The sequence below is a fragment of the Cellulosimicrobium arenosum genome (assembly GCF_014837295.1).
Classification (GTDB): Bacteria; Actinomycetota; Actinomycetes; order Actinomycetales; family Cellulomonadaceae; genus Cellulosimicrobium; species Cellulosimicrobium arenosum.
The window spans coordinates 1-57,671 of sequence record NZ_JACYHB010000001.1 but is presented as its reverse complement, the minus strand read 5'-3'; the positions used below and the strand labels follow the sequence as shown (position 1 = coordinate 57,671).

At 72.7% G+C, this 57,671-nt stretch carries 50 protein-coding genes and 2 tRNA genes (1 of these 52 running past the window's edge); 18 read left to right on the top strand and 34 right to left on the bottom strand.

Annotation, left to right across the window (positions count from 1 at the left end):
- On the top strand, positions 1-1,153 hold the 3' portion of the coding sequence (locus IF651_RS00265) for a beta-ketoacyl-[acyl-carrier-protein] synthase family protein (RefSeq protein ID WP_191827094.1). Its footprint begins 89 nt before the window's first position; only the last 1,153 of its 1,242 coding nucleotides appear in the window; the start codon falls outside the window, past its left edge; its stop codon occupies positions 1,151-1,153.
- A gap of 99 nt (positions 1,154-1,252) precedes the next feature.
- Here the strand turns inward: IF651_RS00265 and IF651_RS00260 are convergent, their stop codons facing one another.
- The 3 genes from IF651_RS00260 to IF651_RS00250 form a co-directional block, all read right to left on the bottom strand.
- Positions 1,253-1,753: a DUF3145 domain-containing protein gene (locus tag IF651_RS00260; RefSeq protein ID WP_191827093.1), complete on the bottom strand. Its 501-nt coding sequence runs from the start codon at positions 1,751-1,753 to the stop codon at positions 1,253-1,255.
- 167 nt (positions 1,754-1,920) lie between these two features.
- Positions 1,921-2,406: a peptide deformylase gene (gene def, locus IF651_RS00255; protein ID WP_191827092.1), complete on the bottom strand. Its 486-nt coding sequence runs from the start codon at positions 2,404-2,406 to the stop codon at positions 1,921-1,923.
- Between the two features lie 55 nt (positions 2,407-2,461).
- Positions 2,462-3,268 (bottom strand): DUF1206 domain-containing protein, encoded by an 807-nt coding sequence (locus IF651_RS00250; RefSeq protein WP_338403676.1) that lies wholly within the window; start codon positions 3,266-3,268, stop codon positions 2,462-2,464.
- A gap of 168 nt (positions 3,269-3,436) precedes the next feature.
- On the opposite strand from IF651_RS00250, the gene IF651_RS00245 reads away from it, so the two are divergent.
- Complete coding sequence (locus tag IF651_RS00245) at positions 3,437-4,675, top strand: acyltransferase family protein (protein ID WP_191827091.1); 1,239 nt, start codon at positions 3,437-3,439, stop codon at positions 4,673-4,675.
- 67 nt (positions 4,676-4,742) lie between these two features.
- Here the strand turns inward: IF651_RS00245 and IF651_RS00240 are convergent.
- A tRNA-Ile gene (locus tag IF651_RS00240) sits at positions 4,743-4,816 on the bottom strand.
- 138 nt (positions 4,817-4,954) lie between these two features.
- Between IF651_RS00240 and IF651_RS00235 the strand changes: the two genes are divergently transcribed.
- The 3 genes from IF651_RS00235 (at position 4,955) to IF651_RS00225 (ending at position 7,147) form a co-directional block, all read left to right on the top strand.
- Entirely contained in the window at positions 4,955-5,470 is a 516-nt protein-coding gene (locus IF651_RS00235) for a hypothetical protein (protein WP_191827090.1), read from the top strand.
- A 45-nt stretch (positions 5,471-5,515) separates the two neighbouring features.
- Positions 5,516-5,588 (top strand) — tRNA-Asn (locus IF651_RS00230).
- A gap of 92 nt (positions 5,589-5,680) precedes the next feature.
- Positions 5,681-7,147: an MFS transporter gene (locus IF651_RS00225; RefSeq protein ID WP_191827089.1), complete on the top strand. Its 1,467-nt coding sequence runs from the start codon at positions 5,681-5,683 to the stop codon at positions 7,145-7,147.
- Between the two features lie 4 nt (positions 7,148-7,151).
- Here the strand turns inward: IF651_RS00225 and dnaG are convergent, their stop codons facing one another.
- The gene (dnaG, locus tag IF651_RS00220) at positions 7,152-9,107 is read right to left on the bottom strand and encodes a DNA primase (RefSeq protein ID WP_191827088.1); all 1,956 of its coding nucleotides are present in this window, start codon (positions 9,105-9,107) and stop codon (positions 7,152-7,154) included.
- A gap of 10 nt (positions 9,108-9,117) precedes the next feature.
- Positions 9,118-10,086, bottom strand: a complete 969-nt coding sequence (locus IF651_RS00215) for a helix-turn-helix domain-containing protein (protein WP_191827087.1) — start codon at positions 10,084-10,086, stop codon at positions 9,118-9,120.
- A gap of 79 nt (positions 10,087-10,165) precedes the next feature.
- Between IF651_RS00215 and IF651_RS00210 the strand changes: the two genes are divergently transcribed.
- Positions 10,166-10,624: a VOC family protein gene (locus IF651_RS00210; protein WP_191827086.1), complete on the top strand. Its 459-nt coding sequence runs from the start codon at positions 10,166-10,168 to the stop codon at positions 10,622-10,624.
- A gap of 11 nt (positions 10,625-10,635) precedes the next feature.
- On the opposite strand, the gene IF651_RS00205 is transcribed toward IF651_RS00210, so the two are convergent.
- From IF651_RS00205 to IF651_RS00185, 5 genes are all read right to left on the bottom strand, one after another.
- Complete coding sequence (locus IF651_RS00205) at positions 10,636-11,931, bottom strand: deoxyguanosinetriphosphate triphosphohydrolase (RefSeq protein ID WP_338403725.1); 1,296 nt, start codon at positions 11,929-11,931, stop codon at positions 10,636-10,638.
- Between the two features lie 324 nt (positions 11,932-12,255).
- Positions 12,256-14,133: a glycoside hydrolase family 13 protein gene (locus IF651_RS00200; RefSeq protein WP_338403675.1), complete on the bottom strand. Its 1,878-nt coding sequence runs from the start codon at positions 14,131-14,133 to the stop codon at positions 12,256-12,258.
- 2 nt (positions 14,134-14,135) lie between these two features.
- Positions 14,136-15,068 carry a sugar ABC transporter permease gene (locus IF651_RS00195; protein ID WP_191827084.1) on the bottom strand — a complete coding sequence of 311 codons (933 nt, stop codon included), beginning with the start codon at positions 15,066-15,068 and terminating at the stop codon, positions 14,136-14,138.
- 1 nt (position 15,069) lies between these two features.
- Positions 15,070-16,713 carry an ABC transporter permease subunit gene (locus IF651_RS00190; protein ID WP_191827083.1) on the bottom strand — a complete coding sequence of 548 codons (1,644 nt, stop codon included), beginning with the start codon at positions 16,711-16,713 and terminating at the stop codon, positions 15,070-15,072.
- 100 nt (positions 16,714-16,813) lie between these two features.
- Positions 16,814-18,052: a sugar ABC transporter substrate-binding protein gene (locus IF651_RS00185; RefSeq protein WP_191827082.1), complete on the bottom strand. Its 1,239-nt coding sequence runs from the start codon at positions 18,050-18,052 to the stop codon at positions 16,814-16,816.
- 249 nt (positions 18,053-18,301) lie between these two features.
- On the opposite strand from IF651_RS00185, the gene IF651_RS00180 reads away from it, so the two are divergent.
- Positions 18,302-19,336, top strand: a complete 1,035-nt coding sequence (locus IF651_RS00180; protein WP_338403674.1) for a LacI family DNA-binding transcriptional regulator — start codon at positions 18,302-18,304, stop codon at positions 19,334-19,336.
- Positions 19,337-19,491: 155 nt separating this feature from the next.
- Positions 19,492-21,315, top strand: coding sequence for a glycoside hydrolase family 13 protein (locus IF651_RS00175; protein ID WP_191827080.1), 1,824 nt, complete (start codon positions 19,492-19,494; stop codon positions 21,313-21,315).
- Positions 21,316-21,368: 53 nt separating this feature from the next.
- Here IF651_RS00175 and dusB read toward each other — a convergent pair whose 3' ends face one another.
- Complete coding sequence (gene dusB, locus IF651_RS00170) at positions 21,369-22,589, bottom strand: tRNA dihydrouridine synthase DusB (RefSeq protein WP_191827079.1); 1,221 nt, start codon at positions 22,587-22,589, stop codon at positions 21,369-21,371.
- A 106-nt stretch (positions 22,590-22,695) separates the two neighbouring features.
- Between dusB and IF651_RS00165 the strand changes: the two genes are divergently transcribed.
- Positions 22,696-22,854, top strand: coding sequence for a hypothetical protein (locus tag IF651_RS00165; RefSeq protein WP_191827078.1), 159 nt, complete (start codon positions 22,696-22,698; stop codon positions 22,852-22,854).
- A 199-nt stretch (positions 22,855-23,053) separates the two neighbouring features.
- Here the strand turns inward: IF651_RS00165 and IF651_RS00160 are convergent, their stop codons facing one another.
- Positions 23,054-24,457, bottom strand: a complete 1,404-nt coding sequence (locus IF651_RS00160; protein WP_191827077.1) for a glycine--tRNA ligase — start codon at positions 24,455-24,457, stop codon at positions 23,054-23,056.
- A 167-nt stretch (positions 24,458-24,624) separates the two neighbouring features.
- Here IF651_RS00160 and IF651_RS00155 point away from each other — a divergent pair, with 167 nt between their 5' ends.
- The 6 genes from IF651_RS00155 to IF651_RS00130 are packed head-to-tail and all read left to right on the top strand — an operon-like array spanning position 24,625 to position 29,067.
- Positions 24,625-25,605, top strand: coding sequence for a metal ABC transporter substrate-binding protein (locus IF651_RS00155; RefSeq protein ID WP_191827076.1), 981 nt, complete (start codon positions 24,625-24,627; stop codon positions 25,603-25,605).
- Positions 25,602-26,435: a metal ABC transporter ATP-binding protein gene (locus IF651_RS00150; protein WP_191827075.1), complete on the top strand. Its 834-nt coding sequence runs from the start codon at positions 25,602-25,604 to the stop codon at positions 26,433-26,435. The genes IF651_RS00155 and IF651_RS00150 overlap by 4 nt, the downstream gene beginning before the upstream one ends.
- Entirely contained in the window at positions 26,432-27,400 is a 969-nt protein-coding gene (locus tag IF651_RS00145) for a metal ABC transporter permease (RefSeq protein ID WP_191827074.1), read from the top strand. Before IF651_RS00150 ends, IF651_RS00145 begins: the two co-directional genes overlap by 4 nt.
- The gene (locus tag IF651_RS00140; protein ID WP_191827073.1) at positions 27,397-27,801 is read left to right on the top strand and encodes a Fur family transcriptional regulator; all 405 of its coding nucleotides are present in this window, start codon (positions 27,397-27,399) and stop codon (positions 27,799-27,801) included. The genes IF651_RS00145 and IF651_RS00140 overlap by 4 nt, the downstream gene beginning before the upstream one ends.
- Position 27,802: 1 nt before the next feature.
- Positions 27,803-28,339 carry a hypothetical protein gene (locus IF651_RS00135; protein ID WP_191827072.1) on the top strand — a complete coding sequence of 179 codons (537 nt, stop codon included), beginning with the start codon at positions 27,803-27,805 and terminating at the stop codon, positions 28,337-28,339.
- Positions 28,340-28,368: 29 nt separating this feature from the next.
- Positions 28,369-29,067 (top strand): alpha/beta fold hydrolase, encoded by a 699-nt coding sequence (locus IF651_RS00130; protein ID WP_191827071.1) that lies wholly within the window; start codon positions 28,369-28,371, stop codon positions 29,065-29,067.
- A 31-nt stretch (positions 29,068-29,098) separates the two neighbouring features.
- Here IF651_RS00130 and IF651_RS00125 read toward each other — a convergent pair whose 3' ends face one another.
- From IF651_RS00125 to IF651_RS00055, 15 genes are all read right to left on the bottom strand, one after another.
- Positions 29,099-29,896, bottom strand: a complete 798-nt coding sequence (locus IF651_RS00125; RefSeq protein WP_191827070.1) for an isoprenyl transferase — start codon at positions 29,894-29,896, stop codon at positions 29,099-29,101.
- Positions 29,896-30,645 carry a DNA repair protein RecO gene (recO, locus tag IF651_RS00120; RefSeq protein WP_191827069.1) on the bottom strand — a complete coding sequence of 250 codons (750 nt, stop codon included), beginning with the start codon at positions 30,643-30,645 and terminating at the stop codon, positions 29,896-29,898. Before recO ends, IF651_RS00125 begins: the two co-directional genes overlap by 1 nt.
- Positions 30,646-30,717: 72 nt before the next feature.
- On the bottom strand, positions 30,718-32,487 hold the full coding sequence (gene leuA / locus IF651_RS00115; protein WP_191827068.1) for a 2-isopropylmalate synthase: 1,770 nt from the start codon (positions 32,485-32,487) through the stop codon (positions 30,718-30,720).
- Positions 32,488-32,745: 258 nt separating this feature from the next.
- Positions 32,746-34,737, bottom strand: coding sequence for a DUF7937 domain-containing protein (locus IF651_RS00110; protein ID WP_191827067.1), 1,992 nt, complete (start codon positions 34,735-34,737; stop codon positions 32,746-32,748).
- 108 nt (positions 34,738-34,845) lie between these two features.
- Positions 34,846-36,366: an outer membrane protein assembly factor BamB family protein gene (locus tag IF651_RS00105; RefSeq protein ID WP_206715082.1), complete on the bottom strand. Its 1,521-nt coding sequence runs from the start codon at positions 36,364-36,366 to the stop codon at positions 34,846-34,848.
- Between the two features lie 60 nt (positions 36,367-36,426).
- Positions 36,427-37,998: an acyl-CoA thioester hydrolase/BAAT C-terminal domain-containing protein gene (locus IF651_RS00100; RefSeq protein ID WP_191827065.1), complete on the bottom strand. Its 1,572-nt coding sequence runs from the start codon at positions 37,996-37,998 to the stop codon at positions 36,427-36,429.
- A gap of 23 nt (positions 37,999-38,021) precedes the next feature.
- Positions 38,022-38,990, bottom strand: a complete 969-nt coding sequence (era, locus tag IF651_RS00095) for a GTPase Era (protein ID WP_191827064.1) — start codon at positions 38,988-38,990, stop codon at positions 38,022-38,024.
- The gene (locus tag IF651_RS00090) at positions 38,987-40,330 is read right to left on the bottom strand and encodes a CBS domain-containing protein (RefSeq protein ID WP_191827063.1); all 1,344 of its coding nucleotides are present in this window, start codon (positions 40,328-40,330) and stop codon (positions 38,987-38,989) included. The genes era and IF651_RS00090 overlap by 4 nt, the downstream gene beginning before the upstream one ends.
- Positions 40,327-40,779 carry an rRNA maturation RNase YbeY gene (gene ybeY, locus IF651_RS00085; RefSeq protein ID WP_191827062.1) on the bottom strand — a complete coding sequence of 151 codons (453 nt, stop codon included), beginning with the start codon at positions 40,777-40,779 and terminating at the stop codon, positions 40,327-40,329. Before ybeY ends, IF651_RS00090 begins: the two co-directional genes overlap by 4 nt.
- Positions 40,776-41,834, bottom strand: a complete 1,059-nt coding sequence (locus IF651_RS00080; RefSeq protein ID WP_191827061.1) for a PhoH family protein — start codon at positions 41,832-41,834, stop codon at positions 40,776-40,778. Before IF651_RS00080 ends, ybeY begins: the two co-directional genes overlap by 4 nt.
- A gap of 141 nt (positions 41,835-41,975) precedes the next feature.
- Entirely contained in the window at positions 41,976-42,332 is a 357-nt protein-coding gene (locus tag IF651_RS00075) for an HIT domain-containing protein (RefSeq protein WP_191827060.1), read from the bottom strand.
- The gene (locus tag IF651_RS00070; protein WP_191827059.1) at positions 42,329-43,165 is read right to left on the bottom strand and encodes a 16S rRNA (uracil(1498)-N(3))-methyltransferase; all 837 of its coding nucleotides are present in this window, start codon (positions 43,163-43,165) and stop codon (positions 42,329-42,331) included. Before IF651_RS00070 ends, IF651_RS00075 begins: the two co-directional genes overlap by 4 nt.
- Positions 43,166-43,175: 10 nt before the next feature.
- A complete protein-coding gene (dnaJ, locus tag IF651_RS00065) occupies positions 43,176-44,300 on the bottom strand; it encodes a molecular chaperone DnaJ (protein ID WP_191827058.1) in 1,125 nt (374 codons plus the stop codon).
- 108 nt (positions 44,301-44,408) lie between these two features.
- Positions 44,409-45,425 (bottom strand): heat-inducible transcriptional repressor HrcA, encoded by a 1,017-nt coding sequence (hrcA, locus tag IF651_RS00060; RefSeq protein WP_191827057.1) that lies wholly within the window; start codon positions 45,423-45,425, stop codon positions 44,409-44,411.
- Between the two features lie 96 nt (positions 45,426-45,521).
- Positions 45,522-46,970 carry an MFS transporter gene (locus IF651_RS00055; RefSeq protein WP_191827056.1) on the bottom strand — a complete coding sequence of 483 codons (1,449 nt, stop codon included), beginning with the start codon at positions 46,968-46,970 and terminating at the stop codon, positions 45,522-45,524.
- Positions 46,971-47,043: 73 nt separating this feature from the next.
- Between IF651_RS00055 and IF651_RS00050 the strand changes: the two genes are divergently transcribed.
- Positions 47,044-47,913 (top strand): DUF3097 family protein, encoded by an 870-nt coding sequence (locus IF651_RS00050; RefSeq protein WP_191827055.1) that lies wholly within the window; start codon positions 47,044-47,046, stop codon positions 47,911-47,913.
- Positions 47,914-47,985: 72 nt separating this feature from the next.
- On the opposite strand, the gene IF651_RS00045 is transcribed toward IF651_RS00050, so the two are convergent.
- The 3 genes from IF651_RS00045 to lepA all read right to left on the bottom strand — a co-directional run bounded on the left by IF651_RS00045 (position 47,986) and on the right by lepA (position 52,435).
- Entirely contained in the window at positions 47,986-49,059 is a 1,074-nt protein-coding gene (locus tag IF651_RS00045; protein ID WP_191827054.1) for a DUF2189 domain-containing protein, read from the bottom strand.
- Positions 49,060-49,255: 196 nt separating this feature from the next.
- A complete protein-coding gene (gene hemW / locus IF651_RS00040; protein ID WP_191827053.1) occupies positions 49,256-50,539 on the bottom strand; it encodes a radical SAM family heme chaperone HemW in 1,284 nt (427 codons plus the stop codon).
- Positions 50,540-52,435, bottom strand: a complete 1,896-nt coding sequence (gene lepA, locus IF651_RS00035) for a translation elongation factor 4 (protein ID WP_277818417.1) — start codon at positions 52,433-52,435, stop codon at positions 50,540-50,542.
- Between the two features lie 272 nt (positions 52,436-52,707).
- On the opposite strand from lepA, the gene IF651_RS00030 reads away from it, so the two are divergent.
- Together IF651_RS00030 and IF651_RS00025 are read left to right on the top strand one after the other, a co-directional pair.
- Positions 52,708-53,268, top strand: a complete 561-nt coding sequence (locus IF651_RS00030) for a DJ-1/PfpI/YhbO family deglycase/protease (protein WP_191827052.1) — start codon at positions 52,708-52,710, stop codon at positions 53,266-53,268.
- Between the two features lie 51 nt (positions 53,269-53,319).
- The gene (locus IF651_RS00025) at positions 53,320-54,057 is read left to right on the top strand and encodes a maleylpyruvate isomerase family mycothiol-dependent enzyme (RefSeq protein WP_191827051.1); all 738 of its coding nucleotides are present in this window, start codon (positions 53,320-53,322) and stop codon (positions 54,055-54,057) included.
- A 55-nt stretch (positions 54,058-54,112) separates the two neighbouring features.
- Here IF651_RS00025 and IF651_RS00020 read toward each other — a convergent pair whose 3' ends face one another.
- The 3 genes from IF651_RS00020 to IF651_RS00010 are packed head-to-tail and all read right to left on the bottom strand — an operon-like array spanning position 54,113 to position 57,542.
- On the bottom strand, positions 54,113-54,934 hold the full coding sequence (locus IF651_RS00020) for a transglutaminase family protein (RefSeq protein ID WP_338403672.1): 822 nt from the start codon (positions 54,932-54,934) through the stop codon (positions 54,113-54,115).
- Between the two features lie 29 nt (positions 54,935-54,963).
- On the bottom strand, positions 54,964-55,896 hold the full coding sequence (locus IF651_RS00015; RefSeq protein WP_191827050.1) for an alpha-E domain-containing protein: 933 nt from the start codon (positions 55,894-55,896) through the stop codon (positions 54,964-54,966).
- Positions 55,890-57,542: a circularly permuted type 2 ATP-grasp protein gene (locus IF651_RS00010; protein ID WP_191827049.1), complete on the bottom strand. Its 1,653-nt coding sequence runs from the start codon at positions 57,540-57,542 to the stop codon at positions 55,890-55,892. Before IF651_RS00010 ends, IF651_RS00015 begins: the two co-directional genes overlap by 7 nt.
- Positions 57,543-57,671: the final 129 nt, after the last annotated feature.

Here is a 57,671-nt window from a genome sequence, read left to right as displayed (position 1 = left end):
CGGCGAGTCCGGGGCGCGCACCCTCGACAACGACTGGTCCGAGCGGTACGAGATCCCCGTGACCTTCGCCGCCACGATCAAGGTCTCGCCCGCCGAGGTCCTGTCGCGGCCGGAGACCAAGCGCATGGACCCGTCGACGCAGTACGCGCTGGTCGCCGCTCGCGAGGCCTGGGCGGACGCCGGCAGCCCCGAGGTGGACGGCGACCGACTCGGCACCGTCGTGTCCTCGGGCATCGGCGGGATCTGGACGACGCTCGACGGCTGGGACCTGCTGCGTGAGCGCGGTGCCCGACGCATGCTGCCGATGACCGTTCCGATGCTCATGCCCAACTCCCCGACGGCCTACGTCTCGCTCGAGCTCGGGGCACGAGCCGGCGCGCACGCGCTCGTCTCGGCCTGCGCCTCCGGGGCGGAGGCCATCGGCTACGGCGTCGAGATGATCCGCTCCGGACGCGCGGACGTCGTCGTCGCGGGCGGGACCGAAGCCACCATCCACCCGATGCCGATCGCGGCCTTCGCGGCGTCGCGCACGCTCTCCTTGCGCAACGACGACCCGCAGGGCGCCTCGCGTCCGTACGACGTCGACCGCGACGGGTTCGTCCTGGGCGAGGGCGCGGGCGTCGTCGTCCTGGAGAGCGCGGAGCACGCCGCGGCCCGTGGCGCGCGCGTCTACGCGCGGCTCGCCGGCGTGGGGCTCTCGTCCGACGCCTACCACATCACCTCGCCCGACCCGGACGGCCGGGGCCAGGTCGCTGCGATGCGCCGGGCGCTCGAGGAGGCCGGGGCGACGGGCCGCGACGTCGTGCACGTCAACGCCCACGCCACCTCGACCAAGGTCGGCGACCTCACCGAGACCCGGTCGATCCGGACTCTGCTGGGCGCGGACGCGGACCACGTGCAGCTCTCCGCGACGAAGTCGATGACGGGCCACCTGCTCGGTGGAGCGGGCGCCCTGGAGACGATCTTCACCATCAAGGCGGTCGCCGAGCGCCTCGCGCCGCCGACCATCAACGTCACGAACCCGGACCCGGAGCTGCAGGTGCCCCTCGTGCGTGACACCCCGGCGCCCCTGCCCGCGGGCGACGTCGTGGCCGTGAACAACTCGTTCGGCTTCGGCGGGCACAACGTCGCGCTCGTCGTGGCGAGCGTCTGACCTCTCCCGGATCGAACCACGGCGGAGGGCCTGCCCGGTCCGGGCGGACCCTCCGCTAGGTCTTTCCGCGCCCCCGCACGGTCGCCACGGGCAGTGGTGTCAGCCCACGCGGTGCAGCCACCGCACAGGGGCGCCCGCGCCCGCGTAGCGGAACGGCTCGAGCTCGTCGTCCCATGCCTTGCCGAGCGCGAGGTGCAGCGCCTCCCGCATCGCCCACGGGTCGTGGGCCTGCTCGAGGGCGGCCCGGACCCGGTCCTCGGGGATCACGACGTTCCCGTGCACGTCGGTCGCGGCGTGGAAGATGCCGAGGTCGGGGGTGTGGGACCAGCGGCCGCCGTCGGCCCCGTGGCTCGGCTCCTCGGTCACCTCGTAGCGCAGGTGCGACCAGCCTCGCAGCGCGGAGGCCAGACGCGCGCCCGTGCCCTGCGCGCCCTGCCACGAGTACTCCGCCCGGTAGAGGCCGGGAGCCGCGGGCTGCTCGGTCCAGTCCGGCGAGACGCGCACGTCGAGGACGTTCCCCGCTGCCCACTCCATGTGCGGGCACAGGGCACGCGGTGCTGAGTGCACGAAAAGTACACCGCGGGTGATGGCACCAGCCATGTCTGCCTCCCTAGGTCAGGTTCCGTCTTCCCCAACGTCCCCACCTGAGAGGCGTCACAGCAGTTCACAGACCTGCGCGGCGTCCTTGGGCCCCATCATGCCCGACGACGCGGCGCGACGCGAGGCGGAGACCCGGCGTGGCGGGTCGTCGCGACCTGCCCGAGCGGTCAGAGCTGCTCGCGCAGCGCACGCATCGCCTTCTTGCGGACGGCGCGGTCGAGCCTGTCGAGGTACAGCAACCCGTCGAGGTGGTCGCACTCGTGCTGCAGGCACCGGGCCATGAGCTCGGTGCCCTCGACGACCACCTCGTTCCCGTCGAGATCGGTGCCGACGACGCGCGCGTACCAGGCGCGGCGCGTCGGGTACCAGAGGTTCGGCACCGACAGGCAGCCCTCGTCGCCGTCCTGGAAGTCCTCCGACAGCTCGACGATCCGCGGGTTGAGGACATAGCCGATCTCGTCCTCGATGTTCCACGAGAAGGCCCTGAGGTTCACACCGATCTGGTTGGCGGCGAGACCTGCGCGGCCCTCGTGGTCCACGGTCTCGACGAGGTCGGCGACCAGGGACCGCACGCGGTCGTCGATCGTGGTGATCTCGTCGCAAGGGGTCCGGAGCACGGGGTCGGGGATGGTGCGGATCTCTCTCATCGCCATGGCCACATCATTTCACGGGCCGTCCCGACCACCGCACACCGGCGGATCCCCGGGGCTACATGCGGGCGTAGCGGGCCCGCGCGAAGGAGTACAGACCGTACGCGGCGAAGCCCACCCCGACGGCGCCGAGCAGGAAGGGACCGAAGGGCTGCGAGGCGATGGTGCCGAACGCGTCGTCCAGCCCACCAGCCTTCTCCGGGTCCGACTGCAGCGCGGCGGTCACGAACAGCCCGCCGAGCACGCCGAGGGCCACGCCCTTCGCGATGTAGCCCACGCGCCCGAGGACGACGACGGCGCTCCCGAGCTGACCGCGCGCGTTGCCCCGCAGGTCCTCGAGGAACTTCTTCCGCCAGCCCTTCACCACGTGGTAGATCCCGCTCACCACGATGCCGACGCCCACGGCCCCGACCAGCACCTGCCCGGCCGGGTTGCTCATGATCGACGCGGTGAAGCTCTCCTCCTTGCCGGAGCTGCTGCCGGAGCCCATCGCGAACTGCAGCGAGAGGAAAGCGAGCGCGACGTAGAGCACGGCCTTGCCGGCCGACTTCAGCCGGTCGGACGTCTCGAGCGTCCCGGATGCCGCGACCAGCACCTGCCAGACGCCGAGCGCGACGAACGCGACGACGGCGAACCACAGGACGACCACCCCGCCAGGCGTCTGCGCCACCTCGGAGAGGGCGCCGGACTGATCGGCCTCCGAGCTCGACGCCGAGCCCGTCGCGACCTGGACGGCGAGGAAGCCGACGAGCAGGTGGAGCAACCCGCTGACCGCGTACCCCGCTCGCGCGAGCATCTCGAGAGTCTTGCTCCCTCGCGCGTCCTGAGCGGCTGCCTTGCCCGCAGTGCCCGCTTTCGTTGCCACGGATTCCTCCTTCGTTCGACCTGCACGTCGCCCCTACGCGCCGCCGGGCATTCCGGCCCGCACACTCTGGCAGGCCGCACGGCCTCTCGCACCTTCGTCGTGACTTCACGTCGCACCTTCGTCGTGACGTCACGCCGCGCACATCACGATTTGATAACGTCAGTCGCGATGACTGAGACGACGGCATCTCCGACGCCTGCCTCGGTGCCGAGCACCCCGGCGGCCCCGAGCACCAGCGGCACACGCAACGACCCGGCCCGACCGCGGCTCGCGGCGCTCGACGGCCTGCGCTTCGTCGCCGCCTTCGGGGTGCTGCTGTACCACTACGCGGCGCTCAACCACCACGCGTGGGGGCAGCGCACCGACGAGGTGTTCCCCGACACCCAGCGCTGGGCAGTGTTCGGCTCGTTCGGCGTGCAGCTGTTCTTCATCGTCAGCGGGTTCGTCATCCTCATGTCTGCCCAGGGCCGCGGCGTGCGCTCCTTCACGGCATCGCGGATCGGCCGGCTCTTCCCGGCGTACTGGGTGTCCGTGATCCTCGGCGTCGTGCTCTTCGCCCTCGTCTCACCCGGGCGAAAGCAGATCGACCTCCCCGAGGCGGCGATGAACCTCACGATGGTGCAGCGCGCGCTCGGCTTCTCCGACGTCGAGTCGGTCTACTGGACGTTGTGGACGGAGCTGCGGTTCTACGTGCTCATCGCCGTGCTGCTCGCCCTGGGCGGCATGACCCGCAACCGTCTCGTCGCCTTCGCGACGCTGTGGCCGGTGGCGGGCGCACTGTCGGTCGAGCACGGGCCACAGATCCTCTCGACGGTGCTCATCGCCGCCGACGCTCCGCTCTTCGCCGGCGGCATGGTGCTGTGCCTCCTGGTCCGGGACAGGGGGTCACCGGTGCTGTGGATGGTGCTCGCCATGAACGTCGCCCTCGCCGGCGCGTACTCCGGCCGGATCCAGTCCCTGCGGATCGCGAACAGCACGGACATCACGCTCAGCCCCTCGACGTACTGGACCGCGATCGTCGTGTGCTTCGCAGTCGTCGCGCTGCTCGCACTGACGCCGCTCAACAGGATCTCCTGGAAGTGGCTGACCGTCCTCGGCGCCGTCACGTACCCGCTGTACCTGCTGCACTCGTCGTGGGGCCGCTGGATGATCGAGATCCTCCACCCGCACCTCACCGCGACGGTCACGTTCATCCTCGTGACCGTGACCATGGTGGCACTGGCCTACCTGGTGAACCGCTACGTCGAACGCCCTCTCGGGCCGCGGTTGCGACGCGCGGTCGAACGCGACCTCGACGAGGCCGATCGACGCGACAGGTCGGCGGGAGGGCCCCGCACGGCGGTCACGCCGGACCCGTCCGGTCACGCGGGTCGGCCAGCACCCGAGCAGCCCGCACAGGTCGGGTAGCTCCGGAGCACGACAGCTGGGGCCACAGGACGAGACGTGGCAGGAAGGTGCGCTGAGGTGCGCTCGGTGCCCCGTGCAGGACTTGAACCCGCGACCGAGAGATTATGAGTCTCCTGCTCTGACCAGCTGAGCTAACGGGGCGCGCCGCGAGCATACCGCTCGCGGTACCTCCCCCACCGGCACCGCCGTCGGGCAGGAGCTCCTCCGCCGTCCCCCCGGAACGTTCCCTGCGCACGTGCTGGAGCCGGAGCTGCCGTCGGCAGCGGCTACCGTGGTTCCGTGCCCTCGTTCCGACGTACTCCTCTACCACCAGACGTCCGCCGAGCGGTGGTCCGCGAGCCCGGTGACCGTGTGCTCGCGGCGGCCGGGCTCGCCGACGGGTCCTGGGCGGCGGCGACGCGAACGACGCTCGCGACCTGCGACGCCGACGGCTCCCACGCCTGGGCGCGACCCTGGTCCGACGTCGACCGGGCGTCCTGGGACCCCGAGACGTCGACGATCACCGTCACCTGGGTCGACGGGTCGCCGCCGCTGGCCCTGCGCCTCGCGGACGAGGGACGCAGCGCACTGGCCCAGGTGCTGCGCGAGCGGGTCCAGTCGTCGGTCGTCCTGTCGGAGACGGTGACGCTCACCGCAGGACGGACCGCGCGCGTCGCCGTGCGCCGCGACGGCTCGGGCCGGCTGTTCTCGCAGGTCGTCGCGGACCTGGGCGTCGACCTGACCGACCCCGAGGTGACCGCGCGCGTCGATGCGGCAGAGAGCCGGGTGCGGTCCGCGTCCGGCCTACCCCTCTAGGCCTGCTAGAGTTTTCTCCGGCCGCCACGGTGCATCCGTGGACGATCCCGCGTAGCTCAGCTGGCAGAGCATCCGACTGTTAATCGGACGGTCGTAGGTTCAAGTCCTACCGCGGGAGCCCAGCGATCAGCCCCCGGACCTGTCACGACAGGCCGGGGGCTGATGCGTTCCCACGGGAATACGAGACGGCAGCCACGGGCTTTCACCTGCGTGCCCTCGAACCCGTCCGGGGTCGGCCTGCGCTCTGAGCGTGGTCCGATCCTCCTCGCGCTCATGCTGTCCACCGCTCTCGTCGCACTGGACGCGACGATCATCGCGACGGCGTCCGCGACCATCGCGCGCCAGCTCGGTGGGTTCGAGCAGCTTCCCTGGCTGTTCTCCAGCTATCTGCTCGCCCAGGCCGTCGGGACACCGGTCTTCGGCCGGCTCGCCGACATCCTGGGCCGGAAGCGCCTCATGCTCGCGGGCGTCGGACTGTTCTTCGTCGGCTCCGTCCTGTGCGGCGCGGCGTGGTCCATGCCCGCCCTCGTCGCCGGCCGGGTGCTGCAGGGCCTCGGTGCCGGTGCGGTCATGCCCGTCTCGCTCACGATCGCGGCCGACATCTACTCGCTCGAGGAGCGCGCGAAGACGCAGGGCTACCTCGCGTCGGTCTGGGCGATCTCGTCGGTCGTCGGTCCCACGCTGGGCGGGGTCTTCTCGGAGTTCGTCAGCTGGCGGTGGATCTTCTTCGTCAACGTGCCGCTGTGCGTGCTCGCGACCTGGATCATCGTGCGCCGGTACCACGAGACGCGGCACGAAGGCAGGCGCGAGCCGATCGACTACCTCGGTGCCGTCCTGCTCAGCGGCGCGAGCGTGCTGCTCCTCCTGGGCCTGCTCGAGGGCGGCACCGGCTGGGCGTGGTGGTCCCCGGCCTCGGTCGGCGTGCTCGCCGCCGCCGCGTGCCTCTTCGTCGCCTTCGTCGTGCACGCGCGCCGCTCGGAGCACCCGATCATCGACCTCACGATCCTGCGCCGACGCGTCGTCGGCGTCTCCACGGCCATCTCGCTCCTCGTCGGGACGATCGTGCTCGGCCTCTCCACGTACGTCCCCGTCTACGCGCAGGCCGTGCTCGGCGTCGGCCCCCTCCTCGCAGGCTTCACGCTCGCGGCGATGATGGTCGGGTGGCCGCTCTCTGCCACCAACGCCGGCCGCGTGTACCTCCGGGTCGGGTTCCGCCTCACCGCCGTCGTCGGTTCGTCGCTGGTGCTCGTCGCGCTGACGCTCTCGCTCCTGCTCGGCGCGACGTCACCGTTGGTCGCCGTCGCGGCGGTGTGCTTCGGTGTCGGCCTCGGCATGGGCATGACGGCCGTCCCCACGCTCATCGCCGCGCAGTCGGCGGCGGCGTTCACGGAGCGAGGCGCCGTCACCGGCACGAACATGTTCGCCCGCTCGCTCGGTTCTGCGGTCGGCGTGGCCGTGTGCGGGGCCGTCGTCAACGCGCGCACGGTGGTCGGCACCGACGGGACGCCGTCCGGTCCGGGCCTGATGTCGGCGATCCACCTCGTCCTCGGACTGCTCGCGGTGTGCGCGGCAGCGATCGTCGTCCTGGCCGCGCTCATGCCGACCGACCGTACGGCGGCCCGCGAGCGTCGGTCCGCGAGCCTCTCCTCGACCGAGCCGGGCTCGGGCGCGGGCTGACGCGTCAGGCGACGCCTGCCTCGCGCAAGGTCCGTCGTTCGGCCTCCAGAGCCAGCAGCCCGGAGAACGCCTCCTGGTAGACGGCGGGGTCCCCGGTCGGGTCGAGCCGCTGCAGCCGGCCACGGGCGTCTGCGATGCGCCGCGTCAGGCCGAGGTCCACCACGCTGCGCACGACGCCGGCGACGTAGTCCCCGACGACGTGCTCCCGGTCCTCCGGCAGCGGCGCCACGGCGAGCTCGGTCACGAGCGCACGCACGGGCTCGGCGGCCTGCTCGGTGACGGCCTCCACCCAGCGACCGTCCGCCGTCGTCGCTCCCTCCTGGACTCCTCCGGCGGCACGGATCGCCGCGTGCACGGCCTGCCAGGCGGGGACGGCGAACGCGTCCTCGCCGAGCGTGTCGAACGACGTCGGCACGTGCTGCGGGTACTGCATCACCGCCGCCAGAGCGAGGCGTTCCCGGCGCGCGACGGGATCCCGCGGGTCAGGGGCGGGTACTGCGGGGTCGGACGCCGCACCACCGCCCTCGTCGGGCACCGGACGCGACGCGTCGGCGCCCGATCGCGCCGACCGGCCCGGTCCCGCCGTCGGGCGCCTGCCCGCGGCGGCGACCTCGCGTCGCACGCGCTCGGTGTCCGTCCCGATCCACCCGGCGAGCATCCGCGCGTACTCCGGCCGCAGCGCGGTGTCTCGGATGCCGGCGACGATCGGTGCTGCTGCCCGCAGCGCGCCCACCCGGCCCTCGGCCGTGTCGAGGTCGAACTCCGCGAGGGTCGTGCGGATGACGAACTCGAAGAGGGGCTGGCGCCCGTCGACCAGCGCGCGCACTCCCCCCGGGCCGTGCGCCATGCGCAGCTCGCACGGGTCCATGCCGCTGCTCTCGACGGCGACGAAGGTCTGGGCGTAGAACCGCTGGTCCTCGCCGAACGCGCGCACCGCGGCCTTCTGACCCGCCGCGTCGCCGTCGAACGTGAAGATGACCTCGCCCCCCACGGACACGCCGGACGCGAGCTGGCTGCCGGCCCCGGCCGTCGTGTCGCCGAGCAGGCGTCGCACGATCCGCGCGTGGTCGGACCCGAACGCGGTGCCGCACGTGGCGACCGCCGTCGTCACGCCCGACAGGTGCGCGGCCATCACGTCCGTGTAGCCCTCGACGACGACGACCCGCTTGGTCTTCGCGATCTCGCGCTTGGCGAGGTCGATCCCGTACAGGACGTGCGACTTCTTGTAGAGGCTGGTCTCGGGCGTGTTGAGGTACTTGGGGCCCTGGTCGTCGTCGTAGAGGCGGCGCGCGCCGAACCCCACGATCTCGCCCGTGACGTCGCGGATGGGCCAGACGAGACGACCTCGGAACCGGTCGTAGATGCCGCGCTGACCCTGGCTCATGAGCCCGGACGCGACCAGCTCGGCCTGCGTGAACCCGCGGCCCTGGAGGTGGCGCTGCAGGTTGTCCCAGCCCTGCGGGGCGTAGCCGACGCCGAAGTGCTCGGCGTCCGCCCGGTCGAAGCTGCGCTCGGCCAGGAACCCCCGCGCCGCCGCGGCTCCCGGCGCCATGAGCTGCTCGGAGAAGTACTGTGCGGCGACCCGGTGCGCCTCGAGCAGTCGCTGACGCCTGCCGGGCTCCTCGCGCGGACGCTGAGGGCCACCAGAACCGGAGTCCTCGTAGCGCAGCTGGACACCCACGCGGTCCGCGAGGTACTCGACGGCATCGGTGAAGGTGAGCCCGTCGATCTTCTGCACGAACGAGATGACGTCACCGCCCTCGCCGCAGCCGAAGCAGTGCCAACGCCCCACGCCGGGCCGGACGTGGAACGACGGCGAGCGCTCGTCGTGGAAGGGGCACAGGCCCTTCATCGAGCCGACACCGGCCGGCTTGAGCGTGACGTGGGCCGAGACGATCTCGTCGATACGCGCGCGGTCACGGACGGCGTCCACGTCCTCACGTCGGATCAGGCCAGCCACGAGAGCGAGTCTATGCGCCCGCGACCGCCCGCGACCGCGCCCGTGCCCGGTGGCCGACGTCCCGCGTCGGGGTCGAGGCGAAACCCTCCTCGCGCGAGGCCGCGCACCGGCGGGCGTAGGACCCGGGAGTCGTACCGGTCGCGCGGACGAAGTCGGTGCCGAAGTGCGCCTGGTCGTAGTAGCCGACAGCGGTCGCGAGAGCCGCGAGGTCCCGCTCGGGGTCCGACGCGAGCAGCTCTGCGGCCAGGTGCACACGGTGACGCTGGAGCACCCACTTGGGGCTCACCCCGACGCAGGCCGCGAACAGCCTCTGGAGCGAGCGGGACGAGATCCCCGCCACGTGCGCGAGGTCGCGCACTCCGGCGCCCGGCGGGAGCGCGCCGCCGACGAGCGCGGCCAGCACGTCCTGCACGCGTGCGAGGTCGCGAGCCGAACGCGGGTCGCGGACCCGCTCGGCCCGTGCCCGCAGCAGCGGCTCGACGAGGGCGACCGCGCGCGCGTCGTCCCCCCGGGCCGCGCACGTCACCGCACGGTCCGCGATCGCCCGCGCCGTCGGGCCGAGGAACGACGCCGCGTCGATCGTCGCGCCCGCCCGCAGGGCGTCGTCGGACCCGAGCAGGACGCGGAACGCCCCGGGGCGCAGCTTGGTCCCGACCACCGCGCCGGACCCGTGCAGGGTGCGCGTGAACAGGCCGGCCGGGATCCCGTGCGCTGCGTACCCGGTCGACTCGGCGACCACGTTCGCCGTCGGGTGCGGCACGACCACCTGGGTGAACGACTCTCCGGTCGCGAGGTCCCAGCGCACCACCCAGTGCCGCTCCACGAGGTCGGCGAGATCCGGGGACGGGTCGAGCCGCACGAGCTCGAAGCCTCGCGCGGCCGCACCAGGATCGACGATCCCCCGCGTCGACGTGCTGGGGCGCGCCGTCGCCGCGCCCGTCGCGGGCGGCGTGCGCGCCGACTCGAACACCTGTCGCATTCCTCCAAGACTGCCACGATCCGCAGACACGAGCATTGGTCGGACCGGGGACGGTCCCGGGCGGACGAAGGAGGACACCATGGAGATGTCGGCGCTGCACCCCAACGTCACGGTGAGCGGGGCGCGCGAGGCCATCGCGTTCTACGAGACGGCGCTCGGCGCCGAGGTGATCGACACGATCACGGCCGGGGACGTCGTGATCCACTCCGACCTGCGCCTGCGCTCGGGCACGAGCAGCTCGACCTTCACCGTCGCCGAGGCCTTCCCGCCGGACTCGGTCGCTCCGGAGGCCGGCGCGCCGACGCACGCGTCGTTCACGATCCCGGTCGACGACACCGACGCGGCGTACGCGCGCGCGCTCGGCGCGGGGGCGACGAGCCTCGCGGAGCCTGCGGACTGGTTCCCCGGCTTCCGGCAGTCAGCGGTGCGGTGCCCCTTCGGGCACCGCTGGTACCTCGTCACCGTCGCCGACGACGTGACCGGGGCGGACGTGCAGCGCGCGAGCGACGCCTGGATGGCGGAGCGCGGCGACGCCTGACCGCCCGCCGCTCAGTCGTGCCCCGGCACGAGCCGGGCATGGAGCTGCATCGCCGAGACGTCGGTGAGCGACGCGACCTGGTCGACGACGACGCGCAGCCGCGCGTCGTCGTCGGGCGCTGCCCGCCAGTCGGCCGCGAACGACGGCTCGAGCGCGACGGGACCGCGGTCGGCGAGGACACCTACGAGATCGGCGATCACCTCGCGCTGACGCTGGTAGAGCGGCTCCTGCTCGCGCGGCGCCATGACGTAGGTGACCGCGACGCCCTTGAGCGCGAGGATCTCGTCGGCCGTCTCGTCCGGCACGAGGAGCCGCGCGGTGTACCGGGTGAGGTGACCGTCGCCGAAGAGATCCCGCGTCGCCGTCTGTGCCGCACCGCTGAACCGGCCGATGAGCTGGCTCGTGGCGTCCTTGAGCTGTGCGAGCGACCGGCGGGAGCCGTCGAAGTCGGTCACCAGGTCGCCGGTCTCGAGCAGGCGCAGCAGGGCGGCGTCGAGCGCGTCGGCGTCGTGCCAGGTGCCGTACCAGGCGCGTACGTGCTCGGCGACGCGTGCGCGCTCGGCCTCGTCGTGCAGCAGCGCGAGGTCGAGCCGCCCGCCGACGACGGCGTCCTCGACGTCGTGCACCGAGTAGCTGATGTCGTCCGCCAGGTCCATGACCTGGGCCTCCATGCACCGCGCCCCGCGCGGTGCCCCCTGACGCAGCCAGTCGAAGACCGGGGTGTCGTCGGGGTAGACGCCGAACTTGTGCGTCGTCCCGCCGTCGGGCTTGGTCGGCCCGGCCCCGTACCGCCACGGGTACTTGACGCTCGCGTCGAGGCTCGCGCGGGTCAGGTTGAGGCCCATGGGCCGGCCGTCGGCGGTGAAGATCTTGGGTTCGAGCCGGGTCAGCAGCCGCAGGGTCTGCGCGTTGCCCTCGAACCCCCCGACGTCGCGCGCGACCTCCGCGAGCGCGCGCTCGCCGTTGTGCCCGAACGGAGGGTGCCCGAGGTCGTGCGTGAGGCACGCCGTGTCGACGAGGTCCGGGTCGCACCCGAGCGCGCGCCCCATCTCCCGACCGACCTGCGCGACCTCGAGCGAGTGCGTGAGCCGGGTCCGCACGAAGTCGTCGCTGCCCGGTCCGAGCACCTGGGTCTTCGCGCCGAGCCGGCGCAGGCCCGAGGAGTGCACCACGCGCGCGCGGTCGCGCTCGAACGGCGTGCGGAACTTGGACTTCGGCGCCTCCACGAACCAGCGTTCCGTGTCCGCGTCGGTGTACGACGCCGTCCCCTCCTCCCCCGGGGCGGGCCGCGGGAAGGTCCCGACCACGGTCGGGTCGAACGCACCCTGCTCGAACGTCTGCACGCGCTCAGCGTAGCGACCGGTCCGCAGGCTCCCCGGTCGCGACGAGCCCGCGGTAGGCGCCGGTTCCCGTCGTCGGGCGTCCGGGGGAGAAAGTCCAGGCTGATGATCCGGGTCACCCCGCGAGTCCCGGCGTCGGCGAGCACCGCGTCGAGCGCGGACAGGTTGCCGTGGACGTCGGACAGGATCGCGATGCGCACGACGGTCACGCCGGCGATCGTCACACACTCCACCCGGATCCGTGGAGGCTGTCGAGAAGCGCCCGTTTGCGGGCTCGGCGTGATCGGTCGGTCAGCGCAGGCGCCAGACGCCGACGGCCGGGCCGTCGGCCGCGAGACGCCACGCGCCGTCGGGCGTGTCGAGGTCGAGGTCGCCGTGGAGGCGTTCCGCCTCGCGCGCCGCGCCGACGACCGCGGGGTGCAGCCGGACGCCCGACCACGGCGCGCGTGCGACGGCCACGAGCACACGCTCGTCCGCGGTCTCGCGGAGGTAGACGAGCACGTCGTCGTCCACGTGCACCCAGCGCAGACCACCGGACAGCAGCGCGGCCGACGCGCGTCGCACGCCGATCAGCGAGCGGTAGACCTCGAACGTCGCGGCGTCCCGGCGGTCCGGCTCGTCCCAGGGCATCGTCGCGCGCGCGTGCTCGCCGTTGATGCCGGTGAGCCCGACCTCGTCCCCCGCGAAGACCACCGGCGTACCGGGGTAGGTGAGCAGGAGCGTCGCCGCGACCTCGACGAGCTCGCGCGAGCCGACGATCGAGCGCAGGCGCGGCGTGTCGTGCGAGCCGAGCATGTTCCACTGCGACGCGGTGACGCGCCACGGGACGACGGCGTCGAAGTCGCGCATCGTCTCGACGACCGACCGGCCACCCCGCCGCGGCGTACGGACGGGCAGTCCCAGGTAGGGCACGGGCGAGTCCGCCGGCGACAGCCAGGTCCAGACCGGTCGCGTGAAGGCCGAGTAGTTCATGTTCGCGTGCCAGCCGTCGCCCGCGAGGTCGCCCGACGCGTCGTGGAAGTGCTCCGCGACGAGCGCCGCGTCCGGGTCGATCGCGGCCATCGTCGCGCGCAGCGTGCGCGCGACCTCGAGCGTGCGGTCCTCCGCGCCGTGGCGGCCGGTCATGTTCGCGACGTCGATCCGCCAGCCGTCGAGCCCGTACGGCGCACGCAGGTAGCGCCCGACGACGGAGTCCGGCCCGTCGATCATGCGCGCCGCGAGCTCGGCGGACCCGTAGGACAGCTTCGGCAGCGACGCGTGCTCGAGCCACCCGACGTACCCGGGCTGGCCCTCGGTCCAGTAGTAGAAGTCCCGCTCGGGCGCGTCCGGGCGCCCGACGGCGCGCGTGAACCACTCGTGCCCGGCGCCGGTGTGGTTGGTGGTCAGGTCACCCATGACGCGCAGCCCGCGCGCGTGCGCGGCGCGGATCAACGACGCATAGGCCGCGTCTCCCCCGAGCAGCGGGTCGACGCGGTCGAACGTGCTGGCGTCGTACCGGTGGTTGGAGCGGCCCGGGAAGACGGGCGTCGTGTAGAGGGTGGAGACTCCGAGCGCCACCAGGTGGTCGAGGTGCTCCTCGATCCCGGTGAGGTCGCCGCCGTAGTACTGCGTCCCGACGTCCGGGCCCGACCCGTGCGGCTCGTCGCCCCAGGCGGCGGGTACGGCCCAGTCGGGCAGGGCGCGGCCGTCGGCGGCTGCGGAGCGCGCGAACCGGTCGGGGAAGACCTGGTACACCACGCCGTCGGACATCCAGGCCGGCGCCGGGTCGTGCACCGTGAGGCGGAAGTCCGCCGCGTCGGGGACGTCGCGGTCCCACGTGCCGCGCCCGTTCAGCCAGCGATACCCGCTGCTGCCGTCCGCACCGGGCGTGTCGAGGAAGAAGCGGTAGCTCGTCTCCGGGTTGTGCACGAGGACCTCGGCGACGTACCAGTCCTCGTGCTCGTCCGACCGGTCGAGCCGCGCCGGCGACAGTCGCGGCTCGCCGTCCCGGACGGTGCGCAGCCACACGTCCCGCACGGCTGGGCCGGACCGGCCGCGCGGGACGCGCACCCGGACCGGGACCGTGTCGCCGAGAGCGGGCGTGCCCTCGGGGACGTAGAGCGCGGACCCGTCGTGGTGCGGCCCGGGCGCGCCGGTCGTCGGCGTACCGGCATCCACCTCGTCAGCCACGCTCACCCCTTCACGGAACCGGCGGTCAACCCGCCGACGATGTACTTCTGCAGGTAGAGGAACAGCGCGAGCACGGGGAGCGCGGAGATCACCGCGCCCGCGGTGAACAGGCCCCAGTTCGCCTCCCGCAGCGACGAGACCCACCCGTACAGCCCGACGGCGAGCGTCCAGTTGCTCTCCGAGGTCAGCACGATGCGCGCGATGATGAACTCACCGAACGTCGCGATGAACGACAGCAGCGCGACGACGGCGAGGATCGGGGCGACGAGCCGCAGGATGATCGTCCAGTAGACCTGGCTGTGCGTCGCGCCGTCGATCTTCGCCGCCTCGTCCAGCTCGCGCGGGACGGTGTTGAAGAACCCGTACATGAGGAACGTGTTCACGCCGAGCGCCCCGCCGAGATAGACGGCGATGAGCGCGATCTTGCTGTTCAGACCCAGCACCGGGACGACGTTCCCGAGGCCGAGGAGCAGGAGGAAGATCGCGACGAACGCGAGCATCTGCGGGAACATCTGGACGATCAGCAGCGCCGTCAGGCCGATCCGTCGCCCGGCGAACCGGAACCGCGAGAACGCGTACGCGGCCGCGGCGCCCATGAGGACGGTCCCGACCGACGTCGCGACCGCGATCACGAGCGTGTTCGCCATCCACGTCCAGAACATCGTGGTGCCGAGCTCGGCGTAGTTCGCGCCGCTCACGTCGGCGAACAGCGTGTTGGAGCCGGTGAGCGTGCCGTTCTCGGACAGCGACGCCGACAGGACGTAGACCAGCGGGAACGCCGCGTACACGACGGCGACGACGCCGACGACGTGCCGCCAGCCCAGCTCGGTGAACCAGCGACGAGGCCTCATGCGCCGGTGGTCGGTCAGCGTGCGCGAGGACGGCGCGGACGAGCCGGCCGCAGCGGCCGTCGTGGCCGGTGTGGGAATGGCCATGTCAGTTGATCTCCTCGAACTTGCGCGTGCTGCGGAAGGCCAGGGCGGAGATGCCACCCACGATGACGAAGATGACGATCGACAGCGCGCTCGCGAGGCCGAAGTCCTTCGTGGCGGACCCGTCGACACCCGAGATCGAGTACACCATCGAGATGAGGATGTCGGTGTGGCCCAGCGGCACCGAGGCGTCGGCGAACCGTGGACCGCCGCCCGTGAGCATGTAGATCAGCGTGAAGTTGTTGAAGTTGAACGCGAACGACGAGATGAGCAGCGGCGCGGTCGCGACGAGCAGGAGCGGGAGCGTGATGGAGCGCCACGTCCGCCAGCGCCCGGCGCCGTCGATCCTGGCCGCCTCCATGACGTCGGAGGGCAACGACTGCAGAGCTCCCGTGCAGATGAGGAACATGTAGGGGAAGCCGAGCCACAGGTTCACCGCGAGGACGGACAGCTTGGCGAGGAACGGGTCGGTGAGCCACGGGATCTCCGCCCCGCCGAGCAGCACCTGGTTGACGTACCCGAAGCGGGTGTTCAACAGCCCGGACCACAGCAGCGCGGCGAGGAAGCCGGGGACGGCGTACGGGAGGATCATCAGCGTCCGGTAGACCCGCCTCCCGCGCAGCCGCGTGTCGTTGAAGACGATGGCGAGGAACAGACCCAGGAGGAACGTCGTCACCACCGACCCGATCGCGAAGACGAACGTCCAGACGAGGATCTTGAGGAACGGCTGGGCGTACCGACCGTCGGAGAACGCGGTGACGAAGTTGTCGAACCCGACCGGGACGCGCCAGCCGACCGCGAGCGTGGACCCGTCGGCGGCCTCGAACTGGCCGTCGTCGTTCGGCGTGTACGTGACCCCGGTGGACGTGTCCGTGATCGTGTCCGACGCCGCGTCGTACTCGAGCACCGACGTGTAGACGTACCCGGTGCGGGCGTCGGTCGTGCGGATCGAGCCGTCCTCCGGGTCGTCGGACACCGGGACCCGCAGGTCGGTGACCTCGTCCTGTCGCTCCAGGATCTGCTCACGGTCGACGACGGCGTACCCGGGGACCTCGGTCGCCCGCCCGTCCTGCACGGTCGCGTCGTCCTGCGCGGACAGCGGCTGCTCGGCGGTGCCGGCCGTGACCGCGCCGTCCTCGCCCACGACCGCGAACCCGAGCGTGCCACCGTCCTCCACGACCGTCAGCGGCAGGCTGGGCGAACCCTCCACGCGGCGCTCGTTCTGCACGAGGAGCGCCTCGACCGCCTGGTCCTTGGTGCCGTTGTGCCCGGTGCCGTAGTTGGTGAACGCGACGTAGCCCGTGTAGGCGACGACGAAGATCTGGAAGACGAGGAGGAACCCGAGGCCGGGCAGGATGTACTTCAGCGCGAGCGCGCGCCGGGTGAAGTACACCCAGTTCGCCGCGACGAGCAGGGCGAGCGACACGGCGAGGATGCCGTAGGAGTCCTGGGTCCACGCGGACCACACGACGTAGACGCCGAGCGCGTCGACGACCGCCATGAGCACGAGCTTCGCGATGAAGCCGGGGCCGTAGCTGCGCGCGTGCGACGCGTCGGGACGGCTCGTGCGGCCCCGGCGTCGGGGCGGCACGTCGTCGCCGCTCGAGCCGGCCGTGGTGGCGGCCGACGTGACCTGTGGGGAAGACATCGTTCCTCCGAGGGATGCGGCGCGGTACGGGACCGCGCCTGGATCGGGGGACGCCCACCCCTCCGAGCGAGGGATGGGCGTCACCGGTGCGATCGTCGGGTCAGGCGTCCATCGCGGACTGGATGTCCTCGATCATCTTGTCCCAGGAGGAGACCGGGTCGGCGCCGTTGACGATGGCCGCCTCGGTCACGCCCCAGAAGCTCCAGACGGAAGCCATCTCGGGGATCGAGGGCATCGGCACCGCGTCGGCACCCACCTCGCGGAAGCCCGCGACGATCGGGTCGTCGGCGGCCGCGGTGTCGGCCGCGGCGGTCAGTGCCGGCGGACGGCCACCCGCCTCGTACAGCGCGACCTGCGCGTCCTCCGTGGACATGTAGTTCACGAGGAAGTCGTTCGCCACGATGGCGTCGTCGCTCTCCGCGCTCAGGTAGAAGCCCTGGACGCCCACGAACGGCTGCGCGGGCTGGTCGCCCGCGGCCGGGACCGGGTCGATCGACAGGTCGAGGCCCTCGAACGACTCGATCATCCACGGGCCGCCGACGATGAACGGCGACTCGCCGTTCTTGAACGCCTCGACCGCGATGTCGTACGTCGTGTCCTGGCTGAGGTTGCCCGCCGCGCCCTGCTCACCGAGCCACTCGGCGTACGCCTGCCCCTCGGGACCGCCCATCGCGAGCTCGGAGGTGTAGCTGCCGTCCTCGTTCTGCTCGAACACCGGGGCGCCGAACGACGTCTGGAACGGGTAGTGCGTGTAGGGGTCGCCCTTGTCGCCGTCCGACTGGACGAGGATCGGGAACTTCGTCCCGGCTGCCTCGCCGGCTGCGATCGCGTCGTCCCAGGTGGCGGGTGCCTCGTCCGCGAGCGCGGTGTTGCGGATGAGGGCGATGTTCTCGATCGCGTAGGGCAGGCCGTAGACCTGGCCGTCCTGCGTGAACGCCGCGAGCGAGACGTCCTCGAAGCCCGCCGCCGTGTCACCGAGCTCGAGCGGGGCGACGACGCCGTTGGTCGTGAGCTCGCCCAGCCAGTCGTGGGCGCCGACGGTGATGTCGGGGCCCTCGCCCGTGGGGACCTGGGCGAGGAAGTCGGCGCGGATCTCGTCGAAGTTCTTGAGCACGACGTCGACGGCCGTGCCGGTCTCGTCCTCGAAGGACTGTGCCGCATCGGTCACGGCGTCCTGACGGGTCTCGTCGACCCAGATGGTGAGCGAGCCGCCGGACGCCGTGGAGCTGCTCTCGCCGCTCGGCTCGTCGGTGGTCTCGTCGCCCGACCCGCCGGACGAGCAGGCGCCCAGCGCCAGCGTCGTGGTCAGCGCGGCGGCAAGAAGGATGCTCCGTCGCATCAGTGGTCTCCCAGGTGTGCACGTGCGGCGGCCGTAGCCGGCTCGTGCCGACCGTGGCCCTGATGCGATGACGGTAGAGCGGCGGGTGGCGCTGGTGCAAGTCCTTGCGGTAACTTTCATGCAACGCTTTGCAGAACGCCTCGCGGCGCCCTGCCCCACCACGATCCGGCGGTCGAGGTCCACCAGGACCCGTGCCCGCCGTACGGACGACCAGGACGAGGAGGTCCGGTGTCACCTACGCTTCCTCACGTGCGCACCCGTCTCAGTGATCTCGCGACCCAGGCCAGCGTCTCGACGGCGACGGTCTCCCGCGTGCTCAACGGGAAGCCCGGCGTCGCGAGCGAGACGCGCCAGGCCGTGCTCGCCGCTCTCGACGTGCTGGGCTACGAGCGCCCCTCGACGCTGCGCACCCGGTCGGCCGGGCTCGTCGGGCTCGTCGTCCCCGAGCTGACGAACCCCGTCTTCCCTGCGTTCGCGCAGACCATCGAGTCGGTGCTCTCGGAGCACGGGTACACCCCGCTCCTGTGCACGCAGTCCCCCGGCGGGACCACGGAGGACGACTACGTCGAGATGCTCATGGACCATGCGGTCGACGGGATCGTCTTCGTCTCGGGCCTGCACGCCGACACGCAGGCGAGCCGCGAGCGCTACGCGCGCCTGCGCTCGCGCGGCATCCCGATCGTGCTCGTCAACGGGTACGCCGAGGGCATCGACGCGCCGTTCGTCTCGCCCGACGACGTGGCGAGCGCCGAGCTGTCCGTGCGGCACCTCGTCTCGCTCGGCCACCGCCGCATCGGGCTCGCGATCGGGCCCGAGCGATTCATCCCGGCGCAGCGCAAGGTCGCCGGCTTCAGCGAGGCGCTGGTCCGACACGGTCTCGCGGACGACGTCGAGTCGGCCCGCCGGCACATCGTCACGACCTTGTACACCGTCGAGGGCGGCCAGGCGGCCGGCGCCGAGCTCGTCGACTCCGGTCACACGGCGATCGTCTGCGGCTCGGACCTCATGGCCCTCGGCGCGATCCGCGCCGTGCGCTCCCGCGGCCTGCGCGTCCCCGACGACGTATCGGTCGTCGGCTACGACGACTCGCCGCTCATCGGGTTCACCGACCCACCCCTGACCACGGTCCGCCAGCCGGTGGCGGCGATGGCGCACGCGACCATCAGCGCGCTGCTCACGGAGATCCAGGGCGGGCGCGCCCCGCGCTCCGAGCTCCTGTTCCAGACGGAGCTCATCGTGCGCGACTCCACGGGTGCCGCGCCCGCCCGTCCTTCCACCGACTGACCGCCGCCGCACCCACGCCGCACCCACGCCCCACAGCCCGCTCACCCGGACCGTCGGCACCCGCAACGCGTTTCCGCAAGCGCTTACACTTGAATGAGCGGGCGCCCACCGGGCTGCCACCACCCACCCCTGAAGCACGTGAGGACTTCCCCCTGATGACTCGTATCGATTCGATCGCGCCTGCGACCGACTCCTCGACCCGCGCCCCGCTCGCGGCCGGCGACCTCGTGCACGTCGGTCCCGGCGACGCCCCGCGGTGGTGGCGCGACGCCGTGATCTACCAGGTCTACCCGCGATCGTTCGCCGACGGCGACGGCGACGGGATCGGTGACCTGCCCGGCATCACGGCGCGGCTCGACCACCTGGCAGAGCTGGGGATCGACGCCGTGTGGCTCAGCCCGTTCTACCGCTCACCCCAGAAGGACGCGGGCTACGACGTCGCCGACTACCGCGACGTCGACCCGCTGTTCGGCACGCTCGCGGACTTCGACGAGCTGCTCGCACAGGCGCACGCGCGCGGCATGCGCGTGGTCGTCGACCTCGTCCCCAACCACACGTCGGACCAGCACGCCTGGTTCCGGGCCGCGCTGGCCACGCCGGAGCGATCCCCCGAGCGCGCTCGCTACCTGTTCCGCGAGGGCCGCGGCGAGCACGGCGAGCTGCCCCCGAACAACTGGCAGTCGATCTTCGGCGGACCGGCGTGGACGCGCGTCACGGCCGGCGCGGACGCCCACCCCGTCACCGGCGCCGTCGGCGAGGTCCCCGGCCAGTGGTACCTGCACCTGTTCGACTCGTCCCAGCCCGACCTGGACTGGACCAACCCCGAGGTCCGTGACGACTTCGAGGGCGTCCTGCGGTTCTGGCTCGACAAGGGCGTGGACGGGTTCCGTGTCGACGTCGCGCACGGCATGATCAAGGCCGACGGCCTGCCCGACTGGGACGGCAGCGTCTCCATGGTCGAGGGCACCGAGGGGGCGACCGACGCGGGCGCCCCCGAGGACGGCTCGACCGGCGCCGGGAACTCCGGGCCGATGTTCGACCAGGACGGAGTGCACGAGATCTACCGGTCCTGGCACCGCGTGCTCGCCGGGTACGACGGCGACCGCGCGCTCGTCGCCGAGGCGTGGGTCGAGCCGCTCTCGCGGCTCGCGCGCTACGTCCGCCCGGACGAGATGCACCAGGCGTTCAACTTCTCGTTCCTCACGACCGGCTGGTCGGCCCCCGCGCTACGACGCGTCGTCGCCGCGTCGCTGCACGCGAACGACGCGGTCGGGGCGCCCACGACGTGGGTGCTGTCCAACCACGACGTCGTGCGCCACGCCACGCGTCTCGGGCTCGCCGAGCCGGGGGCGCGTCCCAACGGGCTCTTCGCGAGCGACCCGCAGCCCGACGAGGCGCTCGGGCTGCGCCGCGCCCGCGCGGCCTCGCTGCTCATGCTCGGCCTGCCCGGCTCGTCCTACCTCTACCAGGGCGAGGAGCTGGGGCTCCCCGAGCACACGACCCTGCCGGACGACGTCCGGCAGGACCCGGCGTTCTTCCGCACCCGGCGCGCCGAGGCAGGTCGCGACGGCTGCCGCATCCCGATGCCCTGGGAGGCGGCCGCTGCAGGCTACGGGTTCGGTCCGAGCGGGAAGACCTGGCTCCCCCAGCCCGAGTCGTACGGGCGCTACGCCGCCGACGTCCAGCGGGGCGTCGAGGGCTCGACCTACGAGACGTACCGCGCGGCGCTCGCGACGCGCCGCGCCGAGCGCCTCGGGGGCGGCGACCTCGCCTGGGTCGAGCGCTACGCCGCCTCGGCCGACGTGATCGCGTTCCGCAACCGGGACGTCGTCGTCGTCGCGAACCTCGGGGACGAGCCCGTCGACCTGCCCGGCGGCGTCGAGGTGCTCGTCGCGTCCGGCCCCGTGACGACGGACCGCTCCGCCGACCCGCAGGTGCGCGTGCCGTCCGACACGACGGTCTGGCTCCGCACGCGCTGAACCGGCCGGCCGGGTCCTGCAGCAGGGCCCCGGCCGCGGCCGTTCCCTGGGCGTCAGCCGCCCGAGACGCTCAGCTCGGCCTCGCGCAGCCGCTCGGCGAACGCGCCGTCGAGCTCGCGCGAGTCGAGCCAGCCGTAGGGCAGGTGCGGCTGCCTGGGAGACCCGGCACGGCCGCGCTGCCCCTCCGCGGGCTCGCCCGGGTACGGGGAGTCGAGGTCGAGGTCGTCGAGCAGCGCTCGCAGCTCGGCAAGGGTCGAGACCATCGCGAGCGCACGCCGTGCGTCACCCCCGACGGGATACCCCTTGAGGTACCAGGCCATGTGCTTGCGCAGGTCGCGCATGCCCTTGCCCTCGTCCCCGTCGAAGTAGTCGATCATCAGCTCGCCGTGGCGGTAGAGCGTGCCGGCGACCTCGCGGAGCCCCGGGCGCACGCGGTCGGGCCGTCCCGCGAAGGCCGCGGCGAGGTCGGCGAAGAGCCAGGGCCGCCCCTGGCAGCCGCGACCGACGACGACGCCGTCGCACCCGGTCTCGTGCACCATGCGCAGCGCGTCCTCGGCGGACCAGATGTCGCCGTTGCCGAGCACCGGGACGTCCGTGACGGTCTCCTTGAGACGGGCGACCGCCTCCCACTCCGCCGTGCCCGAGTAGTGCTGGGCAGCGGTGCGCGCGTGCAGGGCCACCGCGGCCGCACCGAGGTCCTGGGCGACGCGGCCCGCCTCGAGGTACGTCAGGTGGTCGTCGTCGATGCCCTTGCGCATCTTCACCGTGACCGGGACGCCGGCCGGTCGCGCGGCCTCGACCGCGGCGCGCACGATCCCCGCGAACAGGTCCCGCTTCCACGGCAGCGCGGCCCCTCCACCACGGCGCGTCACCTTGGGGACCGGGCAGCCGAAGTTCAGGTCCACGTGGTCCGCACGGTCCTCGTCGACGATGATCCGCACGGCCTCCCGCACGGTGACCGGGTCCACCCCGTACACCTGGGCGGACCGCGGGGACTCGTCGGCGCCGAACGTGACGATACGCAGCGCCTCCGGGTTGCGCTCGACCAGCGCACGGCTCGTGACCATCTCCGCGACGAACAGTCCGGGATGCTCGCCCGTGCTCGCACCGGCCTCGCGGCAGAGCGTGCGGAACGCCCGGTTGGTCACGCCGGCCATCGGTGCGAGGACCACCGGGGTCTCGATCACGTGCGGGCCGATGTGCAGCGGAGGCAGCACACGGGACGACTCCGTGCGCGCCGCGAGAGGGGAGGTCGTGGCGGTCACGCGTCCCATTGTCCCATCACCGGGCCGACCCACCGCTCGACGAGCGAGCGACACCGACCTGTGCCAGCATTCCGTGGTTCGGCAATCCGTGTCGGACAAGGACGGAAGGGACAACATGCCTCTCTGGCTCATCCTCGTCATCGTCGGTGCGGTGCTGCTCATTCTGGGCGTCGCCATCGAAGCTGCCAAGGTGCTCATCTGGATCGGCATCGCCGTTCTCGTCGTGAGCCTCGTCATCGGTCTGCTGAACCGGGCGAAGGGCGCCGCGCGCTAGCGCAACGAGAAGCAGGGGCTCCGCCGTCCGGCGGACACTTACCGTCCGGGGGCGGGGCCGCGAGGCCCCGCCCTCGGTGGTTGGCACTCCCACCACCCATCGACAGGGAGCTCCGGCGTCGTCGCGATCGTCGTCGGCGTCGTGCTCGTGCTCGTCGGGCGGGGCAACCGCAAGGTCGGGAGCTGACCGGCACGGACGCTCAGGAGCCGAGCAGGTGCCCGCCCAGGTACTCGCTGACCTTGTCCAGCGCCACCCGCTCCTGGGCCATCGAGTCGCGATGACGGATGGTGACCGCGTGGTCGTCGAGGGTGTCGAAGTCCACCGTGATGCAGAACGGCGTGCCGATCTCGTCCTGGCGACGGTACCGACGACCGATCGCACCGGCGTCGTCGAAGTCGACGTTCCAGTACTTCCGCAGCTCGGCCGCGAGGTCCTTCGCCTTGGGCGAGAGCTGCTCGTTGCGGCTCAGCGGCAGCACGGCGGCCTTGACCGGCGCGAGGCGGTGGTCGAGCCGGAGCACGGTGCGCTTGTCCACCCCGCCCTTCGCGTTGGGCGCCTCGTCCTCGGTGTACGCCTCGACGAGGAACGCCATGAGCGAGCGCGTCAGGCCGGCGGCGGGCTCGATGACGTACGGCACCCAGCGCTCGTTCTTGGTCTGGTCGAAGTACGACAGGTCCTTGCCCGAGTGCTCCGCGTGGGTCCTGAGGTCGAAGTCGGTGCGGTTCGCGATGCCCTCGAGCTCGCCCCACTCGGAGCCCTGGAAGCCGAAGCGGTACTCGATGTCGACCGTGCGGGTCGAGTAGTGCGACAGCTTCTCCTTCGGGTGCTCGTAGAGGCGCAGGTTGTCACGCGCGATGCCGAGGTCGACGTACCAGTCGGTGCGGGCCTCGATCCAGTACTGGTGCCACTGCTCGTCGGTCCCGGGCTCGACGAAGAACTCCATCTCCATCTGCTCGAACTCGCGCGTGCGGAAGATGAAGTTGCCCGGGGTGATCTCGTTGCGGAACGACTTGCCGATCTGGCCGATGCCGAACGGCGGCTTCTTGCGGCTCGCACCCATCACGTTCGCGAAGTTCACGAAGATGCCCTGCGCGGTCTCGGGGCGCAGGTAGTGCAGCCCGGACTCGTCCTCGACGGGACCGAGGTGCGTCTTGAGCATCATGTTGAACTCGCGCGGCTCGGTCCACCGGCCGCGCGTCCCGCAGTTGGGGCACGCGATCTCGGCGAGGCCGCCTTCCGGGGCGCGGCCCTTCTTCTCCTCGAACTCCTCGATCATGTGGTCCTCGCGGAACCGCTTGTGGCAGTTCAGGCACTCCGTCAGCGGGTCGGTGAAGACGCCGACGTGGCCCGAGGCGACCCACACCTGGCGTGGCAGGATCACCGACGAGTCGAGGCCGACGACGTCGTCGCGGCTCGTGACGGTCGATCGCCACCACTGCTTCTTGATGTTCTCCTTGAGCTCGGTGCCCAGGGGTCCGTAGTCCCACGCGGAGCGCGTTCCTCCGTAGATCTCGCCCGACGGGAAGACGAACCCGCGCCGCTTGGCGAGGGAGACGACGGCGTCGAGACGGGCGGTGGGCGAGGGCACAGCGGCCACTGACATCACTCCTGGAGCTCACGGCCCCGCACGTGGCTCGTGGGGGCTGGACGGGTGGGCGGGCGCCGCGTCGGCGCCGACCGACCACACTACCTGCCGGTGACCGTCCGCACCGGGAACTTCACCGGGAGTGGTTTTGACATTCATTCTCACTAAGGCGGACAATGGAGACCATGATCCCATCCCCCGCCCCGCGCCGTCGGGCGTCCGTCGGTGCAGCCGTCCTCGCCACCAGCCTCGTCGTCGCCGGCTGCTCGACCGGGGCCGGTGCGGCCGACGACGGGCGGCTCCAGGTGCTCGCGTCCTTCTACCCCCTGCAGTACGTCGCCGAGCAGGTAGGCGGCCCGCACGTCGCGGTCTCCAACCTCACCCCGCCCGCCGCCGAGCCGCACGACCTCGAGCTCGCTCCCGCGCAGGTCCGCGAGATCGGCGACGCCGACCTCGTCGTCTATCTCTCGGGCTTCCAGCCCGCGGTCGACGAGGGCGTGGAGCAGCGCGCGCCGGAGCACGTGGTCGACGCCGCAGGAGCGGCGCACCTCGAGGAGCACCCGAACGGTGCCGGGGCCCCGGGCGGTCAGGACGACGTCGAGCACGACGAGCACGAGCACGCCGAGCACGAGGACGACCACGACCACGGCGCGCTCGACCCGCACTTCTGGCTCGACCCGACCCGTCTGGCGGCCGTCGGGGACGAGGTCGCCGCCGAGCTGTCCACAGCCGACCCCGACCACGCGGACGAGTACGCGGCCAACGCCGCGGAGCTCACCTCGTCGCTCGACGACCTCGACGCCGAGTACGCCGACACGCTCGCCCCGTGCGCGGGCGCGACGCTCGTCACGTCGCACGAGGCGTTCGGCTACCTCGCCGAGCGCTACGACCTCGACCAGGTGGGGATCGCCGGGATCGACCCCGAGGCCGAGCCCTCACCCGCCCGGCTCCGCGAGGTCGGCGAGGTGGTGCGCGACGCGGGCGTCACCACGCTCTACTTCGAGACGCTCACCAGCCCCAAGGTCACCCAGACCCTCGCGGACGACCTCGGGGTCGACGCCCAGGTGCTCGACCCGATCGAGAGCCTGGCGGACGGTGCGACGGACTACCGTGAGGTCATGCAGAGCAACCTCGACGCCCTGACCTCCGGGCTCGTGTGCGGATGAGCGCTCCTGACCCGGCGGCGCCCTTGATCTCGGCGCGTGGCGTGCGCGTGCGGCTCGGTGGCAGCGAGATCCTGCGCGGCATCGACCTCGACGTCCGCGGCGGCGAGATGGTCGCGCTGCTCGGTGCGAACGGCTCGGGAAAGTCGACGCTCGTACGCTCTCTCGTGGGCGTCACGCCCCTCGCGGCCGGCAGCGTCGAGCTGTTCGGCACCCCGCTCGGCCCCCGTGTCCCGTGGACCCGGCTCGGCTACGTCCCGCAGCGCGTCAGCGCGCAGTCGGGCATGCCGTCGACGGCGGCCGAGGTGGTCGCGTCCGGGCTCCTGAGCCGCTCCCGGCTGCGCCTGCCGCGCGACTGGCGCGACCGGGCCGCCGCGGCGCTCGACCTCGTCGGCCTCGCCGACCGGGCCGAGAGCGCGACCTCCGAGCTCTCGGGCGGCCAGCAGCAGCGGGTGCTCATCGCCCGTGCCCTGGTGCGCGAGCCGGACCTGCTCGTCCTGGACGAGCCGGTCGCCGGGGTCGACGCACCGAGCCAGCAGGCCTTCGCCACGACAATGACCCGGCTCGTCGGCGACGGGCTCACCGTGCTCGTCGTGCTCCACGAGCTCGGCGCGCTCGCGCCCCTGGTCGGCCGTGCCGTCGTCCTGCGGCACGGCAGGGTGGTGCACGACGGCGCCCCGCCGCGCCCCGCCGTCGGGCACGCGAGCGCCGCGCACCAGCACCTGCACCCGCACGCCCCCGCGGACCCGGCCGGGACCGCGCCCCACCTCGGCCTCGAGGACTCCTGGCAGCCCGACCGAGAGACCACGCACGGACCGAGGACGGACTCATGATCAGCGAGCTCACCGCGATGCTCACGGACCCGCTCATGCAGCGCGCACTCCTCGCCGCGATCCTCGTCGGCGTCAGCGCCCCCGTCGTGGGCACCTACCTGGTGCAGCGCCGCCTCGCGCTGCTCGGCGACGGGATCGGCCACGTCGCGCTCACCGGCGTCGCGCTCGGCTGGCTCGTCGGCGCCGCCATGGGTCTCGTGCCCGCCGACGTGCTCGCGATCCCCGGCGCCGTCGTCGCGGCGGTGATCGGCGCCGTCGCGATCGAGATCGTGCGCGAGCGCGGCCGCACGAGCGGAGACCTCGCGCTCGCCCTGCTGTTCTACGGCGGCATCGCGGGCGGCGTCCTGCTCATCGGGATCGCGGGAGGCTCCTCCGGAAGTCTCATGCAGTACCTCTTCGGGTCGATCTCGACCGTCACCACGGCGGACCTCGTGCTGACGGTCGTGCTGAGCGCGGTCATCCTGCTCGTCGGGCTCGGCCTGCGCGCCGCGCTGTTCTCCGTGAGCCAGGACGAGGAGTTCGCGCGCGCGTCCGGCCTGCCGGTCCGCGCGCTCAACATCGCGGTCGCGGTCGTCGCCGCACTGACCGTGACGGTCGCCATGCGGGTCGTGGGCCTGCTCCTGGTCAGCGCGCTCATGATCGTGCCGGTCGCCGTCGCGCAGCTCCTCACCCGCTCGTTCCGTCGCACCATGCTCGTCGCGTCGGTCGTGGGCGTCGTCGTCTGCGTCGCCGGCCTGACCATCACCTACTGGTACTACCTCTCCCCCGGCGCGATGATCGTCGTGCTCGCGCTCGGGGTCTACCTCGTGATCTCGCTGGGCCGCGCCGTCGTCGTGCGGCGGCGCCCGCACCCGGCGCACGACCCGCACCCCGACATCCCGGACGACCTCGAGCTCGACGCCACCGGGCGACCGGGCAAGGCCACGACCACCACGGGACCGGGAGGTGACACGTGCAACGCATGACCCGCCAGCGCGCCGCCGTGACGGACGCGCTCGACGACCTCGACGACTTCCGCAGCGCGCAACAGCTCCACGAGCTGCTGCGCGCACGCGGCGACGGGGTCGGGCTCGCGACCGTCTACCGCACGCTCCAGTCGCTCGCGGACGGCGGCGAGGTCGACGTGCTGCGCACGGAGGAGGGCGAGAACCTCTACCGCCGCTGCGAGCGGCGCGAGCACCACCACCACCTCGTGTGCCGCACCTGCGGGCGCACCGTCGAGATCGACGGCCCCACGGTCGAGGCCTGGGCGACCCAGGTCGGCACGTCGCACGGATTCACCGACATCCAGCACACGATCGAGCTGTTCGGCACGTGCGCGAGCTGTGCGGCCGTGCCGGGACCGGTCGACGGCGCACGGTCCTGACGTGCCCGACTCCCTGGACGACGCCCCGTTCGCGATCCTGTTCGCGTTCTTCTTCGGTGTCGTCCTCGTCCGCACGCAGGCGACGTACTGGCTCGCCCGTCTGGTCACCGTGTGGTCGCTCGACCACAGCCGCCCCGTGCGCCCCTGGGTGGCGCGCGTGCACGCCTGGCTCTCCGGCGCCTCGACCGCGCGCGGCATCGCCGTGCTACGACGCTGGGGGGTCGTCGCCGTCCCCGCGTCGTTCCTCGCGACCGGCACGAAGACGGTGGTCAACGCAGCGGCGGGCGTCGTGCGGATGCCGTTCGCGCGGTACCTGCCGGCGATGCTCGTTGGCTGCGTGGTCCACGCGACGATCTACGCGACCGTCGGCTGGGCGGCGTGGGTCGCGGCCACGGCGGCCGTGACCGGCTCGCCGTGGGGTGCGGCCGCTCTCCTCCTGCTGGTCGGCGCGGTCGTGGGGATGCTGATGGTCGCCCGGCGACGTCGCGGCGCCCGGGCCGGGACCGTGACGTCCGTGGGGTCGCCGGACGAGCGATGAGAACGGCGGCCGCCGACGGTCCGCACCGCATGACCACCTTCCTGCTCGTGCCCGGCGCCGGGGGGCACCCGGTGTCGTGGCGGCTCCTGGCCCCCGTGCTCACCGCGCACGGGCACCGTCCCGTCGTCGTCGACCTCCCGCACGACGACGAGCGGCTCGGCTGGGACGGCCTCACGGACGTCGCGCTCGAGGCCCTCGCCGCCGCCGGGCCGGACGACGGCCGACCACCCGTCGTCGTCGCGCACTCGATGGGCGCCTACGTCGGCGGGCTCGTCGCCACGCGGGTCCCGGTCCGGCTGCTCGTGCTGCTCAACCCGATGATCCCCCTGCCCGGGGAGTCGGGCGACGACTGGTCGGCGGCGACCGGCTCGGCGGCAGCGCGCGCGGCCGCCGGGCTGGGTCCGTTCGACCCTGTCGGCGACTTCTACCACGACGTCCCGGCCGACGTCGCCGTCCAGGCAGCGGCCGCCGACGACCGCACGCCGTCCGCGCGCAGCTTTGCCGAACCGTGGCCGGCCGTGGCCTGGCCGGACGTGCCGACGGTGGTGCTGCAGGGACGCGACGACCGGCTCTTCCCGCTCGCGTTCCAGCGCGCGGTGGCACGGGACCGCCTCGGCCTCGACGTCGAGGAGATGCCGGGCGGCCACCTGGTCGCGCTGAGCCGACCGGTCGAGCTCGCCGAACGGCTCGAGGCGCTCGCCGACGCGGCGGCGCGGCCGCCGACCTGATGCCGTCGGCACGGCCCCTACCGCGATCAGGTCAGCCCGCCGGCCCGACGGCGTCGACCGCACCACCGTACCGACGGTCGCGGCGCGCGAACTCCTCGACAGCGCGCCACAGGTGCCGGCGGTCGACGTCCGGCCACGGTTCAGGCAGGAACACCAGCTCGGCGTACGCGGCCTGCCAGAGCATGAAGTTCGACGTCCGCTGCTCGCCCGAGCTGCGCAGGAACAGGTCGACGTCGGGCAGGTCCGGCTCGTCGAGGTACCTCTGCACGGTGCGCTCGCTGACCTTGGCGGGGTCGAGCCGTCCGGCGGCCGCCTCACGCGCGATGGCGGCCGCGGCGTCGGCGATCTCGGCGCGGCCGCCGTAGTTCACGCACATGGTCAGGGTGCACACGTCGTTGCCCCTCGTCTGCTCCTCGGCGACCTCGAGCTCCTTGATCACCGACGTCCACAGCCGGGGCCGACGGCCCGCCCAGCGCACCCGCACGCCCCACGAGTCCATCTCGTCGCGCCGGCGCCGGATCACGTCACGGTTGAAGCCCATGAGGAAGCGGACCTCCTCGGGCGAGCGCTTCCAGTTCTCGGTCGAGAACGCGTAGGCCGAGACGTGCTTGACGCCTATCTCGATCGCGCCCGCCACGACGTCGAGCAGCGCGGCCTCGCCGGCCTCGTGACCCGCCGTGCGGGGCAGACCGCGAGCGTTCGCCCACCGGCCGTTGCCGTCCATCACCACGGCGACGTGCTGCGGGACGAACTGTTGCGGGATCGACGGCGGCCGAGCGCCGGACGGGTGCGCGTAGGGGGGCAGCACCGGGCGCGAGCGGCGCGGCATCAGGCTCCCGTCCCGACGTCGTCCCGCTCCACCATGCGCAGTGATCTCAACGTTCTCTCCAGGTGGTAGTGGCCGTAGGCGGCGACGAGTCCGCTCGCCTCCTTGCGGTGCCGCACGTCGGACGCGTCGGCTGTCTCCCACTCCCCCGCGAGCAGCGCCGCGAGCAGGACGAACGTCTCCGGGGCGGGGGCCGTCGACCCGGGCGGACGGCACCGGGAGCAGACGGCGCCGCCCTGCGCGACCGCGAACGCGTGGTGCGGTCCCGGCTCGCCGCAGCGGGCGCAGTCGACGAACGACGGCGCCCAGCCGGCCACGGACAGCGCGCGCATCAGGTAGGAGTCGAGGACGAGGTTCGGGGCGTGCGTGCGGTCGGCCAGCGCGCGCAGCGCACCCGCGAGGAGCCAGTACTGCTGGACCGCGGGCTCGTGCTCGTCGGCGACCAGCCGGTCGACCATCTCCAGCATCGGCGTGCCCGCCGTGTACAGGGAGTAGTCCTCGCAGATGCGTCGGGCGTACGGACCGACGGTCTCGACCTGGGTCACCGTGTGCAGGGACCGTCCCGTGTGGAGCTGGACGTCGATCACCATGAACGGCTCGAGCCGCGCACCGAAGCGGGAGGTCGTGCGCCGCACGCCCTTGCCGACCGCGCGCACCTTCCCGTGCTCGCGCGTCAGCAGCGTGACGATCCGGTCCGCCTCGCCCAGCTTCTGCGTGCGCAGGACGATCGCATCGTCTCGGTAGAGGACCACGGCCCCATTGTCCGTCATCGCGCCCACATCCTGCGGAGGACACCGGTGCCGGGGCGCGGCGCTCGCGCGGCCCTAGGAGGCCGCGCCCTCCGCGCGGTTCACGGCCGAGACGATCGCCTTGAGCGAGGCCGTCGTGATGGACGCGTCGATCCCGACGCCCCACAGCACGTCGTCGCCCACCTGGCACTCGACGTAGGCGGCCGCCATCGCGTCCCCGCCCTCGGAGAGTGCGTGCTCGGCGTAGTCCAGGACCCGCACCTCGACCCCGACCCGCGCGATCGCGTCGACGAACGCAGCGACGGGGCCGTTGCCGGTCCCCTCCAGGGTGAGCTCCTCGCCCCGGTCCACCACGTCGATGCTCAGGGTGTCCGGCCCCGCCTCGCTCGAGGACGTCCGGGTCCCCCGCAGCTTGAGGCGGCCCCACTGCTCCAGCCCGGACCCGGGCTCGACCGGCAGGTACGCGTCGGAGAAGATCCGCCAGATGTCGTCGCCGCTGACCTCGGACCCGTGCTCGTCGGTGTGCTGCTGGACGGCCCTGGAGAACTCGATCTGCAGGCGGCGCGGCAGGTCCAGGTGGCGCTCGGTCTTCAGCAGGTAGGAGATGCCGCCCTTGCCGGACTGCGAGTTGACCCGGATGACGGCCTCGTAGGACCGGCCGACGTCCTTCGGGTCGATCGGCAGGTAGGGGACGGCCCACGTGATCTCGTCGACGCCCGAGCCGGCCGCCTCGGCCCGCGCGGCCAGCGCGTCGAGACCCTTCTTGATCGCGTCCTGGTGCGAGCCGGAGAAGGCCGTGAAGACGAGGTCTCCCGCGTACGGGTGCCGCTCCGGCACGGCCAGCTGGTTGCAGTACTCGACGGTGCGGCGCACGTGGTCGATGTCGGAGAAGTCGATCTGCGGGTCGACGCCCTGGCTGAACAGGTTCATGCCGAGGGTCACCAGGCACACGTTGCCGGTGCGCTCGCCGTTGCCGAACAGGCATCCCTCGATCCGGTCCGCGCCGGCCTGGTAGCCGAGCTCGGCGGCGGCGACGGCGGTGCCACGGTCGTTGTGCGGGTGCAGGGACAGCACCACGTTCTCGCGGTGGTTCAGGTGCCGGTTCATCCACTCGATCGAGTCGGCGTAGACGTTGGGCGTGGCCATCTCCACCGTTGCCGGCAGGTTGATGATGACCTTGCGATCGGGGGTCGGCTCGAAGACGTCGAGGACCGCGTTGCAGATCCGCGCCGCGTACTCGAGCTCCGTCCCGGTGTACGACTCCGGCGAGTACTCGTAGTAGACGGTCGTCCCCGGGATCGTCTCCTCGTACTTCTTGCAGATCTTGGCGCCGTCGACGGCGATCGCGACGATCCCGTCCTCGTCGCTGCGGAAGACGACCTCGCGCTGCAGCACCGACGTGGAGTTGTACAGGTGGACGATCGCCTGCTTCGCCCCGTCGATCGACTCGTAGGTGCGGGCGATGAGGTGCTCACGGGCCTGCGTCAGGACCTGGATCACCACGTCGTCGGGAATGCGGTCCTCCTCGATGAGCATCCGCACGAAGTCGAAGTCCGTCTGCGAGGCCGACGGGAACCCGACCTCGATCTCCTTGTAGCCCATCTCGACGAGCAGCTCGAACATGCGCAGCTTGCGCTCCGGGCTCATCGGCTCGATCAGTGCCTGGTTGCCGTCGCGCAGGTCCACGGCGCACCAGCGCGGTGCGGCGGTGATCCGCTTGTCGGGCCACGTGCGGTCGGGCACCACGACGTCGAACTGCTCGTGGAAGGGCACGTACTTGTGGGTCGGCATTCCCGACGGCTGCTGCGGGTTCGCGAAGCGCGTGTCGGTGGCGGGGAAGTTCATCGTCGGTCCTTCGGGTCGTCCTGATCGGTGTCAGCCGGCACACCAACCACCGCGACGAGGAACCGGCTACTAGGCCTCGCCGCGGCAACGAAGGAGGAGCTGCCGCATCAGGTGCACCCCGCCACTGTACCCCCTCGCCCCGACGGCACCACGGCGTCCACCTGCTGGGCGCGTCGTGGTGCGGGACGACCTCACCCCGCCGGGACGACGACCTCCGTGCGTCGTCCCGGCGGGGTGCGTGGCCTCTCGGCGGATCGATCAGCCGCGGCGTGAGCGCAGTGCGGCGTCCACGGCGGGGTCACCCAGGTTCCCGAGCCAGTCGAGCAGGGCAGGGTAGGTGGACGGGTTCGCGGCGACCTGAGGACGCAGGTGCGGGGCGTCCTGGACGATCTGCGCGAGCACCTCGAGGGGGGTCGACGGGTCCAGCGCCTGCTGCGCCGTGAACCCCACGGGCTGTGCCGGGGCGTAGGCCTGCTGCCCGTTGCCCTGCTGCCCGTATCCCTGCTGGGTCCCTGCCACGGGGTAGCCCTGCTGTGCCGCCGGGTCCTGCTGCGCGTTGCCCTGCTGGGCATACTGCCCCGGTGCCTGCTGTCCCTGCGACGGCGCGTACGGGTCGGGCTCCTGCGCGGACTGCCCGGGCGCCGTCGGCTGCTCGCCGGAGTAGGGGGGCAGCACCGCCGTGGCCGGTCCGCCGTCGTGGGCGAGGCCGGGCCGGGCGGCGTAGCCGGAGCGCTGCGGCTCGATCGTCTGCACACCGATCACCTGCGTCGCGTCCTGTCCCGCGCCGGCCCAGGGCTGCGGCTGCTGCGCCGGGGGCCCGTACGACGTCGGGCCGTAGCCGCCCGTGTCCGGGGTCCGGGCCGGACGGGGCGCCGGGGGCGACCACTCGTAGGCACCGCTGGGGACCCCGGCCGTCGCGGAGTCGCCCGGACGGGTCTCGGCGAAGTGGTCGCGCACCTCGCGCGGGACGGTGAGCGCGTAGACGACGAGCAGCGGGAGCCCGAACGCGAGGAGCAGGTGCACCACGCCGCCGCCGGAGACGACGAGCAGGACGATCCCCAGGAGCGCGGCCGCGCCGGCGAGACCGATCGCGAGGAGCCGACCGCTCGCGGCGTCTCGCGCCAGTGCGAGGCGCGCCACGAGGGCCACGCCCGCCGCGACGAGGCCGAGGATGATGCTGAGGATCACGGTCGCACCGTGGAAACCCGCGACCAGGCTGACCACGCCCGACAGCGCGACGAACCCCGCGACCACCACGACGAGGTCGAGCGAGCGGACAGCGACCCCGGTCCACGACACGGCCGGGGGCTCGACCGCCATCGCCCGGCGCACCGCCGGCGACGCGGCGACGGCTCCGAACGCGGGGACGAGGACGAGGCCGAAGTTCCCGGCGTGGGTGCTCTCCATCAGGATCGCGAAGCTGAGCGCGAACGCCACCGCCACGAGGAGCCCCAGCGAGGCGAGTGTCAGGCGGGCGCTCTCCGCGCGCTTGATCGTCCCGAGCAGGGGAAGGCCGACGAGAGCGACGACGAGCGCCGCCTGGAGCAGGACGGCCAGCACGACGGAGACGCCCGCGTCGCTGCTCTCGACCAGCGTCAGGACCACGGTCAGCAGCACGCCGACGGCGAGGACGCCGCCCAGGACGAACAGCGACCGCAGCCACCGCTCGCCGACCTCGCGGTCCTGGTCCTCCGGGCCCAGCTCGCACTGCCGCGGCTGCGCCGCGAGGACCGCCCCGGCGAGGCCGAGCGCCACCGCCGGCCCCAGCCCGCCACGCGTACCGAGCAGGTCGATGCCGCTGAGGACGTCGATCAGGAGGTACACGACGACCAGCACCAGGTAGGGCGCGTTCGCGACGAGCCGGGCACGTCGCGTGGTGTGCACCGTCCACGTCGCAGGGAGCACCCCGACGCGCGCCACGTACGGCAGCGCCAGCGAGAACAAGGAGAGGATCGTGATGAGCACGACGTCGACCTTGCTGGAGGCCAGACCGTCCAGGCTCCACATGTGCGTGAGCGAGACCAGCAGCAGCAGGACGGCGGCGCCGTCGCGCACGAAGTCGCTCACGGGCATCCCCACGAAGGGGCTGGGCACCGGAGCCCGGGTGGGCTCGTCCGGGTCGGTGGGCGTGGACTGCGGGTTCGACGCATCGGGCTCGCCCGTGGGTGCGCCCTCCGTGTCCGGCGGGCCCTGGCCCGCACCGGCCGGCACGACCTCGGGGTCGTGCACGGCTCCGGTCTCGTTGCTCATGTCCCACTCCCTCAGCTGTCACGCCATGCCGGTCGCACGCGTGCGGGCATGCGCCCGGACCGTTTCTACAGGTTCGACCGTCGCGGCTCAAGCGGCCACGCGGCGACCTCACGAGACGGCGGTGAGCTCGTCGGAGCTGAGGAGGAAGAGCCTGCCCCCTGCCGCGAGCACGTGGTAGACGTCGTCCGGCAGGTTCCAGCGCCACCGCACGGAGCCGTCGTCGAGCGCCAGCGCCACGAGGTCGGGCGCGTCGCCCCGACGCATCCGCATCCCTTCCACCACGAACAGCGACGTGCCGTCGCTCAGCACCGGCCACTGCCCACCCTCGTCCAGCTCGGCGAACCAGCGCTCCTCGCCCGAGGCGGTGTCCACGCCGCGGTAGGCCGCGTCCGTCTGCAGGACGAGCAGTCCGTCGACGCGCACGACGGCTCGGTACCCCGAGCCGCCGAGGGCCCACAGGGAGGAACCGGTCGCTGCGTCGAGACCTGCGATCGCGCCGAAGGTGTTCGCGACGAGCACCCCTGGCGCCGACCCGTCGTCGATCGGCGGGTCGAGCAGACGCCCGCGGACCCGGAACGACGGCTCGCCGTCGCGCGTGAAGACCGTCGCGGTCCCGCGGCCGTACGCGTTCCCGGCGTACCTCCCGTCGGAGAGCTGTGAGATGGTCCACACCTCGTCGCGCACCAGCTCCAGACCGTCGAGCGTGAACGTCGCCACCGCGCCGGGCGCCGCGACGGACACCACGCCCTCCCCGACGTCGACGATGACCCCGTCGCCTCCCGGCCCCCCGGAGAGCATCTGGCCGGCCGTGTCGTCGTGCTCGACGAGCTGCTCCCACCGTGGTTCGCCCGACGCCGCGTCCTCCCGTGCCACCAGGAGGTCCCGCCCGGACCACGTCGCCCGGACCAGGTCGGAGTCGCCCACGAGGGCGACCGCCGCCGGGGCGGCCGCGACGACCCGGTCCCCCACGATGCGACCGGTCGTCGACTCGACGGTCGTCACGCGGACGCCCTCGTCCTCGACCGCCGTGGTGCACACGACCACTGCCCGCGGGACGTCGTCGACCCGAGGCATGCACGACGCGTGGTCCTCGATCTGCTCGGACTGCCAGAGCGTGGTGCCGTCCTCCACGGAGTAGGCGGTGAGCCGGTCGGACAGCGTCACGATCGCACCGGGAGCGGTCATCAGACCACCGCGCGGGTCGACGGGGACGCTCCACCGCTCCTGCGGCGGCTCGTCGATCGGTTCCAGCCCCCCGACGGCGCCCGACACGTCCGGGCGGTCCCCGGTCCCCACCGCGTCGGTGAGGACGACCGACCCGACGAAGGCTCCGGCCACCGCGACGGCGACCCACGGAACCGGGTGCGTGTACCAGCGCCGTCGACGAGACGGCCGCCCGCCGCCACCGTCCGTCGTCGCCGGCTCGGGCCGCGCCACGTCGCCCCCGGCTCCCGCACCTGCGGCACCGAAGCCGACACCACCGACGCCGCCGTCCGTGCCGTCGGCCGTGCCCTCGAGATCGATGATCTCGAACCGGACGGCGTCGTGCGCGGCAGGGGCGGAGGCCGACCCGGCCACCCGCCCTCGGGTTCCGGTCGGCGGGCCCGCGGACCGTCGACGGCGCCTCACCCCGTCAGGCTATGCCGGGACCGGGAGACCTGCCGGGCGTGGCGAACGCCCGCGGTCGACTCAGATCCCGAGCTGGTACACGCCCCAGTAGGCCAGGGTGACCAGCAGGACGACGGACCCTGCCACGACACACCACACCATGATCCAGGCCGTGGCACCCTGCGCGATCCGCACCGGCACGACGCGGTCGCCCCCGACGACGTGCCGCGGGTGCGTCGCACCCGCACGGCGCGCGGTGCGGATCTCTGCCGCGCGGTTGAGCAGCAACGCCGCCGCGACGAGCGTCGCGAGCCCCAGGAGCCGCACGGCGAGCCAGCCGCCCTGCACCACCCACGCGTCCTTCTCGTAGTCGAGCGCGAGTCGCGCGACGGAGAGGAGGTAGACGACGAGCCCGACCGTCGTCACCAGCGCTCCGAGGCCGAGGCCGAGGAGAGGCCGTCCGAAGCCGGGCGCGAGCCCACGCACTCGGCCCTCCCGCGTCCGGTCGACGCGCGTCGCGACGATCCCGGCGAGCCGGACCAGAGGTCCGAGCACGACCAGCACGCCACCCGCGACCACGAGACCGACGACGAGGTCGCCGTTGCCGAACCACCGTGGGACCGGGACGGGGCCTGCGACGAACTGCTGCGCGGGCTGCGCACCGGCGACCTGCGGGGGGGCCGTGCCGCTCTCCGGGAGCGAGGACACCCAGGCCGAGACGTCGCGCGAGAACCCGGGAGCGAGCTCGTCGTCCACCTTGATGCCGTGGTTGGCCCCGCCGTAGTACCGCACCGTCACGGCGCCGTTCCCGCCGGAGGCGGCGGCGTCGATGACCTGGTTCGCCCCCTGCTCGATCGGCATCGAGGGGTCCGCCGTACCGTAGACGACGAGCACCGGCTGCGTGAGACGCTCGAGGTAGGGCTCGACGTCGAAGTCCGCGTACTCGAACCCTCCACCCGGGATCGCCATGCCGACCGCGCGCGGGATGGCGCGGAAGACCCCGTGGGGCACGTCCGTGTTGCGCAGGTAGCTGTCCACCGCGAACGCCGCCTGCTGGCGCGGCGGCACGACCGGCGCCGACACGAGCACGACGAAGCCGATGCCCGGGTCGTCCGCCGCCATCACCGGTGCGATCCACGTGCCCTCGGACTCGGCGTACAGGCCCACCCGCCCGGCGTCCACCCCCGGCCGCGCCCGGAGCAGGTCGACGGAGTGCTCGTAGTCGAGGGCCATCTGCTCGTAGTCCCGGTGCCGGGTCGTGTACGTGTCGAGGCGCTTGTCGGGCACGAGCGTCACGACACCGGCGCTCGCGAGCTCCGTGGCGACGTCGACGAACGCCCCGGTCGCGTTCCCCGTGCCGGCGCCGTGGACGAAGACGACACCGGGCCGCTCGCCCTCGGCACCGACGGGTTCACGCACGACCCCGTGCACCGTCGTGCCGTCGAGCCGGACCGTCACGCCGCTCTGCCGCACCTCGTAGGTGCCGACGGGGTCGGCGCCGCCCGCGGGCTGACCGCCGATCGTCGTGTCCGACGTCGCGGGGGCGAGATGCTCGGTGACCGGGACCGGGTCCCACTGCGGGCCGGTGAACGCCCCGAGGACCGCGAGCAGGATCGCGAGTGCGGCCGTGGTCGCGGCGGTCCGTAAGATCACCGAGGAATACTACGCCCGCGGTCTCAGAACCCGAGCCGGTGCAGCTGCTTGGGATCGCGCTGCCAGTCCTTCGCGACCTTGACGTGCAGGTCGAGGTAGACACGTGCCCCGAGCAGCGCCTCGATGCCGTGCCGGGCCTGGGTGCCGACGTGCCGCAGGCGCGAGCCGCCGCGGCCGATGACGATCGCCTTCTGGCTGTCGCGCTCGACGAAGAGGTTGACGCGGACGTCGAGCAGCGGCGGGCGTCCGGACGCCTCGTCCCCGGTCCCCTCGCGGGGGAGGATCTCCTCGACCTGCACGGCGAGCGAGTGCGGGAGCTCGTCGCGCACGCCCTCGAGCGCGGCCTCGCGGACGAGCTCGGCGACCATGATCGCCTCCGGCTCGTCGGTCAGCTCGCCGTCCGGGTAGAGGTCGGGCCCCTCGGGCAGCAGTCCGACCAGGACGTCGGTGAGCACGTCGACCTGGAAGTCGTCCTGCGCGGAGACGGGCACGATGTCGGCCCAGCCGCCGCCCTGCTCGCCCAGGCGGTCCACCGCGACCAGGTGCGCCGCGAGCGTCGCACGGTCGACGACGTCGGACTTCGTGACCACGGCGACGACGGGGGTGCGGTGCCGCCCGCGACGGACCTCGGCCAGCTCGTTCGCGATGAACTTGTCGCCAGGACCGACCTTCTGGTCCGCGGGCAGGCAGAACGCGATCACGTCCACCTCGGTGAGCGTCCCGCGGACCAGGTCGTTGAGGCGTTCGCCGAGCAGGGTCCGCGGGCGGTGCAGGCCCGGGGTGTCCACGAGGACCAGCTGGGCGTCGTCGCGGTGCACGATCCCGCGGACGGTGTGCCGCGTCGTCTGCGGTCGGCCCGACGTGATCGCGACCTTCTGGCCGACCAGCGCGTTCGTCAGGGTCGACTTGCCGGCGTTCGGTCGCCCGACGAGGCAGGCGAACCCGGAGCGGTGCTCGGGCTGCTGCGGCGGCTTCGGGGTGGCTGGGCTCACGTGTCGGTGTCCTTCGTCGTGGTGGTGGAGCGGTCACGGTGTCGGGCACCTGATCCGATGGTAGGCACGGACCCGTCGCCGCCCGGGGCGGGAGGGGCGACGCGGGAGACGTGCACCGTCGCGAGCTGCTTGCGACGGCCCTCGACGCGGTCGGCCTCGAGCAGCAGGTCGCCGACGCGGGCCGACGAACCGGGCAGCGGGACCTTGCCGAGGACCTTCGCGAGCAGTCCGCCGACGGTGTCGACGTCCTCGTCGTCGAGCTCGAGGCCGAACAGCTCGCCGAGCTCCTCGACGCCCAGCCGCGCAGGGACGCGCAGCCGACCGTCGCCCAGGTCCTCGACCTCCGGCTCGGGCCGGTCGTGCTCGTCGGTGAGCTCACCGACGATCTCCTCGAGCACGTCCTCGATGGTCACGAGTCCGGCGATGCCGCCGTACTCGTCGACGACCATCGCGATGTGCGACGCGCTCGCCTGCATCTCGCGCAGCAGGTCGTCGGCGGGCTTGGACTCGGGCACGAAGATCGCCGGCCGGGCGACCTCGCCGACCGTGCGGGCCGGGTCACGGGCGCCCGCCTCGAGCACCCGCACCACGTCCTTGAGGTACGCGACCCCGACCAGGTCGTCCGCCGACGTCCCGGTCACGGGGATGCGGGAGAAGCCGGACCGCAGGAACAGCGCCAGCACCTTCGACAGCCGCGTCTCGCGGGACGTCGTGACCATGTCCGTGCGGGGCACCATCACCTCGCGCGTGAGCGTCTCGCCCAGCTCGAAGACCGACCGGATCAGCTCGCGCTCCTCGTCCTCGATCACGTCGGACTCGTTGACGCGGTCCACCATGTCTCGCAGCTCGCGCTCGTGCGCCTGCGAGTCCGGAGCGGGCGCGAGGCGGGTGAGCCATCGCGTCGCGGCGACGATCCCGGTCAGCAGCCCGGACAGGGCCAGCAGCACGCGCACCGCGTGCCGTCGGCCCAGCGTGCGCGGGCTCAGGCGCACCACCACGAGCCCGACGACGACGCTCAGCCCCAGTGCCACGAGCAGCACCTGCCACCAGGGCCCGAGCCACGCGGCGACGAAGAGGGTCGAGCAGGTGACGGCGGTGACCTCGGCGACGACGCGCACGAAGCCCACCGAGCGTGCCGTGGCCGCGGGGTCGGTCAGCAGGTCGAGCGCGCGGCGCACGGCGGTGGTGGGCTCGGTGCCGGCCTCCGCGGCCCCGGTGGCCTGCGCGACACCGGCGCGCGTGACGCGCAGCACCGCGGACTCGCCCGCGCTGAGCACCGCACCGAGCAGCGCCGCGGCCACGGTCAGCGCCGCGAGCAGCGCGACGGGTTCCCCGCTCACCGGTCTGCGAGGAAGGTCAGGAGGAGCCGTCGCTGCAGCGCGAACATCTCCTTCTCCTCCTCCGGTTCCGCGTGGTCGTACCCGAGCAGGTGCAGGATGCCGTGCGTCGTGAGCAGGAGCATCTCCTCGGCGGTCGAGTGACCGGCGGCGAGCGCCTGCCGGGCCGCCACCTCGGGGCACAGCACGACGTCGCCCAGCTGGCCCGGTCCCGAGACGTCACCCTCGCGGCCCGGCCGCAGCTCGTCCATCGGGAACGACAGCACGTCGGTGGGTCCCGGCTCGTCCATCCACCGCACGTGCAGCTCGGTCATGACGTCGGTGTCCACGAAGAGGACCGACAGCTCGCTCTGCGGGTGCACGCGCATCGCGTCGAGCACGTAGCGCGCGAGCGCCGCGAACTCGGCCTCGTCGACCTCGGCCTCGGTCTCGTTGTTGACCTCGATGCTCATCGCCGTCCACCGCGCCCCTCGTCGGACCTGCTCCGCCCCACCACGTCCCACCGCTCGTAGGCGTCGATGATGTCGCTCACCAACCGGTGCCGCACGACGTCCGAGGACGTCAGCCGGCAGAACTCCACGTCGTCGACGCCCGTCAGCACGTCCTCGATGACGCGCAGCCCGGACGCGGTGCCACCCGGGAGGTCCACCTGGGTGGCGTCTCCCGTGATGACCATCCGCGAGCCGAAACCGAGCCGCGTCAGGAACATCTTCATCTGCTCGGACGTGGTGTTCTGCGCCTCGTCGAGGATCACGAAGGAGTCGTTGAGCGAGCGTCCCCGCATGAACGCCAGGGGGGCGACCTCGATGGTGCCCGCCTCGACCAGCTTGGGGATCGAGTCGGGGTCGATCATGTCGTGGAGCGCGTCGTACAGCGGACGCAGGTACGGGTCGATCTTCTCCGCGAGGTTGCCGGGCAGGAAGCCGAGCCGCTCCCCCGCCTCGACCGCAGGTCGCGTGAGGATGATGCGGTTGACCTGCTTGGTCTGCAACGCCTGCACGGCCTTCGCCATGGCGAGGTACGTCTTGCCCGTCCCCGCCGGACCGATGCCGAACGTGATGGTGCTCGCGTCGATCGCCTCGACGTAGCGCTTCTGGCCGACCGTCTTGGGTCGGATCGTGCGGCCCCGGCTCGACAGGATGTTGAGCGTCAATACCTCGGCGGGCCGCGACGCGGTCGCGGCCGTCAGCATCCCGATGGACCGTGCGACGACGTCGGCGGTGAGCTGGGTGCCGGCCTCGACCACGTCGACGAGCTCGTCGAGCAGGCGGGAGGCGAGCGCGACGTCGCCGGCCGGCCCGGCCACGGCGATCTCGTTGCCCCGGACGTGGACGTCCACGGAGGGAAAGCCCTGCTCGACCGCTCGGAGGACCGTGTCGCCGCTGCCGAGCAGCGCGACCATCGGGACGTGGTCGGGGATGACGATGCGATGCTCGACCCCGTGCTCGCCGGCTCGACCGCCGGGTGCGGCGCGATGGGGTGATGATTCGCGTGGGAGGGATGTCATGGGCCGGCGTGCGCCGTTGCGCTCCTTCGATCTGACCGTGGGTTCCGTGCCCTGAGGCATGCCCATCGTACCGAGGTCGCGCCGAGGGCACACGCCCTTTCGCGCACGGCACAGACTCCGCGCCGTGCGGCGCGAGGTCGGTCAGGCAGGGGTCCACCCGAGCGACGTTCCGGCGAGCACGTGGCCGTGCACGTGGAACACGCTCTGCCCGGCACGCGGCCCGGAGTTGAAGACGAGCCGGAACTGACCGTCCGCGAGATCGCCCGCGACCTCGTCCGCGAGCGCCACGACGTCGCTGAGCAGCTCGGGGTCCGCCGCCGCGAGCTGGGCGATGTCGCCGTGGTGGTCGCGGGGCACGACGAGCACGTGCACCGGGGCCTTGGGGTCGATGTCCCGGAAGGCCACCGAGCGCTCGGAGGTCGCGACGACGTCCGCCGGCACCTCACCGGCGACGATCTGGCAGAACAGGCAGTCGGTGGACTCGGTCGTGCTCGTCATGGTCCCGACGGTAGTGCACCCTCGGTTCCCGCGCCCGGCTCGACGCCCCATCGCCCGAGCCGCTCCGCGAGGATCGCGACGGCGACCGGTCCGGCCGTGGAGGTCCGCAGCACGTGCGGACCCAGCCGGGCCGCGACGGCGCCCGCCGACGTGAACGCCTCGAGCTCGCCGGCGGAGATGCCCCCCTCGGGCCCGACCACCACGAGGACGGCGGGCGCACCGCCCGACTCGTCGACGGGCGCCGTCGGGGCGGGGACGGGGAGCGGCACGTCGGCGAGCGGCGTCGTCGCCTCCTCGTGCAGCACGATCACGCAGCCGCCGGCCGCGACCACCTGCGCGGCGAGCTCCGCGAGCCCTCTCGAGTCGACGGCCACGTCCGTGCGCGGCAGCCGCGCGCGGCGCGCCTGCTTGCTCGCGGTGCGCACCGTGGCGAGCCAGCGCGCCCGAGACCTCGCTGCTCGCTCGCCGCGCCACACGACCACGGACCGCTCCGCCTGCCACGGGACGATCGCGTCGACACCGACCTCGGTCGCGGCCTCGATCGCCATCTCGTCGCGGTCGCCCTTCGCGAGCGCCTGCACGAGCGTGAGGACGACGCCCGGCTCGGGCTCGGCCTCGACCTCCTGGACCAGCAGCGTGACCCGGGACGTGTCCACCTGCTCGACGACGCACCGCAGGCGCAGCCCGGCGCCGTCGGACACGTCGACGCGTTCGCCCGGCCCACGTCGCTGCACGACGCCCGCATGGCGGCCCTCGGCGCCGTCGAGCACGTAGCGGTCCCCCGGGACCAGGTCGTCCAGGCGGGTCTCGGCGAGGAACACCGGAGCGCTCACGAGCGGCCCCTCAGCGTCCGGCGAACTTGTCGCGCAGGCGCGAGAACACACCCGGGTGCGCCGCCGAGAGGCGGGGGTCGGGGCGTTCCTCGCCGCGCAGGCCCGCGAGCGAGCGCAGCAGCTCCTCCTGCGCCTCGTCGAGGCCCGTCGGGACCTGGACGTCGATGTGGACGTTCAGGTCGCCGCGCCCGCCGGCGTGCAGGTGGCCGACGCCGAGGTTCTTGAGCGTGACGATCTGGCCGGGCTGCGTGCCGGGGCGCAGGTCGATCTCCTGCGCGCCGTCGAGGGTGTCGAGCTCGAGCACCGTGCCGAGCGCTGCCGCGGTCATCGGCACCTCCAGCGTGCAGTGCAGGTCGTCACCGCGACGGACGAACGTGTCGTGGTTGCGCTCGCGGATCTCGACGTACAGGTCACCGGCAGGTCCGCCGCCCGGGCCTACCTCGCCCTGCGAGGTCAGCTTGATCCGGGTCCCGGTGTCGACGCCGGCGGGCACCGTCACCGTGACGGAGCGGCGGCTACGGACCCGACCCTCGCCGGAGCACTCGGCGCACGGCTCGGGGATGACCGTGCCGAACCCCTGGCAGGCCGCGCACGGCGAGCTCGTCATGACCTGACCGAGGAAGGAGCGCGCGACCCGCTGCACCGTGCCGCGACCGTGGCAGACCTCGCACGTGCGCGGAGTGGTGCCGGGTCGGCAGCAGGAGCCTCCGCAGGTCCCGCACACGACGGCGGTGTCCACCTGCAGCTCGCGCGAGCCGCCGAAGGTCGCCTCCGCGAGCTCGATGTCGAGGCGGATCAACGCGTCCTGCCCGCGGCGGGCCCGCGGGACGGGGCCGGACTGGGCCTGGCCGCCGCCGAAGAAGGTCTCGAAGATGTCCTGGAACCCGAACCCGCCACCCATCGGCCCGCCGGCGCCGCCGCCCGGGGCGCTCGGGTCCACGCCCAGGTCGTACTGCTGGCGCTTCTCGGGGTTGGAGAGCACCTCGTAGGCGCGCGAGACGTCCTTGAACCGGTCGCCCGCGGTCTCGCCCGCGACGTCGGGGTGCAGCTCGCGGGCGAGCTTGCGGTAGGCCTTCTTGATCTGGTCCTGCGTCGCGTCGCGGGACACGCCGAGGGTCTCGTAGTAGTCGCTCACACGTCACTCTCTGGTGGTGCCGGCCGGTTCGGTGCCGTCCGGGTCTGGGGTCCGATGTCTGGTGGTGCGGGGCGTGATGGTGCGGGGCGCCGGGGCGTCCGCGAGATGTCAGGTCCCGAGGGCGCGGGACAGGTAGCGGGCGACGGCGCGCACGGCCGCGATGGTGCCGGGATAGTCCATCCGCGTCGGGCCGATCGAGCCCAGCAGCGCGACGGTGTCCCCGTCGCTACCGTAACCCGTCGTCACGACCGAGGTCTCCGCGAGCCCCTCGAGCCGGGTCTCGCGGCCGATCCGTACGCTCACGCCGGAGTCGGCAGCCATCTCCGTGAGCAGGCCCAGGAGGACGACCTGCTCCTCCAGCGCCTCGAGGACGGGACGCAACGCGTGCTCGAACCGCATCCCGACGCGCGCGAGGTTCGCCGTGCCCGCGAGGACGATGCGCTCCTCGCTCTCCTCGGCGAGCGTCTGCGCGACGAGGTGCGCGACGGCCGTGACGATCGGCGCGTCGTCCGCACCGAAGCCGTGCGCGACGTCCGTGAGGCCGGTCGAGAGCTCGGCGAGCCGCTTCCCGGCCGCCGCGGCGTTCAGCCGCGTGCGCACCTCGGTGAGCGTCGCCTCGTCCGGGACGACGGCCACCTCGAGCGTGCGCTGCTCGACGCGACCCGTGTCGGTGATGATCACGACGAGCAGGCGTGACTCCCCCACGGGCACGAGCTCGAGGTGGCGCAGGCCCGACCGCCGCAGCGAGGGGTACTGCACGACCGCGACCTGGCCGGTGAGCTGGGCGAGCAGCCGTCCCGCGCGGGTGATGACGTCGTCGAGGTCGACACCCTCGGAGAGGAACGTCTCGATCGCGCGACGCTCCGGGGCGGACAGGGGCTTGACGCCCGAGAGCCGGTCGACGAACATCCGGTACCCCTTGTCGGTGGGGACCCGACCGGCCGAGGTGTGCGGCTGCGCGATGTATCCCGCGTCCTCGAGCGCGGCCATGTCGTTGCGGATGGTCGCGGGCGACACACCCAGGCCGTGGCGCTCCGTGAGCACGCGCGATCCCACGGGCTCGCGCGTCAGGACGTAGTCCTCGACGATCGCGCGCAGCACCTCGAGCCGGCGTTCCTCGCTCACGTCCACCTCTCCGCGTCGCCTCCGCACCCGAGGTGCGTCCACGGGTGGAGGCTCGGCACTCTCGACCGTCGAGTGCCAATCGTACGCGCCCGAGGACTACGGGGAGGAAGCCTTCGCTCCGCGTGAACGCAGGTCCACGAGTCCGACGACGAGGGCGGCCACGACCAGGCCGGCGGTCACGAGCAGCGCTCGGCCCGTCGCGAGCGCGGCGGCGTCCCCACCCGCGATCCCCCCGTAGTACACGGAGACGATGACGGAGATCCCGACGGCGGACCCGACCCGCTGACCCACCTGCAGCATGCTGCCCGCGACACCCGCGCTCGCGACCGGCACCTCGGACAGCGTGAGGGTCTGGTTGGGCGCGATGACGAACCCGCTGCCGGCACCCGCCACGAGCAGGGTCACCGCCAGAACCGGCCCGACGACGCCGGGCTCGCCCCCCAGCGTCCGCACGACCAGGTCGCTCGCGAGCACACCGACGAGCACGAGCACGAGGCCGGCCACCACGATCCGGCGACCCCAGCGCGCGACGGCGCGCCCCGAGAACCAGGCTGAGACGCCGGACGCCGCGGCGAACGGGGTGCTGACCAGCCCGGCCTGCAGCGGCGTGTAGCCGAGCTCGTCCTGGAGGTAGAGCGTGACCACCAGGAACACGCCGGTGAACCCGGCGAAGTAGACCATCCCCAGCAGCGCGCCGTTGCGGAACGAGCGCCTCCCGATCACGCCCGGGTCGAGGACCGCCGCACCGGTACGGCGCTGATAGCCGCGCTCCCAGGACGCGGCGACGACGCCGAGCACGGCGGCGACGGCGAGCGACCACCAGCGGGCGGGGTCGTCGTCGACCCCCGTCGTGGTGACGAACGGCAGCATGACGGCGACGGTCACGAGCGCGAGCAGGACGAGACCGACCGGGTCCAGGTGCCGCGGGACCGTCCCCCGCGCCCGGTCCGGCGGTGGCACGAGGCGCCACGCGAAGGGCAGCATGACGGCGATCACGGGGATGTTCACGAGGAACACCCAGCGCCACCCCTCCGCCGAGCCCGCCGCGGCGATCAGCAGCCCGCCGAGCACCGGTCCGAGCGCGGTCGAGACGCCGATCGTCGCGCCGAACATGCCGAACGCCCGGCCGCGGTCGAAGCCGGAGAACTGCTGCTGGATCAGGCCCACGACCTGCGGGTTGAGCAGCCCCGCGCTGACACCCTGCAGGAGCCTCGCGACGCCGAGCAGCGTCCCGGTCGGCGCCAGGCCGGAGGCAAGGCTCATCAGCGCGAAACCGACGAGGCCGATGATGAACAGGCGACGGCGGGCGCCCGCGTCGCCCAACCGGCCCGCCGGGACCAGGGCGAGCCCGAACGCGAGCGTGTAGCCCGCGACCACGAGCTGGAGCTGGGTGGGCGACGCGTCGAGGGAGTCCTCGATGGGCGGCAGGGCCACGTTGACGATCGACACGTCGAGCGTCGTGATGAACCCCGCCGCGAGGCACACCGCCAGGACGTGCCAGCGCCGCGGATCGGCGTCGGCGGGTGCGTCGCGGGCTGTGCTCACGGGTCGTTCGTACCACCACCGGCCCGCGTGTCGCACCCCGGGAACCAGCCGGGCCCACCCCTAAGGTGTGGGCGTGCCGATCGACCGCTACGGCTCCGACGTGCTCGGGTCGCCGCCACCCACCCACCACCGCTCGCGGCCCGTCTCGCGGCCCCAGCAGGCCGACCGCGGCCTCGTCGTGGAGGAGGTGCAGACCGGATGGGTCGGTGCCGTCGTCCGGGTCGAGAAGTCCGGTGGCATGCGGCTCGTGGTGCTCGAGGACCGTCGCGGTCGCACCCGCTCCTTCCCGCTCGGACCCGGTTTCTGGGTCGACGGCGCGCCCGTCGAGCTCACGGCACCCGTCACCTCCCCGGCCCCGGCCGCTCCCGCGCGGACGGCATCGGGGTCGCGGGCCGTCGTCGGGCAGCGTGCCCGCGTGGCGCGGGGCAGCCGCATCTGGGTCGAGGGCAAGCACGACGCGGAGCTCGTGGAGAAGGTGTGGGGCGACGACCTGCGCGTCGAGGGCGTGGTGGTCGAGCTCCTGGACGGCGTCGACAACCTGGCCGACGCCCTCGCCGACTTCGCCCCGACGCCGGATCGTCGCGTCGGGGTCCTGGTCGACCACCTCGTGGCGGGCAGCAAGGAGCAGCGCATCACCGACGACGTCCTGCGGGGCGTACCGCGGGGGACGGTGCTCGTGCTCGGGCACCCGTACGTGGACGTCTGGCAGGGGGTCCGGCCCGAGCGCGTCGGGCTCGGGCGCTGGCCGACCATCGAGCGCGGTACCGAGTGGAAGCGCGGGATCCTGCGCGAGCTCGGCTGGCCGGCGGCGACACAGGCAGACGTCGCACGCGCGTGGCAACGCATCCTCGGCACGGTCCGCTCCTACGCCGACCTCGAGCCGTCGCTCCTCGGCCGGGTCGAAGAGCTCATCGACTTCGTCACGGCGCCCGACGCACCGTGAGCGCCGGACGCACCGCGACCGCCCCGGGAAGCCCCCGAGGCGGTCGCGGCACCAGCTGACGACTCGTCGGTGCTACACGGGCTGCTCGTTGTTCAGCCGGCGGTAGACGAACGTCGTCGCGAGGATGCAGACCGGGATCGACACCAGCAGGCCGATCCCGCACAGCGCGCTGCCGATCGCGTTCGCGACGAGCACCGCGATGTACAGGATGACGACGGTGCCCAGGTTCTTGTTGACGAGCGAGAAGCTCGACCTGAGCGCCTCGACGGCGTCCTGGCCCTTGTCGATGACGAAGAAGAGCGTGAACATCGCGAAGAACGCGAACACGATGCCCGGCAGGTAGCACAGCGCGTACCCGACGCCCGTCAGCACGCCGACGAGCAGCGCTGCGACGACGACCTTGCCGAAGTCCTGGAACTGGAAGAACGACGCGAACGCCACCTGCTCGCCACGAGAGATCTGCAGCGACACCCTGATGACGGCCGCCTGGATGAACACGCTGAGCAGCATGGCGATGCCGATGAGGACCAGACCGCCGATGCCGAAGACGACGCCGATCCCGCCGTTGTCGTCCGCGGCCATCGCACCACCCACGAGGAGCGCGTAGAAGATGCCGACGAGGACGAAGGTGGCGACGAGGTAGACGGCGAGCCCGGCGAGGAGGGGGCCGACGTTCTGCGTGAACTTGGTCCACCCGTAGTTGAACGCGTCACCGATCTGGACCGGCTGCCCGGGCCCCCCGGGCTGACCGTACGGGGATCCCGGCGGCGGGTACGCGCCCCCCGGACCGTACGGCGGCTGCTGCGGTCCACCAGGTGGCGGGCCACCGTAGGGCGGCGGCTGCGGGGCGCCGCCCGGCTGCTGGTACGACGCTCCGGCGGGCGGCTGCTGGGGCGGCGGCCCGGCAGGTCCGGGTGGCGGGTACCCGCCCGGCGCGCCGTGCGGCGGCTCCGCGCCCGGCGGCGGCATGGCCGGTCCGGCGCCCGCCGGTCCCGGTGCGGGCGGGACCCCGGCTCCCGGCTCTGGGCCGGGCCCGGCGGGGTCGGTGGAGGGGCGAGGCGTCGCAGGACCGGAGGGATCGGCGGGGCCGGTCTGCTCCGGGTCGTTCTCGTCGCGCGGCGGTCCGCCCGTCGGGTTGTCGCTCATCGGGTCTCCTCGTTCGCGGTCGACTGCGGGGATCGCGCGTGTGAACGACCTGTGCCATCGGTACATTCGCGACCCGTCGCCCACCCTGTCGGGAAACGGCCCGGAGCGCCAGAGGAAACGCCGGATCGACGCCGAAACTCACCCGTCCGACCGGGTCGTCCCAACCCCTGGACTCCCGACGGACACCGGGCGGACCTCAGCCCTGCGTGAGAGCACGCACGACCGTGTCCGCGAGCAGCCGTCCGCGCAGCGTGAGGAGTGCGCGGCCGGTGACCGCCGCACGGCCGTCGAGCAGGCCCGAGGCGACGAGACCCGCGACCGCGTGTCGGCCCCCCGCGGACAGCAGGGCGAGGTCGAGCCCCTCCCGCAGCCGCACGCCGAGCATCACGCGCTCGAGGTGCGCCTCGTCGGGAGTCAGCAGCTCGCGACCCGCTCCGGGGGACCTGCCGTCCTCGAGCAGCGCGGCGTAGCGACGCGGGTGCTTGACGTTCCACCAGCGCACGCCGGCGTGCTCGACCGGACCGTCCTGCTCCGCGGTGGCGGCGACGTAGGAGTGCGCGCCCGGTCCGACGCCCCACCAGTCGTCACCGCGCCAGTAGGCGAGGTTGTGCCGGCACCGGTCGTCGTCGGTGCGCGCCCAGTTGCTCACCTCGTACCAGGTGAGTCCCGCCGCCGTGAGCAGCTCGTCCGCGAGCTCGTACTTGGTCGCCTGGTCGTCGTCGCTCGGGAGCGCGATCTGGCCGCGTCGTACCTGCGCCGCCATCTTGGTGCCCTGCTCGACGACGAGCGCGTAGGCGGACACGTGGTCGACGCCGGTCGCGAGCGCCGTCTCGAGGCTCGTGCGCCAGTCGTCGAGGCTCTCCCCCGGCGTCCCGTAGATGAGGTCGAGCGAGACCTTCAGACCGGCGTCGCGCGCCCAGCGCACGACGTCGGGGATCCGCTCCGGCTCGTGCGTGCGCTCGAGGGTCGCGAGCACGTGCGGCACGGCGGACTGCATGCCGAAGGAGACCCGCGTGAACCCTGCGGCGGCGAGCTCGGCGAGCGACTCCGGCGACACCGAGTCGGGATTCGCCTCCGTGGTCACCTCGGCACCGGACGCGAGACCCCAGGCGCCGCGGACGCCGTCGAGCATCCGGGCGAGGTCGCCGGCCGGGAGCATCGTCGGGGTGCCGCCCCCGACGAAGACCGTCGTGACCTCGCGCTCGGGCAGGTGCGCGTCGCGCAGGACCCCGGCGGCCAGGTCGATCTCGCGCAGCGCCGTCGTCGCGTACGACGCCTGGCTCGCCCCGCCCCCGAGCTCCGAGGCCGTGTACGTGTTGAAGTCGCAGTACCCGCAGCGCACCGAGCAGAACGGGACGTGCAGGTACACGCCGAACGCGCTGGACCTCCCCGCGACGGGCACGCCGCCGCCGGGGTGGCCGACCCACGCGGGCAGGGCGCCGTCGTCGGGCACGCGTTCGCCGTCCGGGAGTGCGGGCACCTACTTCTTCTTGTCCTTGGTCTCCTTGCCACCCACGCCGTCGGAGGAGAGCGCGGCGATGAAGGCGTCCTTGGGAACCTCGACGGACCCGATGTTCTTCATGCGCTTCTTGCCCTCCTTCTGCTTCTCGAGCAGCTTGCGCTTGCGGCTGATGTCGCCGCCGTAGCACTTGGCGAGCACGTCCTTGCGCATGGCCCGCACGGTCTCGCGCGCGATGACCCGCGCGCCGACGGCGGCCTGGATCGGCACCTCGAACTGCTGGCGGGGGATGATCTCCTTGAGCTTCGCGGTCATCATCACGCCGTAGTCGTACGCCTTGTCCTTGTGCACGATCGCGCTGAACGCGTCCACCTGGTCGCCCTGGAGCAGGATGTCGACCTTGACGAGCTCGGCCACCTGGTCGCCCGAGGGCTCGTAGTCGAGCGAGGCGTAGCCGCGCGTGCGGGACTTGAGCTGGTCGAAGAAGTCGAAGACGATCTCGGCGAGCGGGAGCGTGAAGCGCAGCTCGACGCGGTCCTCCGACAGGTAGTCCATGCCGTTCATCTGGCCGCGCCGATCGTTGCACAGACTCATGACCGTGCCGACGAACTCGCTCGGCGCGAGGATGGTCGCGCGCACGATCGGCTCGCTGACGGTCTTGATCTTGCCGCCCGGGAACTCCGAGGGGTTGGTCACCTTGACGGGGGTGCCGTCCTCGAGCGTGACGTCGTAGACGACGTTCGGCGCCGTCGAGATGAGGTCGAGGTCGAACTCGCGCTCGAGGCGCTCGCGCACGATCTCCAGGTGGAGCAGGCCCAGGAACCCCACGCGGAACCCGAACCCCAGCGCGACCGACGTCTCCGGCTCGTAGTTGAGCGCGGCGTCGTTGAGCTTGAGCTTGTCGAGCGCGTCGCGCAGCGTCGGGTAGTCGGAGCCGTCCACGGGATAGAGCCCCGAGAACACCATCGGCTTGGGGTCGGAGTACCCGCTGAGTGCCTCGGACGCCGGCTTGGCCATGTTCGTGACGGTGTCGCCGACCTTCGACTGGCGCACGTCCTTCACGCCGGTGATGAGGTAGCCCACCTCACCGACGCCGAGCCCCTTGGTGACGATGGGCTCGGGCGAGATGACGCCGATCTCCAGGAGCTCGTGCGTCGCGCGCGTCGACATCATGACGATGCGCTCGCGCGGGTTGAGGCTGCCGTCGATGACGCGCACGTAGGTCACGACGCCGCGGTAGGTGTCGTAGACCGAGTCGAAGATCATGGCCCGCGCCGGCGCGTCGGCGTCGCCCGTGGGTGCGGGCACGCGCTCCACGATCCGGTCGAGCAGCACCTCGACGCCCTCGCCGGTCTTGCCGGAGACCCGCAGGACGTCCTCGGGGTCGCCCCCGACGAGCTTCGCGATCTCCTCCGCGTACTTCTCCGGCTGTGCTGCGGGGAGGTCGATCTTGTTCAGGACCGGGATGATCTCGAGCTCGTTCTCCATCGCGAGGTACAGGTTCGCGAGGGTCTGCGCCTCGATGCCCTGGGCAGCGTCGACGAGCAGCACCGCGCCCTCGCAGGCTGCGAGCGAGCGCGAGACCTCGTACGTGAAGTCGACGTGGCCCGGGGTGTCGATCATGTTGAGCGCGTGCGGGACCACCGGGCCGCCCTCGACCTCGTGCGTCCCCCACGGCATCCGCACGGCCTGCGACTTGATGGTGATGCCGCGCTCGCGCTCGATGTCCATGCGGTCGAGGTACTGCGCGCGCATGGCCCGCGGCTCGACGACGCCGGTGAGCTGGAGCATGCGGTCGGCGAGCGTCGACTTGCCGTGGTCGATGTGCGCGATGATGCAGAAGTTGCGGATCAGCTCCGGCGGCGTGGCCGCCGGCTGGATACGGGTGCTGAGATCGGCGCTGGGGATCGGGGACAACGCGGGTGCGCTCCTGGTCGGTTCGGCGGTCGTTCGTCGGTCACGTCGATCGGTCACGGCTGCGGGGGGCGGCGGACGGACGACGGCGGACCGATCGGTCGTCGCGCCTGGTGCCGGACACGGGTCCCCAGTGTCCCACGGAGCCCGCACCGTACGAGCATTCGCCCTCGCCGCGACCGCTCCGCCCTGCGAGCCGAGGCCGCCCGACCTAGCGTGGAGTGCCCGGACCGGACCACCGCCCGGCCCCGGCCACCCGACCGAAGGAGACCACCGTGCCCGGAACGGACCTGACCGGTCGCCGCGTGCTGGCGATCGTGACCAACTACGGCGTCGAGCAGGACGAGCTCGTCGTACCGCTCGAGCACCTGCGCGGTGCGGGTGTGTCCGTGGACGTCGCCGCGCTCTCCGCCGACGACGTGCAGACCCTCGTGGGTGACAAGGACCCGGGGCGCTCGGTGACGCCGACGCTCACGTACGCCGACGCCGACGCGGCCTCCTACGACCTCCTGCTGGTCCCCGGAGGCACGCTCAACGCCGACGCGCTGCGCCTCGAGGACGACGCGATGGGGATCGTGCGGTCGTTCACCACTGCCGGCAAGCCCGTCGCCGCGATCTGTCACGGGCCCTGGGCGCTCGTCGAGACCGCCGCCGTGGAGGGCAAGACGCTGACCAGCTACGCCTCTCTCGAGACCGACGTGCTCAACGCCGGCGGTGCCTGGGTGGACCGGCCGGTCGTGCGTGACGACGCCGGCGGGTACACCCTCGTCACGTCCCGCACCCCGGCCGACCTCGACGCGTTCCTGCGCGAGGTCGACGCCGTGCTCGCCGCGTGACGGCGGCGCCTCCTCCTTCCGCCGGGTGACCGGGTCGGGCAGGCTCCGCCCATGGACGTGACGCCCGGGACCTCCGGCCCCGATCATCTCGATCTCCTCGACCTCCTGGCCCGGCTCCAGGTGGCGTTCCTCGCCGACGTGCGCGTCGCCGATCCCACCGCGCGGGTGCCCGCGTGCGGGCGCTGGCGCGTGCGAAACCTCGTCGAGCACCTCGGACGGATCCACCACTGGGCAGCGGCCCAGGCCGCGCGCCGCCAGGAGACGCCGTTGGGCCGCGGCCCGTTCGACCTCGCGCCGTTCTACGCCGAGCATGCCGCCGAGCTGCGCGAGGCGCTTGCCGTGCTCGACGCCGACGCGCGGGCCTGGACGTTACTCGAGAACGACGACCCGGCGTCGACGGTGCGGTTCTGGCACCGCCGCCAGGTCCACGAGACGCTCGTCCACCTGCACGACCTGCGCGCCGCCGCGGGAGGCACGGTCGAGGACGTGCCCCCGGCCGTGTGGGCCGACACCGTCGACGAGGTCGTCACCCTGCTCCTGCCGCGGCAGGTCCGGCTCGGTCGGACGGCTCCGACCGACCGGGCGGTCGCGCTCGAGGCGACCGACGCGGGCCGCACGTGGTCGCTCGGGAGCGGCGCGCCGGCAGTCCGGCTCAGCGGACCGGCGCGCGGCCTCGCCCTCGTCCTGTGGCGACGGTTGCCGCCGGACCCGGAGGTCGTGCCGGGTCTCGACGTCGACGGCGACGGTGACGCGCTCGTGGCCGCGCTCGCGGGCCGACCCACCCCCTGAGGCGCCGTCGGCCTGAGGCGCCGTCGGCGTGCTCGGCCGGACGACGGCCGGGCCGTCAGCGCAGTCGCGTGATCTCGACCGTCACGTCCAGCACGCTGCCCGCCGCACCCGCGTAGACCCCGACGAGCGGGGCGACGTCGCGGTACTCGCGCCCCCGCCCCAGCACGATGTGGTCGCGGCCGGCAGGTCGACGGTTGGTGGGGTCGTACCCGTACCAGCCACCCACCCACCACTCGACCCACGCGTGCGACTCCCCCTCGACGGTCGCACCGACGGGCGCGTCAGGTCTCGGGTGGACGTAGCCGGAGACGTAGCGGGCGGGGATCCCCACGCTGCGCAGCGCACCCGCGCACAGGTGCGCCATGTCCTGGCAGACGCCCTGGCGCGCCTCCCACGCCACCCCGGCGGGGGTGTGCGCGGTCGTGACCCCGGGCACGTAGTCGAGGCGGTCGCGGACGGCGAGACAGATCGCCTCCGCCGCGTCGCGCGGGTCGAGCCCGCCCGCCGCGTCGAGGGCGAGGGCCGCGACGTCGTCGGGCACCTGCGTGGTCTCGGTGTCCGCGAGGAACGCCGCGAACGTGTCCAGCACCTCGTCCCCGCCGAGCACGGTCCAGCCGACCATGGCGTCCGGCACCGGCTGGTCCCCCACCTCGACCGTGCACCGCGCCCGCAGGACCAGGCGCGAGTGGGGCTCGAGCACCTCGAACGCTGTCACGGTCGTGCCCCAGTAGTCGCCGTAGTCGTGCGCCCACGTCGTGGGCTGGACCTGCACCTGCACGCTCTGCACCTGCTGCCCGGCGTCGGAGACCGGCGTCATCCGGGCCTCGTTGTACGACGCGGTGACGGGTTCGGAGTAGGCGAACGTCGTCGTGTGCACGACCTCCAGGATTCCGTCCCCGGCCCCGTTCACAGCGCCTCCCCCACCCAGGTCGTGACGGCCCCGGTCGGGAAGTAGCGCGCTCGCACGGCGTCGGAGGCCCTCGAGCACGCCAGCTGCACCTGCTCCATCGTGTCCGGCAGCGACGACAGGAGGTCCGCCAGTCGCGCGTACTCGAGGCGCGTGCGGACCATGCCCAGCTCGCGGCGCGCCTCGTCGGCGACGCCGTGACGGCCCTCGAGCGGGCCGAGGTCGCGCAGGCACTGCTCCGCGACGTCGAGCGCGTGCGCGATCGAGCGGGGGAACAGCCGGTCGAGCAGGAGGAAGCCCGCAGCGCGTTCGTCCGACGCGAGCCCGCGGTGGGCGCGCAGGTACGACTCGTGCGCGCCGCACGAGCGCAGGAGCGTCGTCCAGCCCGGCCCGGCGGGGCCGAGCCGCGCCTGGGTCGTGACGAGGCGAGCCGTCATGTCCGCGCGCTCGATGGAGCGGCCGAGGATCATGAAGTGCCACGTCTCGTCCCTGCTCGTCGCGGAGTCCATCAGGCCCGCGACGATCGCGGCTCGCTCGCGGACCCAGGAGAAGTACTCGTGCGACGGCGCGGTCCGGATGACTCCGAACGCCTGGTTGCGCGTCGTGTTGAGGCACTCCCACAGCTCGGTCGAGACGATCTCGCGCGCACGCCGCGCGTTCTCCCGGGCCGCGACCAGCGAGCCCGCGATCGACGACGGGTTGAGCTGGTCGTGCGCGAGCAGGCGCAGCACGTGCCCACGGTCGACGAGGGTCCCGTCGGCCGGGGCGGGGTGGTCCATCACCGCGAGCAGGGACCGGCAGGCGAGGTCCTCCTCGGCCCACGGGTCCTCGGACAGCAGCTGGACGTGCACGTCCAGGATGCGCGCGGTGTCGTCCGCGCGCTCGACGTACCGGCCTATCCAGAACAACGACTCGGCGATCCGGCTCAGCATCGTGGTGCCTCCTCGACCGCGCGGGCCTGTTCCTGGTGCTGCTGCTGTTGTTGCTGCTGCTGCTGCTGGACGATGCGTGACGCGGACCCGACGGGGTCGTCGGCCGGGTTCGTCGAGATCGGCACGCCGGGTGCGGCGGTGCGGTCCGGTACGCCCGGCGTCGCCCCCGCCCCCGGCACCCCGCCCGCGTCCCGGACGGACCCGGGCCGTCGCTCGTCCCGTGCCAGCACCCAGGTGTCCTTCGACCCCCCGCCCTGCGAGCTGTTCACGACGAGCTGCCCCTCGGGCAGCGCGACCCGCGTCAGACCACCCGGGAGCACCCAGACGTCGTCCCCGTCGTGCACGGCGAAGGGCCGCAGGTCGACGTGCCGCGGCCGGAACGCGCCGTCCACGAACGTCGGTGTCGTCGAGAGCTGGACCACCGGCTGCGCGATCCACCCGCGCGGGTCCCGCTGCAGCCGCGAGCGCAGGGCGTCCAGCTCGGCCCGTGACGCCTGCGGTCCGACGACGATGCCCTTGCCCCCCGAGCCGTCGACCGGCTTGACCACGAGCTCGTCGAGGCGTTCGAGCACCTCCGCGAGCGCCTCCGGATCCTCCAGCCGCCAGGTGTCCACGTTCCCCAGCACCGGCTCCTCGCCGAGGTAGTACCGGATCAGGTCCGGCACGTAGGTGTAGACGAGCTTGTCGTCGGCGACCCCGTTGCCGACCGCGTTGGCGATCGTGACGTTGCCCAGGCGCGCGCACGTGAGCAGGCCTGGCACGCCGAGCGCCGAGTCCGCGCGGAACTGGACCGGGTCGAGGAACTCGTCGTCCACGCGCCGGTAGATCACGTCGACACGTCGCCGGCCCTCGGTCGTGCGCATGTACACCCGCCCGCCGGAGCTGAACAGGTCACGACCCTCGACGAGCTCGACACCCATGAGCCGCGCGAGCAACGAGTGCTCGAAGTACGCGGAGTTGTACACGCCGGGGGTGAGCACGACGACGGTCGGGTCCGGGACGCCGTCGGGCGCGGCGGCGAGCAGCGCGGTCAGGAGCCGGCGCGGGTAGTCGACCACCGGTCGCACGCGCAGGCTCGAGAAGAGCTCGGGGAACGTCCGGGCCATGGCGCGACGGTTCGAGATGACGTAGCTGACACCGCTCGGGACCCGCACGTTGTCCTCGAGCACGCGGAAGCCGCCCGCCTCGTCGCGGATCAGGTCCACGCCCGCGACGTGCACCCGCACGCCGTTGGGCGGCTCGATGCCCCACGCCTGCCGGTGGAACTCCGAGGACGACAGGATCAGCCGCTGGGGTACCACCCCGTCGGCGACGGCACGCTGCGGCCCGTAGACGTCCGCGAGGAACGCCTCGAGGGCCCGCACGCGCTGCCCGACGCCGCGGGTCACGACGTCCCACTCGTCCGGCAGGACGACGCGCGGCACGACGTCGAGCGGGAACGGCCGTTCCTCACCCGCGAAGTCGAACGTGACGCCCTGCGCGAGATAGGCGTGGGCGAGCGAGTCGGCGCGGGCCGAGACCTCGTCGGCGGTCAGCCGGGTCATCGTCGCGTGCACCCGCTCGTACGGCGGCCGCAGCTCACCGTCGCGGTCGAGCATCTCGTCCCAGGCCCGCGACACCGGGTAGTCGTCGAACAGGTCCGCCATGTGAATCTCCTATGTCAAGCGGCGGCGGGCATGGCTGCGTCGGGTGCCGCTGCCATGCCGTGGTTGAGGGTGTTGTAGACGGTGCGGGCGAGCTGGCGTCGTAGACAGCGGTAGGTCTCGGTGGACGTC

Excerpts from the sequence above, each read along its gene's own strand:
- IF651_RS00260 (WP_191827093.1), bottom strand. The coding sequence starts at position 1,753 with ATGGCTGGTGCCATCACCCGCGGTGTACTTTTCGTGCACTCAGCACCG.
- def (WP_191827092.1), bottom strand. The coding sequence starts at position 2,406 with ATGGCGATGAGAGAGATCCGCACCATCCCCGACCCCGTGCTCCGGACC.
- IF651_RS00245 (WP_191827091.1), top strand. The coding sequence starts at position 3,437 with ATGACTGAGACGACGGCATCTCCGACGCCTGCCTCGGTGCCGAGCACC.
- IF651_RS00215 (WP_191827087.1), bottom strand. The coding sequence starts at position 10,086 with ATGCGACAGGTGTTCGAGTCGGCGCGCACGCCGCCCGCGACGGGCGCG.
- IF651_RS00210 (WP_191827086.1), top strand. The coding sequence starts at position 10,166 with ATGGAGATGTCGGCGCTGCACCCCAACGTCACGGTGAGCGGGGCGCGC.
- IF651_RS00195 (WP_191827084.1), bottom strand. The coding sequence starts at position 15,068 with ATGGCCATTCCCACACCGGCCACGACGGCCGCTGCGGCCGGCTCGTCC.
- IF651_RS00190 (WP_191827083.1), bottom strand. The coding sequence starts at position 16,713 with ATGTCTTCCCCACAGGTCACGTCGGCCGCCACCACGGCCGGCTCGAGC.
- IF651_RS00185 (WP_191827082.1), bottom strand. The coding sequence starts at position 18,052 with ATGCGACGGAGCATCCTTCTTGCCGCCGCGCTGACCACGACGCTGGCG.
- IF651_RS00175 (WP_191827080.1), top strand. The coding sequence starts at position 19,492 with ATGACTCGTATCGATTCGATCGCGCCTGCGACCGACTCCTCGACCCGC.
- dusB (WP_191827079.1), bottom strand. The coding sequence starts at position 22,589 with ATGGGACGCGTGACCGCCACGACCTCCCCTCTCGCGGCGCGCACGGAG.
- IF651_RS00165 (WP_191827078.1), top strand. The coding sequence starts at position 22,696 with ATGCCTCTCTGGCTCATCCTCGTCATCGTCGGTGCGGTGCTGCTCATT.
- IF651_RS00160 (WP_191827077.1), bottom strand. The coding sequence starts at position 24,457 with ATGTCAGTGGCCGCTGTGCCCTCGCCCACCGCCCGTCTCGACGCCGTC.
- IF651_RS00155 (WP_191827076.1), top strand. The coding sequence starts at position 24,625 with ATGATCCCATCCCCCGCCCCGCGCCGTCGGGCGTCCGTCGGTGCAGCC.
- IF651_RS00150 (WP_191827075.1), top strand. The coding sequence starts at position 25,602 with ATGAGCGCTCCTGACCCGGCGGCGCCCTTGATCTCGGCGCGTGGCGTG.
- IF651_RS00145 (WP_191827074.1), top strand. The coding sequence starts at position 26,432 with ATGATCAGCGAGCTCACCGCGATGCTCACGGACCCGCTCATGCAGCGC.
- IF651_RS00140 (WP_191827073.1), top strand. The coding sequence starts at position 27,397 with ATGACCCGCCAGCGCGCCGCCGTGACGGACGCGCTCGACGACCTCGAC.
- IF651_RS00130 (WP_191827071.1), top strand. The coding sequence starts at position 28,369 with ATGACCACCTTCCTGCTCGTGCCCGGCGCCGGGGGGCACCCGGTGTCG.
- IF651_RS00125 (WP_191827070.1), bottom strand. The coding sequence starts at position 29,896 with ATGCCGCGCCGCTCGCGCCCGGTGCTGCCCCCCTACGCGCACCCGTCC.
- leuA (WP_191827068.1), bottom strand. The coding sequence starts at position 32,487 with ATGAACTTCCCCGCCACCGACACGCGCTTCGCGAACCCGCAGCAGCCG.
- IF651_RS00110 (WP_191827067.1), bottom strand. The coding sequence starts at position 34,737 with ATGAGCAACGAGACCGGAGCCGTGCACGACCCCGAGGTCGTGCCGGCC.
- ybeY (WP_191827062.1), bottom strand. The coding sequence starts at position 40,779 with ATGAGCATCGAGGTCAACAACGAGACCGAGGCCGAGGTCGACGAGGCC.
- IF651_RS00080 (WP_191827061.1), bottom strand. The coding sequence starts at position 41,834 with ATGACATCCCTCCCACGCGAATCATCACCCCATCGCGCCGCACCCGGC.
- IF651_RS00075 (WP_191827060.1), bottom strand. The coding sequence starts at position 42,332 with ATGACGAGCACGACCGAGTCCACCGACTGCCTGTTCTGCCAGATCGTC.
- IF651_RS00045 (WP_191827054.1), bottom strand. The coding sequence starts at position 49,059 with ATGAGCGACAACCCGACGGGCGGACCGCCGCGCGACGAGAACGACCCG.
- IF651_RS00025 (WP_191827051.1), top strand. The coding sequence starts at position 53,320 with ATGGACGTGACGCCCGGGACCTCCGGCCCCGATCATCTCGATCTCCTC.
- IF651_RS00015 (WP_191827050.1), bottom strand. The coding sequence starts at position 55,896 with ATGCTGAGCCGGATCGCCGAGTCGTTGTTCTGGATAGGCCGGTACGTC.
- IF651_RS00010 (WP_191827049.1), bottom strand. The coding sequence starts at position 57,542 with ATGGCGGACCTGTTCGACGACTACCCGGTGTCGCGGGCCTGGGACGAG.